Annotated in this window: 49 protein-coding genes and 1 pseudogene (2 of these 50 running past the window's edge); 41 read left to right on the top strand and 9 right to left on the bottom strand. The window is 46.5% G+C overall.

What is annotated here, in order from left to right; translation table 11 throughout:
• The 6 genes from A4V09_RS14985 to folK form a co-directional block, all read left to right on the top strand.
• On the top strand, positions 1-4,516 hold the 3' portion of the coding sequence (locus A4V09_RS14985) for a PolC-type DNA polymerase III (protein WP_065543061.1). 41 nt of this gene lie to the left of the window's left edge; the window shows 4,516 of its 4,557 coding nt (coding positions 42-4,557); its start codon lies beyond the left edge, outside the window; its stop codon occupies positions 4,514-4,516.
• Between the two features lie 481 nt (positions 4,517-4,997).
• Positions 4,998-6,290, top strand: coding sequence for a bifunctional folylpolyglutamate synthase/dihydrofolate synthase (locus A4V09_RS14980; RefSeq protein WP_065543060.1), 1,293 nt, complete (start codon positions 4,998-5,000; stop codon positions 6,288-6,290).
• Between the two features lie 3 nt (positions 6,291-6,293).
• Entirely contained in the window at positions 6,294-6,848 is a 555-nt protein-coding gene (gene folE / locus A4V09_RS14975) for a GTP cyclohydrolase I FolE (RefSeq protein WP_065543059.1), read from the top strand.
• An 87-nt stretch (positions 6,849-6,935) separates the two neighbouring features.
• Positions 6,936-7,439, top strand: a complete 504-nt coding sequence (locus A4V09_RS14970; protein WP_330396438.1) for an HD domain-containing protein — start codon at positions 6,936-6,938, stop codon at positions 7,437-7,439.
• A 74-nt stretch (positions 7,440-7,513) separates the two neighbouring features.
• A complete protein-coding gene (gene folP / locus A4V09_RS14965; RefSeq protein ID WP_065543058.1) occupies positions 7,514-8,332 on the top strand; it encodes a dihydropteroate synthase in 819 nt (272 codons plus the stop codon).
• A 4-nt stretch (positions 8,333-8,336) separates the two neighbouring features.
• A complete protein-coding gene (gene folK / locus A4V09_RS14960; protein ID WP_065543057.1) occupies positions 8,337-9,167 on the top strand; it encodes a 2-amino-4-hydroxy-6-hydroxymethyldihydropteridine diphosphokinase in 831 nt (276 codons plus the stop codon).
• A 61-nt stretch (positions 9,168-9,228) separates the two neighbouring features.
• Here the strand turns inward: folK and A4V09_RS14955 are convergent, their stop codons facing one another.
• On the bottom strand, positions 9,229-10,323 hold the full coding sequence (locus A4V09_RS14955; RefSeq protein WP_065543056.1) for a pyridoxal phosphate-dependent aminotransferase: 1,095 nt from the start codon (positions 10,321-10,323) through the stop codon (positions 9,229-9,231).
• Positions 10,324-10,608: 285 nt separating this feature from the next.
• Here A4V09_RS14955 and A4V09_RS14950 point away from each other — a divergent pair, with 285 nt between their 5' ends.
• From A4V09_RS14950 to A4V09_RS14910, 10 genes are all read left to right on the top strand, one after another.
• On the top strand, positions 10,609-14,151 hold the full coding sequence (locus A4V09_RS14950) for a DUF5717 family protein (protein ID WP_198168546.1): 3,543 nt from the start codon (positions 10,609-10,611) through the stop codon (positions 14,149-14,151).
• Positions 14,152-14,167: 16 nt separating this feature from the next.
• Entirely contained in the window at positions 14,168-15,415 is a 1,248-nt protein-coding gene (locus A4V09_RS14945) for a DUF5716 family protein (protein WP_065543055.1), read from the top strand.
• 10 nt (positions 15,416-15,425) lie between these two features.
• Positions 15,426-16,205: a tetratricopeptide repeat protein gene (locus A4V09_RS14940; protein ID WP_065543054.1), complete on the top strand. Its 780-nt coding sequence runs from the start codon at positions 15,426-15,428 to the stop codon at positions 16,203-16,205.
• 136 nt (positions 16,206-16,341) lie between these two features.
• Complete coding sequence (gene purC / locus A4V09_RS14935; RefSeq protein WP_065544802.1) at positions 16,342-17,052, top strand: phosphoribosylaminoimidazolesuccinocarboxamide synthase; 711 nt, start codon at positions 16,342-16,344, stop codon at positions 17,050-17,052.
• A gap of 86 nt (positions 17,053-17,138) precedes the next feature.
• On the top strand, positions 17,139-18,572 hold the full coding sequence (gene purB, locus A4V09_RS14930) for an adenylosuccinate lyase (RefSeq protein WP_065543053.1): 1,434 nt from the start codon (positions 17,139-17,141) through the stop codon (positions 18,570-18,572).
• A gap of 21 nt (positions 18,573-18,593) precedes the next feature.
• The gene (locus A4V09_RS14925) at positions 18,594-19,883 is read left to right on the top strand and encodes a Na+/H+ antiporter NhaC family protein (RefSeq protein ID WP_065543052.1); all 1,290 of its coding nucleotides are present in this window, start codon (positions 18,594-18,596) and stop codon (positions 19,881-19,883) included.
• Between the two features lie 284 nt (positions 19,884-20,167).
• A complete protein-coding gene (locus tag A4V09_RS24540) occupies positions 20,168-20,332 on the top strand; it encodes a cupin domain-containing protein (RefSeq protein ID WP_157123507.1) in 165 nt (54 codons plus the stop codon).
• 161 nt (positions 20,333-20,493) lie between these two features.
• Entirely contained in the window at positions 20,494-20,976 is a 483-nt protein-coding gene (locus A4V09_RS14920; RefSeq protein WP_065543051.1) for an RNA polymerase sigma factor, read from the top strand.
• A complete protein-coding gene (locus A4V09_RS14915) occupies positions 20,970-22,346 on the top strand; it encodes a DUF4179 domain-containing protein (protein WP_065543050.1) in 1,377 nt (458 codons plus the stop codon). Before A4V09_RS14920 ends, A4V09_RS14915 begins: the two co-directional genes overlap by 7 nt.
• Positions 22,347-22,560: 214 nt before the next feature.
• A complete protein-coding gene (locus tag A4V09_RS14910; RefSeq protein WP_065543049.1) occupies positions 22,561-23,844 on the top strand; it encodes an adenylosuccinate synthase in 1,284 nt (427 codons plus the stop codon).
• A gap of 93 nt (positions 23,845-23,937) precedes the next feature.
• Here A4V09_RS14910 and A4V09_RS14905 read toward each other — a convergent pair whose 3' ends face one another.
• A complete protein-coding gene (locus A4V09_RS14905) occupies positions 23,938-24,771 on the bottom strand; it encodes an HAD family hydrolase (protein ID WP_065543048.1) in 834 nt (277 codons plus the stop codon).
• 59 nt (positions 24,772-24,830) lie between these two features.
• Here A4V09_RS14905 and A4V09_RS14900 point away from each other — a divergent pair, with 59 nt between their 5' ends.
• A complete protein-coding gene (locus A4V09_RS14900) occupies positions 24,831-25,817 on the top strand; it encodes a M14 family zinc carboxypeptidase (RefSeq protein ID WP_084043617.1) in 987 nt (328 codons plus the stop codon).
• 16 nt (positions 25,818-25,833) lie between these two features.
• Here A4V09_RS14900 and A4V09_RS14895 read toward each other — a convergent pair whose 3' ends face one another.
• Positions 25,834-26,724 carry a LysR family transcriptional regulator gene (locus A4V09_RS14895; protein ID WP_065543046.1) on the bottom strand — a complete coding sequence of 297 codons (891 nt, stop codon included), beginning with the start codon at positions 26,722-26,724 and terminating at the stop codon, positions 25,834-25,836.
• Between the two features lie 198 nt (positions 26,725-26,922).
• Here A4V09_RS14895 and A4V09_RS14890 point away from each other — a divergent pair, with 198 nt between their 5' ends.
• The 8 genes from A4V09_RS14890 to A4V09_RS14855 all read left to right on the top strand — a co-directional run bounded on the left by A4V09_RS14890 (position 26,923) and on the right by A4V09_RS14855 (position 34,255).
• Complete coding sequence (locus A4V09_RS14890) at positions 26,923-27,234, top strand: aromatic amino acid lyase (RefSeq protein ID WP_084043615.1); 312 nt, start codon at positions 26,923-26,925, stop codon at positions 27,232-27,234.
• A 98-nt stretch (positions 27,235-27,332) separates the two neighbouring features.
• Complete coding sequence (locus A4V09_RS14885) at positions 27,333-28,916, top strand: BCCT family transporter (RefSeq protein WP_065543044.1); 1,584 nt, start codon at positions 27,333-27,335, stop codon at positions 28,914-28,916.
• A 53-nt stretch (positions 28,917-28,969) separates the two neighbouring features.
• Positions 28,970-29,962 (top strand): ornithine cyclodeaminase family protein, encoded by a 993-nt coding sequence (locus A4V09_RS14880; protein WP_065543043.1) that lies wholly within the window; start codon positions 28,970-28,972, stop codon positions 29,960-29,962.
• 184 nt (positions 29,963-30,146) lie between these two features.
• Entirely contained in the window at positions 30,147-30,416 is a 270-nt protein-coding gene (locus A4V09_RS14875; RefSeq protein WP_084043614.1) for an acylphosphatase, read from the top strand.
• Between the two features lie 94 nt (positions 30,417-30,510).
• Complete coding sequence (locus A4V09_RS14870; protein WP_065544801.1) at positions 30,511-30,837, top strand: cupin domain-containing protein; 327 nt, start codon at positions 30,511-30,513, stop codon at positions 30,835-30,837.
• A 594-nt stretch (positions 30,838-31,431) separates the two neighbouring features.
• Entirely contained in the window at positions 31,432-31,704 is a 273-nt protein-coding gene (locus A4V09_RS24960) for a hypothetical protein (RefSeq protein WP_198168545.1), read from the top strand.
• A gap of 162 nt (positions 31,705-31,866) precedes the next feature.
• Positions 31,867-33,117 (top strand): MFS transporter, encoded by a 1,251-nt coding sequence (locus tag A4V09_RS14860; RefSeq protein WP_065543040.1) that lies wholly within the window; start codon positions 31,867-31,869, stop codon positions 33,115-33,117.
• Between the two features lie 157 nt (positions 33,118-33,274).
• On the top strand, positions 33,275-34,255 hold the full coding sequence (locus A4V09_RS14855) for a C-terminal binding protein (protein ID WP_065543039.1): 981 nt from the start codon (positions 33,275-33,277) through the stop codon (positions 34,253-34,255).
• Positions 34,256-34,453: 198 nt separating this feature from the next.
• Here A4V09_RS14855 and A4V09_RS14850 read toward each other — a convergent pair whose 3' ends face one another.
• Positions 34,454-34,714: a linear amide C-N hydrolase gene (locus tag A4V09_RS14850; RefSeq protein WP_242963850.1), complete on the bottom strand. Its 261-nt coding sequence runs from the start codon at positions 34,712-34,714 to the stop codon at positions 34,454-34,456.
• Between the two features lie 79 nt (positions 34,715-34,793).
• On the opposite strand from A4V09_RS14850, the gene A4V09_RS26505 reads away from it, so the two are divergent.
• Positions 34,794-35,030 (top strand): DUF5680 domain-containing protein, encoded by a 237-nt coding sequence (locus A4V09_RS26505; protein WP_065543037.1) that lies wholly within the window; start codon positions 34,794-34,796, stop codon positions 35,028-35,030.
• A 56-nt stretch (positions 35,031-35,086) separates the two neighbouring features.
• On the opposite strand, the gene A4V09_RS14840 is transcribed toward A4V09_RS26505, so the two are convergent.
• Positions 35,087-36,067 carry an AraC family transcriptional regulator gene (locus tag A4V09_RS14840; RefSeq protein WP_065543036.1) on the bottom strand — a complete coding sequence of 327 codons (981 nt, stop codon included), beginning with the start codon at positions 36,065-36,067 and terminating at the stop codon, positions 35,087-35,089.
• 327 nt (positions 36,068-36,394) lie between these two features.
• Here A4V09_RS14840 and A4V09_RS14835 point away from each other — a divergent pair, with 327 nt between their 5' ends.
• From A4V09_RS14835 to A4V09_RS14825, 3 genes are all read left to right on the top strand, one after another.
• Entirely contained in the window at positions 36,395-37,525 is a 1,131-nt protein-coding gene (locus tag A4V09_RS14835) for a carbohydrate kinase family protein (RefSeq protein ID WP_065543035.1), read from the top strand.
• 3 nt (positions 37,526-37,528) lie between these two features.
• Positions 37,529-38,401, top strand: a complete 873-nt coding sequence (locus A4V09_RS14830; RefSeq protein ID WP_065543034.1) for a class II fructose-bisphosphate aldolase — start codon at positions 37,529-37,531, stop codon at positions 38,399-38,401.
• An 83-nt stretch (positions 38,402-38,484) separates the two neighbouring features.
• Complete coding sequence (locus tag A4V09_RS14825) at positions 38,485-38,910, top strand: EamA family transporter (protein WP_065543033.1); 426 nt, start codon at positions 38,485-38,487, stop codon at positions 38,908-38,910.
• A 55-nt stretch (positions 38,911-38,965) separates the two neighbouring features.
• On the opposite strand, the pseudogene A4V09_RS14820 reads toward A4V09_RS14825, so the two are convergent.
• Positions 38,966-39,379, bottom strand: a pseudogene (locus A4V09_RS14820) (SAM-dependent methyltransferase); the annotation flags it as partial.
• On the opposite strand from A4V09_RS14820, the gene A4V09_RS14815 reads away from it, so the two are divergent.
• A complete protein-coding gene (locus A4V09_RS14815; RefSeq protein ID WP_334293541.1) occupies positions 39,370-40,101 on the top strand; it encodes a sugar ABC transporter substrate-binding protein in 732 nt (243 codons plus the stop codon). The pseudogene A4V09_RS14820 and the gene A4V09_RS14815 overlap by 10 nt on opposite strands.
• A 94-nt stretch (positions 40,102-40,195) precedes the next feature.
• Here A4V09_RS14815 and A4V09_RS14810 read toward each other — a convergent pair whose 3' ends face one another.
• Together A4V09_RS14810 and A4V09_RS14805 are read right to left on the bottom strand one after the other, a co-directional pair.
• Positions 40,196-41,638 (bottom strand): response regulator, encoded by a 1,443-nt coding sequence (locus A4V09_RS14810; RefSeq protein WP_065543031.1) that lies wholly within the window; start codon positions 41,636-41,638, stop codon positions 40,196-40,198.
• On the bottom strand, positions 41,635-43,422 hold the full coding sequence (locus A4V09_RS14805; RefSeq protein WP_065543030.1) for a cache domain-containing sensor histidine kinase: 1,788 nt from the start codon (positions 43,420-43,422) through the stop codon (positions 41,635-41,637). Before A4V09_RS14805 ends, A4V09_RS14810 begins: the two co-directional genes overlap by 4 nt.
• A gap of 242 nt (positions 43,423-43,664) precedes the next feature.
• Between A4V09_RS14805 and A4V09_RS14800 the strand changes: the two genes are divergently transcribed.
• From A4V09_RS14800 to A4V09_RS14780, 5 genes are all read left to right on the top strand, one after another.
• A complete protein-coding gene (locus tag A4V09_RS14800; protein ID WP_065543029.1) occupies positions 43,665-45,002 on the top strand; it encodes an ABC transporter substrate-binding protein in 1,338 nt (445 codons plus the stop codon).
• A gap of 59 nt (positions 45,003-45,061) precedes the next feature.
• A complete protein-coding gene (locus A4V09_RS14795) occupies positions 45,062-45,937 on the top strand; it encodes a carbohydrate ABC transporter permease (protein WP_065543028.1) in 876 nt (291 codons plus the stop codon).
• Entirely contained in the window at positions 45,937-46,785 is an 849-nt protein-coding gene (locus tag A4V09_RS14790) for a carbohydrate ABC transporter permease (RefSeq protein WP_242963849.1), read from the top strand. The genes A4V09_RS14795 and A4V09_RS14790 overlap by 1 nt, the downstream gene beginning before the upstream one ends.
• Before the next feature lie 167 nt (positions 46,786-46,952).
• Positions 46,953-48,293, top strand: a complete 1,341-nt coding sequence (locus tag A4V09_RS14785; protein WP_065543027.1) for a glycoside hydrolase family 36 protein — start codon at positions 46,953-46,955, stop codon at positions 48,291-48,293.
• A 24-nt stretch (positions 48,294-48,317) separates the two neighbouring features.
• Positions 48,318-48,719 carry a hypothetical protein gene (locus A4V09_RS14780; RefSeq protein WP_065543026.1) on the top strand — a complete coding sequence of 134 codons (402 nt, stop codon included), beginning with the start codon at positions 48,318-48,320 and terminating at the stop codon, positions 48,717-48,719.
• 65 nt (positions 48,720-48,784) lie between these two features.
• Here A4V09_RS14780 and A4V09_RS14775 read toward each other — a convergent pair whose 3' ends face one another.
• The gene (locus A4V09_RS14775; RefSeq protein ID WP_065543025.1) at positions 48,785-51,001 is read right to left on the bottom strand and encodes an alpha-L-rhamnosidase; all 2,217 of its coding nucleotides are present in this window, start codon (positions 50,999-51,001) and stop codon (positions 48,785-48,787) included.
• A 136-nt stretch (positions 51,002-51,137) separates the two neighbouring features.
• Here A4V09_RS14775 and A4V09_RS14770 point away from each other — a divergent pair, with 136 nt between their 5' ends.
• The 6 genes from A4V09_RS14770 to A4V09_RS14745 all read left to right on the top strand — a co-directional run.
• Positions 51,138-52,013, top strand: a complete 876-nt coding sequence (locus tag A4V09_RS14770) for a helix-turn-helix domain-containing protein (protein ID WP_065543024.1) — start codon at positions 51,138-51,140, stop codon at positions 52,011-52,013.
• Between the two features lie 826 nt (positions 52,014-52,839).
• Positions 52,840-53,922: a LacI family DNA-binding transcriptional regulator gene (locus A4V09_RS14765; RefSeq protein WP_065543023.1), complete on the top strand. Its 1,083-nt coding sequence runs from the start codon at positions 52,840-52,842 to the stop codon at positions 53,920-53,922.
• 93 nt (positions 53,923-54,015) lie between these two features.
• Positions 54,016-55,317, top strand: a complete 1,302-nt coding sequence (locus A4V09_RS14760; protein WP_065543022.1) for an ABC transporter substrate-binding protein — start codon at positions 54,016-54,018, stop codon at positions 55,315-55,317.
• Positions 55,318-55,438: 121 nt separating this feature from the next.
• Positions 55,439-56,356, top strand: coding sequence for a carbohydrate ABC transporter permease (locus A4V09_RS14755; RefSeq protein WP_242963848.1), 918 nt, complete (start codon positions 55,439-55,441; stop codon positions 56,354-56,356).
• Between the two features lie 19 nt (positions 56,357-56,375).
• A complete protein-coding gene (locus A4V09_RS14750) occupies positions 56,376-57,227 on the top strand; it encodes a carbohydrate ABC transporter permease (RefSeq protein WP_065543021.1) in 852 nt (283 codons plus the stop codon).
• A gap of 52 nt (positions 57,228-57,279) precedes the next feature.
• A protein-coding gene (locus A4V09_RS14745) for a glycoside hydrolase family 43 protein (protein WP_065543020.1) crosses the window boundary here: on the top strand, positions 57,280-57,671 show its beginning. The gene runs 1,141 nt beyond the window's last position; the window shows 392 of its 1,533 coding nt (coding positions 1-392); its start codon is at positions 57,280-57,282; its stop codon lies beyond the right edge, outside the window.

Here is a 57,671-nt window from a genome sequence, read left to right as displayed (position 1 = left end):
GGGGCAGGAGCTGGCTGCTCTGCTGGAAGAGGTAGTGGTGACAAAGGCTGCCGTCAATCCGGAAAAAGACCATATCAGAATCTATATCCGGAGCAGACAGTGGATTCATAAAAAGTATATCTATTCCCTGGAGGAGACCATACGGAACCAGTTCTTTCCCGGTGTACCCATGGCAGTGAAGATCATAGAAAAATTCACTCTGACCGGCCAGTATACGCCAAAGCTGTTCTTTGACGCATACCGCGCCTCCATGTCCATGGAGCTGAAAAACTACAGCATTCTGGTATACAATATGTTCCGTACTGCCCAGATCTCCTTCCCGGAGGAACAGAAGATGGAGCTCAAAATGCAGTCTTCTGTGCTGGCTAAAAGCCGGGAGGAGGAACTTGTCTCTTACATTGAGAAGGTGTTCTGCGAGCGCTGTCCCTTTTCCCTGATCGTGGAGCCTGAATATGTGGAGGCCAGCGAGAGCAAGGTCCGCAAAAACAGCGAGATTCGTATTATGCAGGAGGCTGCCCACGTGATTGAGCAGTCTTCTTTCGGGCAGCAGAATGACGGGGAGGATTTCCTGGAAGAAGGAGAATCGTCCGCTGTCCAAGGTATCGGGGAAGGCAAAAGTACAGACAGAAAAGAAGCGTCTGCTGATAAAAAACCGGCAGAAGGCGGAAATAAGGTGGACAAAGACAAGAAAGAATCCAAAGGCGGAAAAGACGCGAAGGGCAAAAAAGCGTTTGGAAAAGGTGACCGCAGTTTCGGTGATCACAAACGGAGCATCAAACGCTCGGATAATCCCGACGTGCTCTATGGCAGGGATTTTGAGGACGAGACGATTCCTCTGGAAAGTATCCAGACAGAGATGGGTGAGGTCTGTATCCGCGGTCAGATCATGACACTGGAGACCAGAGAGATCAGAAATGAGAAGACCATCATCATTTTTGCGATCACGGATTTTACGGATTCCATCACGGTGAAGATGTTTGCGAGAAACGACCAGGTGGAAGAAATCCTGGGGGGTGTGAAGGAGAAAGCCTTCCTGAAACTGAAGGGCGTGACCACCATTGACCGGTATGACAGTGAGCTGACCATCGGAAGCGTGGTGGGTATCAAGAAGACTGCCCCGTTTACCAGTTCCAGGGCTGATACCAGCCCGGAAAAAAGAGTGGAGCTTCACTGCCACACTAAGATGAGTGATATGGATGGTGTGTCAGATGCAAAGGCCATCATCAAGCGCGCCTATGAGTGGGGGCACAGGGCCATTGCCATTACGGATCACGGGGTGGTGCAGGCTTTCCCGGAGGCGAACCACTGCTTTGATTCCTGGGGCGGGGTAGTGCCCCCGGATGCGGATTTTAAGGTCATTTACGGTGTGGAGGCATATCTGGTAGATGACATGAAGGGCATTGTGCAGAACAGCAAGGGACAGTCCATGCGGGGAACCTTTGTGGTATTTGATATAGAGACAACGGGTTTTTCAGCGCTTCGTGATAAGATCATCGAGATCGGTGCGGTCCGTGTGGAGGACGGCAAGATCGTGGGGCGGTTCTCTGAGTTTGTAAACCCCAGAATCCCCATTCCCTTCAGAATTGAGAAACTCACCAGCATCAATGACAGTATGGTAGCAGGTGCAGAGGGCATTGACGTGCTGCTTCCAAAATTCGTAGAGTTTTGCAAAGGGGCTGTCATGGTTGCCCACAATGCGGAATTTGATATGAGCTTTATTGAGAAGAACTGTAAGGATTTAGGGATTGAGACAGACTACACGTCCGTGGATACTGTGGGAATGGCGCGTTTCCTGCTTCCTCAGTTAAACCGTTTTAAGCTGGATACCGTGGCGAAAGCAGTGGGCGTTTCCCTGGAACATCACCACAGGGCGGTGGATGATGCGGAGTGTACAGCCCAGATTTTCCAGAAATTTATCACCATGTGTGAAGAGCGGGATATCGGCACCCTGGATGAACTTAACGAGAAGGGGGCTGTATCTGTGAATGCAGTGCAGAAAATGCCCTCTTACCATGCCATCATCCTGGCTAAAAATGATACGGGCAGGGTGAATCTCTATCATCTGGTGTCAGATTCCCATCTGATCTATTATCACAGAAGGCCCAGAATACCCAAAAGCCTGTATCTGAAATACCAGGAGGGGCTTATGATAGGCTCCGCCTGTGAGGCAGGGGAATTGTACCAGGCAGTCTTAAACGGCAGACCCGAACCGGAGATCGCCAGACTTGTGAGCTTCTATGACTATCTGGAGATCCAGCCTATCGGTAACAATGCCTTTATGCTGCGGAATGAGGACCGGACAGATATCCAGACGGAGGATGATCTAAGGGATGTCAATAAGAAGATCGTGAAGCTTGGGGAGATGTTCAATAAGCCCGTGGTCGCCACCTGCGACGTGCATTTCCTGGACCCATCGGATGAGGTATACAGAAGGATCATCATGGCTGGCAAGGGCTTTGATGATGCGGATCAACAGCCGCCTCTGTACCTTCATACCACGGAGGAAATGCTGGATGAATTTTCCTATCTGGGAAGTGAGAAGGCTGAGGAAGTTGTTATCACCAATCCAAACAAGATTGCGGATATGGTGGAGAAGATATCCCCGATCCACAATGGTAAATGTCCCCCTGTCATTGAAAATTCGGATGAAATGCTGCGAGAGATCTGCTACAGCAAGGCTCATGAGATATATGGGGATGAGCTTCCAAAAGTGGTTGAGGAGCGTCTGGAGAGGGAACTGAACTCGATCATCTCCAACGGATATGCGGTTATGTATATGATTGCCCAGAAACTGGTGTGGAAGAGTAACAGTGACGGTTATCTGGTAGGTTCCCGTGGTTCCGTGGGTTCTTCATTTGCTGCCACTATGTCAGGTATCACGGAGGTAAACCCTCTAAGCCCTCATTATTACTGTCCCTCCTGTCATTACTGTGATTTTGATTCCGAGGAGGTGCGGGCTTACTCCGGCAGGGCCGGCTGTGATATGCCGGATAAGAACTGTCCGGTGTGTGGAAAGCCCCTGACAAAAGAAGGGTTTGATATTCCCTTTGAGACCTTTTTGGGATTCAAGGGGGATAAGGAGCCTGATATTGACCTTAACTTCTCCGGAGATTACCAGGGCAAGGCCCACCGTTATGTGGAGGTTATCTTCGGGGCCGGGCAGACCTTCAAGGCAGGTACCATCGGTACCCTTGCGGAAAAGACAGCCTTCGGTTATGTGAAGAATTATTTTGAAGAGCGGGGAAGCCGGAAGCGGTACTGTGAGATCAACAGGATCGTGCAGGGATGCACAGGTGTCCGCAGGACCACGGGACAGCATCCGGGCGGCATTATTGTTCTTCCCATCGGCTGGGATATCGAGGAATTTACCCCGGTACAGCATCCCGCCAATGATATGGGCAGCGATATTATCACAACACACTTTGATTACCATTCCATTGACTCCAACCTGCTGAAGCTGGATATACTGGGACACGATGATCCCACAATGATCCGTATGCTGGAGGATTTGACCGGCATCAATGCCAGGGAGATCCCTCTGGACAGTAATGAGGTTATGTCTCTTTTCAAAAATACGGATGCATTGGGAATCACACCGGATGATATCAGGGGATGTCCTCTGGGCTGTCTGGGCGTTCCGGAGTTCGGAACGGATTTTGCCATGCAGATGTTGATCGACGCCAATCCCACCTCATTTTCTGATCTGGTGCGTATTTCCGGCCTGTCCCACGGTACGGATGTGTGGCTGGGAAATGCCCAGGATCTGATCAAGTCAGGGACGGCGACCATCACCACCTGTATCTGTACACGAGATGATATCATGATATATCTGATCAACAAGGGGCTGGAGCACGGGCAGGCCTTTACCATAATGGAGAGCGTGCGTAAAGGAAAGGGCCTGAAGCCGGATTGGATTGATGATATGAAAGCGCACGATGTGCCGGACTGGTATATTGAGTCCTGTAAGAAGATCAAGTACATGTTCCCAAAAGCCCATGCAGCGGCTTACGTTATGATGGGATGGAGAATTGCCTACTGTAAGATTTACTATCCGCTTGCATACTACGCAGCATTTTTCAGTATCCGTGCAACTGCCTTTTCCTATGAGCTGATGTGCCAGGGAAAAGAAAAGCTGGAGTATTTTATGGACGACTATGAGAAGCGCAAGGATACCCTGAGCAAGAAGGAGCAGGATACTTACAGGGATATGAAGATTGTGCAGGAGATGTATGCCAGAGGATTTGAGTTTCTGCCTATTGACCTTTATAAAGCCAATGCCCACACCTTCCAGATCATGGATGATAAGCTGATGCCCGCCCTGGATACCATAGAGGGTCTGGGAGACAGGGCAGCCGATGCCGTGGTGCTTGCCGCGGAGGAAGGGGAATTTTTGTCCAAAGACGATTTCCGCAACAGGACAAAGGTCAGCAAGACGGTTATTGATCTGATGGATGATCTGGGATTATTCGGTGATCTGCCCGATTCCAATCAGATGTCGTTGTTCGATTTTCAGTAAAGAAAAATGGAGAGGCATTTTTATCCCAGGGGATGAAAAGGTTTTCTCCTTTTTTTGCTGCGGTATGCCTGCAGCCATCTTGCAGCGTATGATTCTCTTCCCTCACAGTTGGCAAGAGAAGCAAAAAAATAGCCAGGGCATCACAGGATGGAGATTCCATCGACTGGCCCATACAGGCAGGAATCCTGAATGGGAATTATGGCGGCGCGTATAGGTATGTCGGTAAACAGCCTGTGTGGAACGGAGAGCCAACACATCAGGGGGATTTTCTGATTATTCGTGATGACCATGTGATCCCAGTAGAGTGCAAAGCCGGAGATCATGTAAAGGGTCTATAAAGGAAAGTATAAGGAATAAAGTCTGTGCCTCTTTATGCAGCGTTTTATATATAAAACATTTCTTGAATACACAAGGGAAAAGTAATATAATGGGAACGATAAAGAGACGGACAGAAAAGAGAGCCGCCTCGGATAGGAGAAACATGAATTACGAAGAAGCAAGAGTATATTTGGACGAGGTGTCCAAATACGGAAGTGTACTTGGTCTGGATAACATGAGAGAGCTGCTTGGACGGCTTGGTGATCCCCAGGATGATCTGAAATTTATCCACATTTCCGGTACCAATGGAAAGGGGTCAGCACTCTCATATATGTCTACAATCCTTTCCGGAGCGGGCTTTCGGACAGGCCGGTACATATCTCCAACCCTATATGCTTACCGGGAACGGATTCAGGTGGATGGAGTGATGATAGACAGGGAATCCCTGGCTGCCCTGGTGACCGTGGTCAAAGAGGCCGTGGATGCCATGGAGGCGGAGAATAAAGGGAACCCAACTGTGTTTGAAGTGGAGACTGCCCTGTCCTTTTTATATTTTAAGGAGCAGAAATGTGACATAGTAGTGCTGGAGACCGGACTTGGAGGGACGCTGGATGCCACCAATGTGGTGAAAACAACAGTAATGGAGATGATTTCCTCCATAGGTATGGACCACATGGAGTTTCTGGGCGGGACGCTTCAGGAGGTCGCAGAGAATAAAGCGGGAATCATCAAGCCACACACATGGGTGGTAAGTGCCAAGCAGGACCCAAAAGCGGCGGCGGTGATCAAGCGGGTCTGCCGTGAAAAGGACTGTAAGCTGGCGGTTGTGGACCCGGATGCTTTTCGGGATGTACATTACGGTTATGAGAAGCAGACTTTTACATATAAGAATTGGAAAGACGTGGACATCACCCTGGCGGGCACATACCAGGTGACGAATGCAGCCCTGGCGCTGGAGGCTGTGGAGGTACTGCGAAAACTTGGGTATTCCCTGACAGAGGAGCAGGTGCGAAAAGGCATGAAGGCGGCCTTCTGGAGAGGACGCTTTTCTGTCATCCACAAAAATCCGGTGGTGGTCATAGACGGTGCCCACAATCCGGCCGCGGCCAAGGTGTTGAAAGATTCCCTTGAGACCTATTTTCAGGGGAAAAACCTGCACTTTATTATGGGCGTGTTGGCGGACAAGGATTATCAAAGTGTGATCGAGATGACAGCACCCCTTGCAAAACATATTATCACTATAGAAACACCGGGCAATCCCAGGGCGCTTTCTGCCGGAAAGTTAAAAGAAGCTGTGGAAAAGGTGAATCCCAGCGTGGAGGCAGCAGGCAGCATACGGGAAGCTGTGGAAAAAAGCATGAAAAATACACAGAAAGATGACGTGATCGCAGCGTTTGGCTCTCTGTCCTTTTTAGGGGAGCTTGACCGGGAAGTACAGTCCATGGAGGGAGAATAAAACATGAACCAGGATAAGATAAAAGAGGGAGTAGGCCTGATTCTGGAAGGGATTGGGGAGGATATAAACAGAGAGGGACTTTTGGAGACACCGGACAGAATTGCCCGCATGTATGAGGAACTGGCTGCCGGATATTCGGATGATGCGGCAGTGCATCTGAGGAAGCGTTTTCATGTGGACAATAATGACATGGTGATGGAAAAGGATATTCATTTTTATTCCTTCTGTGAGCATCACATGCTGCCCTTCTATGGGAATGCAGCCATTGCCTATATTCCCAACGGGGAAGTGGTGGGACTTAGTAAGATTGCAAGAACCGTGGAGGTCTTTGCCAAGAGATTTCAGCTTCAGGAGAGACTGACAGCCCAGATCGCGGACGCCTTTATGGAAGAACTGAAGCCCAAGGGCGTAATGGTGCTGATACAGGCAGAGCATATGTGCATGACCATGCGGGGAATTAAAAAACCGGGAACCAGAACCGTATCTGTGGTAACCAGAGGTATCTTTGACAACAATGAAAACCTGCAGAATTCCTTCTATAGAATGCTGGACTGCTGACAGAGTCTGTTCCTTTCCTTTTCAGGAAAAGTTCAGCGGCCCTGGAGTGTGTTTGAAAATTCATTCCAGGCAGAAGGGAGCGGAAAAGTGACAGATAACAAAGAGGATATGCCCCGGGTGAACCGGATCTGGAACCACCAGGGCTATCAAAAGAGTTTACATAATATTGAAGAGTTGGAGAAAGAACGGATTTTCTGCGGACATGACGCCCGGCATTTGCTGGATACGGCAAGGCTTGCATATATTGAAAATCTGGAACTAAGTCTTGGGATTTCAAAAGAGATCATATATGCGGCAGCTCTTCTGCATGATATCGGAAGAGGCCTGCAGTATACAGAGGGGGTTCCCCACCAGGAAGGCGGAGTAAAGATTGCAGCCCCTATACTCAGAGCGTGCGGCTTTTCGGACAGGGAGACAGAGGAGATTCTTGAGGCCATCGGAGGCCATAGAGACATTTCAGTGAAAACAGGGAAGAATCTGGCCGGGATTCTTTACCGCGCGGACAAAAGGTCCCGGTGCTGTTTTTCCTGCCCTGCAGAGGCGGAGTGTAATTGGAGTACGGAAAAGAAAAATATGCGGCTGACCGTGTGAGCGTTATGATACACAGTCCACGCCGTGCCCAGGGACAGTAGCCTGTGAACAGTAACGAAAAAGGAGATAAAAAAATGAAAATCGGAAACAGAATCTTTGATACGGAACATGAATGCTATATTATGGGGATTTTAAATGTGACCCCCGATTCCTTTTCAGACGGCGGAAAGTGGAACGATATGGAGCGGGCAAAACAGCACGCAGCAGACATGATCGCAGAAGGGGCTGCCATTGTTGACGTGGGCGGAGAGTCCACGCGTCCGGGACACCAGCAGATCACCGTGCAGGAGGAAATCGACCGGGTGGTGCCCGTCATAGAGATGCTGAAACAGAATTTTGATATTCCGGTATCCATTGACAGCTATAAAAGCCAGGTAGTGGAAGCTGCCTTAAAAGCAGGCGCTGATATGGTAAATGACATTTGGGGATTCAAATATGACAAAAAGGTGGCAGAGCTGACGGCCCGGTATCAGGTCCCCTGCTGTCTGATGCATAACAGAGAGAAGGCAGAGTACACAGATTTCATGCAGGATATGTGCCGGGATTTAAGGGAGTGTGCTGCTATCGCAAAAGAGGCCGGTGTGGCAGATGACAGGATCATCCTGGACCCGGGCGTAGGGTTTGGAAAGAACTATGAACATAATCTGGCTGCGATCCACCATCTGGAAATGCTGCGGGAGATTGGGTATCCCGTTCTTCTGGCAGCCTCCAGAAAATCCGTAATCGGCAATACCCTGGACCTGCCTGCTGACCAGAGGGTGGAGGGTACACTGGTCACTACTGTTATGGGCGTAGAGAAAGGTGCTGCCTTTGTCAGAGTCCACGATGTGAAAGAAAACCTGCGCGCCATACGCATGACACAGGCAATTCTGCGGCAGAGAAAGGGAATATAAGCATATGAATCCGGAAAAATACGATAAGATCACCATAGAAGATTTGGAGATATTTGCAAACCACGGTGTGTTCCCTGAGGAAAATAAACTGGGCCAGAAATTCATGGTATCCGCTATACTGTACACAAATACACTGCGTGCAGGCAGAACCGATGAACTGGCAGCATCCATTGACTATGGTGCTGTGAGCCATTTTATCACTTCTTACATGCAGAAGCACACCTTTAAGCTTCTTGAAGCTGCAGCGGAGCATCTGGCAGAGGAGATGCTCCGAAGCATCGCCCATCTGGAAGCAGTCACCCTGGAGATCAAAAAACCCTGGGCCCCTGTGGGGCTTCCGCTGAAAACCGTATCCGTAAAGATAACCAGGGGATGGCATACCGCCTATATTGCCCTTGGTTCCAATCTGGGAGATAAGAAGGCATATCTGGATATGGCGGTGGAGGAACTGGACAAGACGGAAGGCTGCCAAGTTCTGAAGGTATCAGAGTATCTGGTGACCGAACCCTATGGCGGCGTAGAGCAGGATGACTTTCTGAACGCCTGCCTCAGTATGCGGACTTTGTATGAGCCGTTTCAGCTTTTGGTGCGGATGCATGAAATTGAACAGGCAGCCAAAAGAGAACGGCTGGTACACTGGGGACCGCGAACACTGGACTTGGATTTGCTGTTATTTGATGATGAGATCATAGATACAGAAGAACTGAACGTACCACATGTGGAAATGCATCTGCGGGATTTTGTGCTGATCCCGCTGGCGGAGATCGCTCCTTGGAAACTGCATCCGGTCCTTGGGAAGACAGTGGGGCAGTTGGCGGCGGAATTAAAGAGATGAGGTAGGTATAGGGCGGAGGGAAGGTGATGGGAGCACCCCACCCCTCCGCCCAAAACATTTCTTACAACAATTCCCGAAAAGCCCCAATCAGCTCATCATTTTTCTCCGGACTCATCACACAGAACCGCACATAGGAAGAATCCAAGAACGGAAATGTGGAACAGTCACGTATCATAAGCCCTTTTCTTATACAACAGTCAAACAGCATATCTGAAGTGACATCCTCCTTCAATATTTTTATAAGAATAAAGTTCGTACAGGAGGGATAGACCTTCACAGTATCCCATGCGGACAAAAGCGAAAGCAGCCGCTCCCGCTCTGTGGTGATGAGGGTGCGGGTCTTTTCTATATAATCCTTGTCTGAGAACATGATACAGCCCGCGATCTCGGCCAGGCTGTTGATGGTCCAGGGGTTCTTTTTGGTATTGATGTATTTTAATAAGTCCGGATTTCCCGTTACAGCATAGCCCAGTCTCAGGCCGGGGGCTGCGAAAAACTTGGATATCCCCCTGAGTACGATCAGGTTATTGTAATTGTTGGTCAGAGGAATAGAGGATACTTTTAAGTCGTCCGGGGCGAATTCTGCATAAGTCTCGTCCACCATGACTGCAATGCCGTACTGCAGGGCAGCATCCAGGATCTTCCGCATGTCTTTTCTGGAGATGGCTGAGGCGGTGGGGTTGTTGGGATTACAGAGTACCAGCAGGTCCAGGCCGTCTTTCATCTGGCTGCACAGGTCGTTTACATCCATCTGGAAGTTGTTCTCCTCCTTCAGGGGATAATAGAGGGTATGTCCGCCTTCCAGCGCGATTTCCCTCTCGTATTCTGAGTAGGTGGGACCCAGGATCAGGGCTTTTTCCGGGTGGGTGGTCTGGATGAACAGGGAGATCAGCTCTGTGGAGCCGTTGCCCACAATAATGTTCTCAAACTGGGCTCCGGTGTAGGCGCAGATACTTTTGCGCAGTTTTGCGTAGTCCCTGTCCGGGTAGGTGGTGATGGCGTCCACATGGCTTGCCAGTGTCTCCCTTAAAAGGGGAGAGATGCCAAGAGGATTTACATTGGCGGAAAAACTGGTGATGTCTTCCTTTTTGATTCCATAGATTTCTTCGATTTTTTCCAGGTCGCTGCCGTGGAAGTGGTCTTTATGTTTCAGCATGCGTATGCCTCCGTTTCTGTGCATTTTCATATTTATAGAGTTTGGGGAGGGGCAGCAGAGGTTGCACCCCTTGCATTTGTAGTGTATAATTGTACTATTCAGGACTTGGCCCTGAAAAAAATATATACTTAACCACATTATAGCGGGATATAATAAATAGTTCAACATAATAATCGGTTCTCTGTGCCATTGGAGTAGCCGTTTTGATCGTATTTGCTGCGCATGCCGAAGCCGGCATGGTACTGAGCGTGGATGGAAACAGAATAGATAACGGGGTAAAATACATTGAAGAGAAGAATAGAACAACTGATAAATGGAAGATTTGAATACGAGGTTCCCGGCCTTTTGTTGTCCAGGGAAGAGATCAGGGAAAGTACAAAGGCAGGGGAAAATATCAGGGGAGAGCTGATGATAGCAGCAGAGAACGGGAGCCGCATTAAGGGGATCGCCTATTCTTCCCACCGTCGTTTTCTTCTGGGAAAAGAGCGTTTTACCGGGGAGAAGATAGAGATACCCTACGGAGCAGATGTAAAAGGCCTGAATCCGGGGGATTCCTTTGAGGGAGAACTGGTTTTAAGCACCAGCATCGGAGAGTACAGGATTCCTTTTGCTATCCAGGTGGAACCCTGCAGGATCAAGACATCTGCAGGCTCTATTAAGGATTTGGGTGCCTTTGCAGAGCTGGCAAAAAAGGACTTTAAAGAGGCTTACCATTTGTTTCTGGATGCCTCTTTCCCGGAACTTTTGAAGGAGGACCAGGAGGTGCTGCCCTATTATTATGCCATGGCGAAGAACCCTGTGACCTGGCAGCATCTGGAGGAATTCCTCATCGGAACAGGCAAGAAAGAGCCTGTAAAGCTCCATCTGGAACAGGAAAAACTGGAGATTTATGAAGTGCAGAGTTCCCTCATGGATACAGTCCGGGTACGCAGGAGCGGATGGGGGTATCTAAATGCCGCTGTGAGTGCGGAGGGCGACTTCCTGGAGGTGGAGAAAAAAACGATCCGGGACGAGGATTTTATCGGCAGTGTCTATGAGCTGCAGTATATTATCCGCAGGGAGAATCTGGGGCACGGAAGGAACTACGGAAGAATCTGTATCAAAACCGTTTACCAGACTCTTGTATATGAGGTCATGGCCTCCAAGAGCGGGAAAATCCAGGTAAATGTCACTGCCTATGAGAAGAAAAAGAAACTGGAGCTTTTAAGGGATTATCTGGATCACAGCCTGGAGAAGCTGCCTAAGAGCCAGTGGGAGAGTAAAACCCTGGATCTTTTATCAGAACTCAGGGAGACAGGGCATTATACCACGGAACACCAGTTGTTTGAAGTGTGGTTCTATCATGAATGCGGGGAGGACGGCAAAGCAAGGGAAGCGCTTGACAAGCTGAAGGACAACAGCCGGATTGAGGCTGAGGAGGAACTGGAGGGTGTCTATCTCTATCTGGAAGATGTGCTGGGCTGCAGCCAGGAGATCCGGGAGAAGATGGTGGTGCGTCTCCACCAGCTTTACCAGCGCAGGGAGGATAGTTTCCTTCTTCTGTACATTCTGCTGAGAACAGATTCTGAGCAGGTGCGAACCCAGTCCAAGAAAATCTATCTGCTGGAGGAACAGTACAGAACCGGCTGCAGAAGTCCGTTCTTGTATCTGGAAGCCTGCCGGATAGCGGCAGCGGACGGGGCACTGCTGCGCAGGATCAGTCCTTTTACCATTCAGGTGCTGCACTTTGCCATGCGTCATCACATTATGACAGAGGAGATGGCTTTCCGCGCTACAGACCTGGCAGGCCAGATGAAGGAATACAGCCAGAAGGTCTATGAGATTCTGGAATACATTTACGAGAAATATCCCTCAACAGCCGTGGTGCGCTCTATCTGTATGCTGATCATGAAGGGCAATCCCAGAAAAAAGGAATATTTCCGCTGGTATGAGCTGGCAGTGGAAAAAGAGCTGAAGATCACAAGGCTGTATGAGTATTATATTGAGACGATGAGCCGCAATCACCAGAAGATACTGCCCCGTATGATACGCATGTATTTCAGTTATAACAATACCCTGAGCGATGCAAAAAAGGCATTTGTTTACAGCAATGTGATACGCAACAAGGAAGTGGATAAAACTACTTATTTGAGCTATAAAAGCAGCATAGAACAGTTTGCCTGTGAGAAACTGAAGGAAGGCCGGATGAATGAGGATTTTGCGGTGGTATACCAGGAATTCTGCCTGAATTCCCATGATCCTGCGGTTAAGAGGGCGCTTGCGAAAGTGCTTTTTACCCACAGGCTTTTCTGTGATGACCCTAAAATACGCCGGGTGATCGTCCGTCATGCGGCATTTCGGGAAGAACAGGTTTATACCTGTACGGATAAAGTGGCTTATGTGTCCATTTATACCCCGGATGCCAGGATTGTCTTTGAGGATGACAGGCAGAGACGCTATATCCAGACCATAGATTACAATATCCAGCCTCTTTTGGAGAGAAAGGAGCTGGCACGGCAGCTTTTAGCGGAGGGTATCAGGACACCGGGACTTCTTCTCTATACCTGCGGAGAGCTGAATCATGAGAACCCCATAACCAGAGAGAATATATCCTGTATCCAGGATGTTTCCGGGGAGGATTGTTTTTCTGAGGATTACAGACAGAGAGTGCGCAAACGCCTGCTTCTGTACTATGAGGAGCACATGGGCAATGACAATCTGAAGGACTATCTTCGGGAGATGGATTTCCACAGCTTTGCAAAGGTCAACAAGAGTCTGCTCATCACCATTTTGGTGAAACAGGGAATGTATGTGGGAGCCTATGACCTGCTGTGCGAGTATGGTTACGAGGAGATTGATCCCAGGGATCTGCTCAGGCTGTGCAGCCGCATGATACTTAACCTGGAGTTTGAGTACGAGGAGGAGCTGCTTCTTTTAGCTCACCATATATTTAAGGAAAATACCTATGATGAGGTGGTTCTTGAATATCTGACCAAGTACTATGAAGGCCCTGTGGATGAGATGATCCGGGTGTGGGAGCGCTCCATGGGATTTTCTATAGAAGCCTACGAGCTGGAGGAAGATATTCTGACATACAGCATGTTCACAAGGCTTTACCATCCCGGGGATGCCGCGGTCCTGAAAGACTATGTGAAATTAAGCGGCAAGGAGCAGGTAATACTGGCCTATCTGACCTTTGTCTCCTTCCAGTATTTTGTGGGGGGAAAAGAGGCGGAGCCGTTTATTTTCCGTTCCTTGGAGCATGTGAGGGAAAAGGGGTGGGAGTATGACATTATCTGCGACCTGGCCCTTCTCAAATATTATGCAGGGGAAAACAAGTGGGAGGAAAACAGGCTTTTGACAGCCCGCTCCATCTTATCCGTATGCGGAAGAACCGGGCTTAAATTCGCCTTCTTCCAGGATTTGCCCAGGACGCTTCTGCAGAGTATGCAGCTGGAGGACAAAGTATTTGCCCAGTGTCAGGCAAGCCCCAGGGCGGATGTGACGATTCACTACCGTATGCTGCAGGCAGACCGGGAGCCGGGAGATTTCAAAAGCGAACCCCTGAAAAACCTGTATCAGGGTATCTATAATAAAGAGTTTATCCTGTTTTACGGGGAAGTGCTGGAGTATTATTTTACTGTTGCACAAAAGGGAGAGACCCATGAGACGGAGAAGAAAAAGCTTACCGTTCCCATAGCAAAGCTGGAGGGAAGCACAAAATACCAGATGATCAACCGTATGCTGGCGGCAAGACAGCAGGGAAGAGAACAGGAACTTATGGAACTGCTTGGACAGTACAGGCAGCAGGAAGAATGGGTTTCCTCTCTCTTTGAACTGATAGAATAAGGAGGCAGACAAGGGCATGAATGAGACAAGAAATATTATTGCGGGCCTGGAACTGGGAAAGGAATTTTCCCAGATCTGCTATTATGACAGAAAAGAAAAAGAGCCGGTTTCTCTCTCCGTGAAGACAGGGAGCAATCAGTATACATTCTCAACCAGACTTTCCAAAAGGCCCAGGACTGAGGTGTGGCATTTTGGCATGGAGGCAGATTATTTCTCCACGCATGAGGGGGAGATCCCGGTGGACAATCTGCTGGAAATCTGGGCGCAGGGGGAACCGGCCCAGATTGACGGCGGCTGGTACAGACCGGAAGAGCTGCTGGAGATATATTTAAAAGGCTGCCTGTCTGTTCTGGGCGTGGCAGAGCCTGTAAGACAGATCAAGACACTGATGATCACAGTACCGGATTTGAACCGGGTGCTGGTGCGCAAGCTGCAGAGAGTGTGCAGCCGTCTGAAGTTTACTTCAGGGCAGGTGCTTCTGCAGGATTATGAGGAGAGCTTCTATTACTATGTGATGAGCAAAAGACCGGATAACTGGAACAGGATGACAGGACTTTTCACCTTTGAAAAGGGGAAAGCCACCTTTTCCCGCATGGTGGTTGACAGCCAGAAGAAACCCATGCTGGTCACAGTGGAGCACGGCAAGACCATAACCCTGCCAAAAGACCCGGATCAGAAAGATGTGGATTTTTACCAGTTGATCGCGGATTCCTGCGGGAACGACACATATGGGGGAATCTATCTGGTGGGCGACGGTTTTTCAAAAGACTGGGCAGTGAGAAGCGTACCTCTCCTGTGCAAGAACCAGCGCCATGTATATTATGGGAATAACATGTATGTGAAAGGTGCCTGCTATGCGGCCAGGGAGCGGACGGAGGAGAAGCTTCTGGGCACATACCTGTACGTGGGAAATGCCCTGGTGCAGAACCATGTGAGCATGGAAATGCTGATCCAGGGAGCAAAAAAGAATTACACGGTTGCTGAGGCGGGAAGAAACTGGTATGAGACAGAGCATGAGTTTGAGCTGCTTCTGGATGGCAGGCAGGACTTGGAATTCATGGTGAAACCCATGGACGGCGGTGAAGTCAGACATTACTGCATGAAACTGCCGGGACTTCCAAAGAGGCCTGACAGGACCACAAGACTCAGGGTACACGTCATGTATGAATCGGCAGATACCTGCATCATTCTGGTACAGGACCTGGGATTTGGGGAAATGTTCCCCTCAAGCGGTCTGATGTGGACCGAGAGAGCAGTGTGGTAGGAGGAAACAGATGAGCGGATACATATTATGTCAGATAAAGCGGGCTTCTCTTCCGTTTTATATTGAGAACATCAGCACAAATATCTACAGCATAGAAGAATTATGTTATTATCTCTACCACAACATCTATCTGCTGGATGAGACCATTATCAATGAACATCTCTGTGACTGGATAAAAAATGAACTGGGCCTTTTAAAACTCTATCAGAAGCTGTACCGTATCCTGGAGGAGGAGCGCGGTGCAGGGGACTTTATCCTGGCCGTATTCAGGGAGATCAATTATCTGACCCATGAGCAGTTCAAGAAGCTGAACGAGGAGCTTGTAGTCTTAGAGCAGCTTCCCGATGTGGCACGCAAGAAGAAAAAAGGCGACTATCTGGTTGACAACCGGATGTATGTCAATGCCATCCGCATCTATGAGGATGCACTCAGAAGTGTGGATACCGGCGGTCTGGGCGGACAGTATGAGGGTGAAATTTACCACAATATGGGCTGTGCCTATCTGCATCTCTTCCAGATGGATGAGGCAAAGGCCTGCTTTGAAAAAGCATATGAAAGTCTTCATACCAAACTGGTTCTGAAACATTATCTGTGTACCTGCAGGATGCTCATGGAGGAAGCCCAGTGGCAGGGAGAATGTGCCAAAATGGGAGCCGATCTGGATACCTGCAGGGAGATCCAAATGGAGATGGATGAGAGAAAAATCAGCGTTCCCCGGGAGAAACAGGAAGATATGGGGGATGTTTTGGAAAAATACACAAAAGAATACCACAGAAGCACAGGATTTTAGGCTTGTGTTTTGAAAACCGATGTTATATAATTCCTTGTGTATCATAACGTTTCTCAGTGAAAGAGGAATCGTAACTGTGAAGGTACCAGGCAGTTATGAGAAATCAATATTATGGAAAAAGGACAGGTGTACGAAGGTGAAGAAGTTAGAACAGCTTTATGAAGGAAAAGCAAAGAAAGTATTTGCAACGGATGTAGACGGCGTAGTGATCGTAGATTACAAAGATGATGCAACTGCATTCAACGGTGAGAAAAAAGGCACAATCACAGGCAAGGGCGCTATCAACAACCGCATGACAAACTATGTTTTCCAGCAGCTGGAAAAGGAAGGCGTGCCGACTCACTTCGTAGAAGAACTGAGTGACCGCGAGACAGCCGTGAAAAAAGTGAGCATCGTTCCTTTAGAGGTAATTGTTCGTAACGTGGCTGCAGGAAGCTTCTCCAAGAGAATGGGAGTGGAAGAAGGAAAACAGCTTCTCTGCCCAATCTTAGAATTCAGCTACAAAGATGATGACCTGGGCGACCCCTTCATCAACGATGACTATGCGCTGGCATTAGGACTGGCTACACAGGAAGAGATCGACACCATTAAATCATATACAAGAAAGATCAACGAATTTTTAATGAAATATTTCCTGAACGCAGGAATGAAGTTAATTGACTTCAAGATTGAATTCGGTAAATTAGCGGACGGAACCATCATCCTGGCTGATGAGATCTCACCGGATACCTGTCGTCTTTGGGATGTAGAGACAAATGAGAAGCTGGACAAAGACCGTTTCAGAAGAGACATGGGCAACGTAGAAGAGGCATATAACGAAGTTTTCAAACGTCTGGGCCTGGCTTGATCAGAGGGGTGCCCGGGACACCTTCCGGCTGGGAAGGCGCCTCGCGGTGCCCTTTTTATTATTGTAAATGGAAAAGGAGATTTTAAATGAGTACAGATAGATATCAAAGCCCATTATCCGAGCGCTACGCCAGCAGGGAAATGCAGTATATTTTCTCCCCGGACATGAAGTTCCGCACATGGAGAAGACTGTGGATCGCTTTGGCAGAGACAGAGAAAGAACTGGGGTTAAATATTACCCAGGAACAGATTGCCGAGCTGAAAGCCCATGTGGATGACATCAACTATGATGTGGCAAAAGAGAGGGAAAAACAGGTACGTCACGACGTTATGTCCCACGTATACGCATATGGTGTACAGTGTCCCAAGGCAAAAGGAATCATCCATCTGGGTGCAACCTCCTGTTATGTGGGTGACAACACGGATATTATTGTAATGACAGAAGCCCTGAAACTGGTCAAGAAGAAACTGATCAACGTCATCGCAGAGCTGTCTAAATTTGCGGACGAGCATAAGGCGCTCCCAACCCTGGCCTTCACACATTTCCAGCCTGCACAGCCTACCACGGTTGGCAAGAGGGCAACCCTGTGGATGCAGGAATTCATGCTGGATCTGGAAGATCTGGATTATGTCATAAGCACCATGAAGCTTCTCGGCTCCAAAGGTACAACAGGCACACAGGCCAGCTTCCTGGAACTGTTTGACGGTGACCAGGAGACCATTGACAAGATTGACCCTATGATCGCAGAGAAGATGGGATTCAAAAAATGCTACCCTGTATCAGGACAGACATACTCCAGGAAAGTGGATACCAGAGTGCTGAATGTGCTGGCAGGCATTGCAGCCAGTGCCCATAAGTTCTCCAATGATATCAGACTCCTGCAGCATTTAAAGGAAGTGGAAGAACCATTTGAGAAGAGCCAGATCGGTTCCTCAGCCATGGCTTACAAGAGAAACCCCATGAGAAGCGAGCGTATTGCTTCCCTGTCACGTTTCGTAATGGTAGATGCCCTGAATCCGGCGATCACTTCCGCTACCCAGTGGTTTGAGAGGACCCTGGATGACTCCGCTAACAAACGCCTCTCTGTTCCTGAAGGATTTCTGGCTATTGACGGTATCCTGGATCTGTGCCTGAATGTGGTGGACGGCCTTGTCGTATACCCGAAAGTGATTGAAAAACGTCTGAGAAGCGAACTGCCGTTCATGGCTACAGAGAACATTATGATGGATGCTGTTAAGGCAGGTGGGGACCGCCAGGAACTGCATGAGAGGATCCGTGAGCTGTCCATGGAGGCAGGAAAGAATGTGAAGGTAGAAGGAAAAGAGAATAACCTTCTGGAGCTGATCGCCGCAGACCCGGCATTCAATATGAGCCTGGAAGATCTGCAGAAGACCATGGAACCTTCCCGCTATACAGGTCGTGCCCAGGTACAGGTGGAGGCATTCCTGAAGAGTGTTGTGCAGCCTGTTCTGGATGAAAACAAAGAAATTCTGGGCATGAACGCAGAGATCAACGTATAAAAACAATCGGGAGGTTTTTACATGAAGGAGCAAAAGAGAGGGAATCCCATAGCGCTTTTGCCCATTGGGGTATTTTTGATCATTTTCATTGGGGCAGGTATCCTGTTCCATGACTTTTATACTATGCCGGCCATTGTGGGATTTTTGATTGCCCTTGCTGTGGCATTTTTCCAGAACCGTAAAGTTGGATTCCAGGAGAAAGTGTCAATCATTTCCAAGGGGATCGGTGAGGAGAACATTGTCACCATGTGCCTGATCTTCCTGGCAGCCGGAGCCTTTTCCGGCTCCATCAAAGCCGCCGGCGGGGTAGAGAGCACAGTCAATCTGGGGCTTTCCATTATGCCGTCCTCGATTGCTGTGGTAGGATTGTTTGTGATCGGCTGTTTTATTTCCATCTCCATGGGAACCAGTGTGGGTACTATTACCGCTATGGCCCCCATCGGGGTTGGGATTGCTGAGAAAACTGGTATTCCCCTTCCTATCTGTATGGGAGCTATTGTGTGCGGAGCCATGTTTGGAGATAATCTGTCCATGATTTCCGATACCACCATCGCGGCAGTGAGGACACAGGGATGTGAGATGAAGGACAAATTCAGGGAGAACTTTTTCATTGTCCTGCCTGCAGCCATTATCACGGCTGTGATCTTCTTCTTCATAGCCAGGGGAAATGCAGGGATTATTGATGGCGATCTGAAGTTTCAGATCATCAAGGTGATCCCATACCTGGTGGTCCTGATTGGGGCGCTTGTTGGTATTAACGTGTTCATCGTACTGATCACAGGTACCGTGCTGTCCCTTATTGTGGGGGTAGGCACAGGCGCGTTTGCTGTCAGTGAAATGTTTCAGAAGATGGGCGACGGCATCACAGGTATGTATGATATCACAGTGATCTCCATTATTGTAGCTGCCATTGTGGCGCTGGTGAAGGAACACGGAGGTATCGAATATATCCTGTATGTGATCAAGAAACGGATAAGCGGCGAGCGGGGCGGGGAGTTCGGAATCTCTGTTCTGGCGCTGCTGGTGGATTGCTGTACAGCCAACAATACGGTGGCTATCGTTATGGCCGGACCCATTGCAAAAGAGATCAGCGAAGAGTTCAAGGTAAGCCCAAAGAGAAGCGCATCCCTGCTGGATATCTTTGCCTCCGTAGGCCAGGGAATGATTCCCTACGGCGCCCAGCTTCTGGCCGCTGCCAGTCTGTCCGGGCTTACGCCTATGGCGATCATGCCGTATCTGTTTTATCCTATTTTAATGGGAGTTTCAGCCATTGGATTTATCATTTTCCGCAGGAGAGAAGTGGCGGGATAAAATTAAGGTTAAAAAAGGCAGCTATATTACTTGGGAATATGGCTGCCTTTTCTGTGCGCCTGGCGGCGCACGTTTCTAATGGGTGAAAGTCCCTAATCCCCCCTAGTAGTGGGAAGGATACAGCCAAGACCAAGGGTGTCCATTGTGAAGTGGAATCTGAAGGAAGGTGGAGGCAAATCTCTGGTCTGACGAACAGAAATCACATCAGGCTACAGTTAAGGATTATTTCCTTCTGCTCTCCCAAAACCAGGTGCCCGTCAATAACATCCCTGAAGGAGGTGTCAATGTTTATACAAAAAACAGAATATTTCAAACAGGAGTACCAGACCTTTCAGGACTACAGTCTGTATGTGGAACGGGTAACTGTGAATCAGGATTTTATGGAACATACCCATGAATATGATGAGATCGTGATTGTAGTGTCCGGGTCAGGGCAACATTTGATTTAATATATATTTTTAAGAACCTTTTTATCATGCCAGGTATCTAATTAATAACAATAGAGATTTTACAGAACCTTATTGTTTCTGTCTATTGTTTACAAAAACGGAGCTCACGTTTTTTAGAACCGGGGAGAAGGCCCTTTCCGGTACACAAAAAGGAGGAACCCATGCAGCAGCAGAAATTTATACAAGCCGTCAGGGAAGCGGAAACCACGCTGTATCATGTAGCCATGTCCATTTTGAGAAACGATGCGGACAGTGCGGATGCAGTTCAGGAGGCGCTTCTGAAGGCTTTTGAAAAATTAGATACGTTAAAGGAAGAGAAGTATTTCAAAACCTGGCTGACACGTATCCTGATCCATGAGTGCTATCAGATACAGAGGAAAAAGAAACGTCTGGTTCCTTACGAAGCGTATGTGGAGAGGGAGCCGGGAAACGAAGACGAATTATATACAGACCTTTATACAGCCATCAAGGGTCTGCCGGAGGACCTTCGCATTGCGGTGATATTATTCTATATAGAAGGCTTCTCCATTGCGGAGATCGCCCAGATGATGGGAATTAAGGAAAATACCGTGAAAACACGTCTGTACAGGGGAAGAAATCAGCTCAGGAAAAGTCTTGGTGATAAGGAGGAAGCATTATGTTAGAACAGGGAAAATGGAAGAATGAGGCACCGAAACCTTCAAAGGAATTTCACGACAGATTCGAGGAGAGTTTGAAACTGATAGAACAAAGGGCTGAGCATACAGGGGAGAAGGCTTTTGCCGGCGCAGAAGTTGTCAGTATGAATAGAAAGGCAAAACGAGGAACAGGACGTTTAAAAAGGGCAGCAATGGGCTGCACAGCCATGGCTGCTGCAATGGCCGTATTTCTGGGGGCATGTTATCAGAATCCGGTGTGGGCATCCAATCTGCCCCTGATCGGCCATATTTTTGAACGGATGGAAGGAAAACTGTCATACGGAGAAAATTATAAAGACTATGCGGAACCTCTGGAGTCTGGAACAGCAGAAAATCAGGCCGGAGGCGGACAGGAGGGCCAGGCCGGAGGCGCCTTTACAAAAACAGTGGACGGTACCACGGTCACCATGTCAGAAAGCTACTGCAGCGGTTCCGCTCTGTATCTGTCTGTGCTGATCGAGTCAGAGGACCCCTTTCAGGACACCTTTAAAAATGAATCCGGGCAGCCTTCCATCTGCATACAGACAACAGAAAATTACAGTTTTAACCCTCAGGTACAGAATGATCTGGTTTATCTGGAGGGGGAGTTTCTGGATGACAATACCTATACAGGGGTTATGCGCATAGACCTGAATATGAAAAATACGGATGCCACAGAGCTGGAGAAAAAACAGGCCGAAGCGGAAGCAGCCGGGGAAGAATTTATGGTTGATGCGGAGGTAGTGAAACAATACAGCACAAAATTAGAGATCCCGGAACAGTTTACCCTGAATCTGGATATCAGCCAGATCATAGGACAACTGGCAGAACCGGACGTTTTTGATACAGGATACACAGACGAAGAACTGGAAGCCATGTCAGATGAAGAGTGGAAACAGGTCATGACAGAGGCGGAAAATGAGGGTGGATGGAACAGCTTTCCAAACAGCCATGAAAACTGGTGGATGGATGGCTCCTGGCAGTTTGAACTGGATATTAAAGCGGACCATTCCAAAGTACAGACCGCAGAAGTAAACCAGATGAATGAAGAGGGCGCAGGTATTGCGTCTGTAGTGAAAACACCTTTTGAGCTGACTGTAAACGAGTTATATGAGGATGAGTCGAAACGGGCAGATTACTTTCCTGTGATCCTGGATGCCCAGGGCAGGGCCATGGAAGTTATTTCAGGTAATGTCAATACCGTTCCGGTGAAAAATTACGATGTCTCCACCGTCTATGTATATTTATGTGATTACATGGAATATATGGATGAGCTGAAAGGGCACAGGCAGGAGGATGGCTATAAGGCCCTTATAGATGAGAAGGCAAAATTCGCCACAGAAGTGCATTTTGACTAACAATTTTTGATAAAAAGCAGGCAGAGGGGGAGTCCGTAATTTCCGTTCTGTGATTGGGAAGGAGCTGTTTTCAACCGTCAAAACACGGGGAAGACAGCTCCTTTCCCATAAAAATCCACAATTTTTCGTCCGAAAATACAAATTTGAACTTTATTTCTTAAAAGAAATGTAGTATGATACATGGGTACAAAAAGTTCATTAGGAGGAATGAAAAATGGTAAAAGCAGTAGTAGGGGCTAACTGGGGAGATGAAGGTAAGGGCAAGATCACTGACATGCTCGCACAGGAATCCGATATCATCGTAAGATTCCAGGGCGGTGCCAATGCGGGTCATACAATTGTAAACAATTACGGAAAATTTGCGCTCCATACTCTTCCGTCCGGTGTGTTCTACGACCACACAACCAGTGTCATCGGAAACGGTGTTGCGCTTAATATCCCGGTACTGTTTAAAGAGATCCATTCTATTGTGGAGAAGGGTGTACCTGCACCGAAGATCAAGGTTTCTGACCGCGCGCAGATGGTCATGTCCTATCATATCAAATTCGACGAATATGAGGAAGAGCGTCTGGCAGGAAAATCTTTTGGCTCCACCAAGTCTGGAATCGCGCCGTTTTATTCTGATAAATATGCAAAGAACGGTTTCCAGGTCAGCGAGCTGTTCGATGATGACGCGGCACTGAGAGAAAAAGTGGAGCGTGTATGCGAGACCAAGAATGTGACCTTAGAGCACTTATATCACAAACCGCTTCTGAATCCGGATGATATCATGAAAGAGCTGATGGAGTATAAGGAGATGATCGCTCCCTATGTGTGTGATGTCTCCCTGTATTTGTGGAATGCACTGAAAGAGGGCAGGGAAGTGCTTCTGGAAGGACAGCTCGGATCCCTGAAAGACCCGGATCACGGAATCTATCCAATGGTTACCTCCTCCTCCACACTGGCTGCTTACGGTGCAGTGGGCGCAGGTATTCCGCCTTACGAGATCAAGAAGATCATCACAGTCTGCAAGGCATACTCAAGCGCAGTAGGCGCCGGTGCATTTGTATCTGAAATCTTCGGTGACGAAGCAGACGAGCTGAGAAGACGCGGCGGTGACGGCGGAGAGTTTGGCGCCACCACGGGACGCCCAAGACGTATGGGATGGTTTGACTGTGTGGCTTCCAAATATGGCTGCCGTATGCAGGGAACTACAGATGTGGCCTTCACGGTTCTGGATGTTCTGGGATATCTGGAGGAGATTCCGGTATGTGTGGCTTACGAGATCGACGGCGAGATCACAACAGATTTCCCCACAACAGGCAGGCTGGAAAAGGCAAAACCGGTTCTGGAAACACTTCCGGGCTGGAACTGCGATATCCGCGGCATTAAAAATTACGATGAGCTTCCGGAAAACTGCCGCAGATATATTGAGTTCGTGGAAGAGAAGATCGGATTCCCCATCACCATGGTTTCCAACGGCCCAAGCCGTGAGGATATTATTTACCGCAATAAATAAAAGCTGTGTGATATAATGGAAAAAGAAATGTATTAACATAACAAAAACCGACTGGTCAGCAGGCCAATCGGTTTTTGTTATGTCTTATCCCATTTAAAGCACATCGTATTCTTCCACTAATTTTTGGATGGTCTCTTTCCTGCCCTTAAAATGGACAGCATTAATTCCCTGCAAACGGGCTTCCGCCACATTTTCCAGTACATCGTCAAGAAATACCGCCTTCTCCGGCTTGATATGAAAGTCATTCAGCAGTTTCTGGTAGAACTCCGGTTCCGGCTTCAGCATTTTTACCTGCCAGGACATGTAGCCGCCGTCCATAAGATCCAGAAATGCCATTTTCTCCTTGCAGCGTTCATACATAGGCTGTGAAAAATTGGATAGATAATAGAGCTTATATCCTCTCTTTTTCAAATGTTTCAGCCAGTCCACTGTGTAAGAGTAGGTATGTATGGCACCGCTCATTTTTGCGAATGCCTCACGTATTTCTTTTTCGTATTCCGGGTCATTGTCAATAAAGGCCTGGAGAATTTCTTCTTCATTCCGCACACCTCGGTCAGCATCCACCCAATCAGGGCTGTCAAATACAGCATCGCCCACAGCCTGTACTGCTTCCGCGCTGAATTTCAAACTTTTTAAATAGGTTTTCCAGTCATAACGGACCAGCACATTTCCAAGGTCAAAGATAAAAGTATCTACAGCGGAGGATGCAGTGTCTATCTGAGGAATATCATTTTTCTGCCTTGTATAGCGGTATACCAGCAGGCAGGCATACAAAAACACGGGAACAAGTACCGTGCAGTAGATTGCGGCCAGCAGCATATTACCGGCATTTGGGTTGTGCGAAAGAGAAAAAATAAAAGCCAGGACGTACATGCTAAGAAGCAGTACGGCTCCAACCAGCGCAGCAATTTGTTTCAGCTTCTTCACTTCTTATTCTCCCTCCCATAGAATATCTTTAATTATAATGAGTTTTGAGGTATCCGTCAATGTGCATAAATGCTCGAAATCAAAGAGAAAATCGACAATTTGTCCAATTTTCAGGCTATACTTACCGAGAAATGGAGAATGATTTGCATATATTTTCCAAAATTTTTAAAGGAATTATGGAAGTTCAGACAGTAGGTGATACGATGGATGGCAGAAAGCTGTACCATGTGAGAATGGGAGATGAAAATGCCTCTGACAGGGTTTTGATTTTTGCGGGAATACATGGAAGAGAATACATGACCAGCCAGCTTGTCATGGAACAGATGGGGGAATTTGTGGAGAATCTGCTTCACGAGGACAGAACCTACAAGGGATATTCCTACCGTGAGCTGCTGAAAGACCGTGCCCTCCATATAATTCCCATGGCAAATCCGGACGGGGTGACCATCAGCCAGTTTGGGGCTGAGGGCATGCAGTCACCCGGGATTCGGGAACAGGTGTGGGAGATCGCGGACCGGGATGGGGCACGAATGCCGTGGAAATCTTATTTCAGACGGTGGAAATCCAATGCCGAAGGTGTGGATGTGAACCGGAATTTTGATGCCCTGTGGGAGGATTATGTGGATGGGATCGGCAGACCCTCCAGGGAAAAATACAAGGGTACCGCCCCAGAGAGCACCAGGGAGGCCCAGGCATTGGTTAATCTGACAAAAAAGGAAAACTTCGCGCGCACTGTCAGCTATCATTCCTCCGGCGGAGTCATATACTGGGCTTTCGGGCAGCAGGGGGAACTGGCAGCCAGGACACAGGCCTTTGCAAACCGTATTGCTGCTGTCACGGGATATGAGCCGGACGGCAATTACGAGGAGCTGGATCCCGCAGGATATAAGGACTGGGCATTACTGAAAAGGGGAATTCCAAGCCTGACCATTGAAATCGGCAGGGCGGATTCCCCGCTGCCCCAGTCTGCATACAAAAAAGTTCTGCGGGAAAACAGATATGTGTGGGAAGAAACTCTGCTGGATATCATAGAAGAAAAGAAATAGAGCCCTCTTTTTTCGTTTAACTGTCAGACCTTCTGCCGGAAGTTTCCCGGCACAGGCGAATAAATTCTTTGACATAGGGAAGAAAGGCCCTGTCCTTTCTCTGTACGATATAAAAAACACGCTTTATGGGCAGGTCTGTGACCGGGCAGGCGTGGAGTTTGTGGCTGGAAAGTTCTTCCCGTATCAACATTTTAGAGATCATGGAGATCCCTTCATTTTCAGCTACAGCTTCCTTCAGGGCGTCAATGTTATGATATACATGACTTTTAGTAAGGGAAAGGCCCTGTTTGCTCAGGGCCCGCTCCAGAGCCGCGCGGGTGCTGTTTCCTTCCTCCCGCAGGAGAAACATCTCATTTTCAAAATCCACAATGGAAAGACTTTCTCTCCGGGCATAGGGATGATCAGGACTGCATATGACCACAAAAGTATCATCCAAAAAAGGGGTATAGACAAGGCTGCTGTGGCTTCCCTTTGTCTCTGTAAGCATTACATCCAGTTCCCCTGAGGCCAGCTTTTTCTCCATAAAATAGGAGTCGTCAATAGTAAAACGTGTGCTTACATCCGGGCAGATGATATGGTATGCCCGGATAATATCCTGCAGCAGGCAGGAGGCAGCCACCAGCGTGCTTCCAATATGGATCTGTTTCAGATGGAGTCCCAGAAGTGCGGACTCCATTTCTTTATATAGGGAAATGATTCTGGATGCGTAATCCAGGAGCAGCACACCTGCCTCTGTGAGCCGGAGATGTTTGCTCAGACGGTCAAACAGGCGGACCTTGTAAGTCTTTTCAATCTCAGAGATAGCCAGACTGACCGTGGATTGTGAAATATACAGGTTTTGGGCAGCAATACTCATATTGTTGCAGGATGCAACTTCCAGAAATATGGACATGTGGCGGAGTGTCATGGGGTATCCTCCTTTGCTATTAAAAAAACTCATAACATAACCATATTTTAGTATTTTACAAGAGTAAAATCAAGTGCTATTATGACCATAATAAATGAAAATTCGGCTGAATGAAAAAATATGTTATTACTATAATCAATATGTAAAGGGGATGAGGAAATCATTGTTTAACCGGGGACAGTCTGACAGGAGAGTGTCATAGCGTTTTCCACGATCCAGAAGACGTTCACAGCTCTGGACGCGGAAATCCGCAGTCTGGCAAACCCCGTGTCCATGGATACCTTTCCGCTTGCCGGTGAGATTGAGGACAGGAGCACCAGCGCGCCTTTGGCTGTGCAGAGACCGGATAAAATACTGGACGATCTCTGCTATGTCCTGGGGATTGAACTCATGCTTGCAGGCCAGGCGATGGATTTGCGGAGAGGGGAAACATTTGGGGAAATAACAGGGAAAGGGCTTGCCGTCCTCAGGAAACAATACCGTTTTATGATAAGGATGACCGTATACTGACTGAGGATATAGAGGCCGTTTATGAACTATTGAAAGAGGGAACATTTCTGCGAAAACTAAACATATAAACGGATTGGAGAAGAATTGGGAGGTTAAAGATGAAAGAAACGAAAGAAAAGACAGGTTCTGCCGGACTTGTGCGGAAGGGTGTATTTATTCCTGCTTTTGTTATCATGGCAATTGTTGTAGCGATTGGTTTTATCAATAATGAGGGGCTGGCAAAGGGAGCCAAAGCCTTCTTTGGTTTTTCCCTTGGGAAATTCGGATGGCTGTATCAGCTTGTGGCAGTTGTTTCAGTTGTAGTCATAGCCATTGTCACATGTTCTAAGCTGGGAGATATGCGGATCGGCGGAGCCAATGCAAAACCCAAGTATCCCTTCGGAACCTGGTTTGCCATGATACTGACAGGCGGAATTGCAGTGGGAATTGTAAACTGGGGGATCAATGAACCTTTGATATACTATGGAAATGTGTACGGTGAGCTGGACCAGCTGGGCATTCAGGCGGGAACCCAGGAGGCGGCACGTTTTGCGCTTGGCAGATGTTTTTATAACTGGACATTTGTACCTTATGCCATGTATGCGGTATCGGGCCTTCTCATTGCCTACATGTATTTCAACAAGAAAGAAAAACTGTCTGTAATTTCCACCTTAAAGCCTCTTTTTGGAAAAAAGACAGAAAATCCCATATTTATGAATACAGTAGATACGCTGTGTTCCCTTGCGATCACACTGGGAATGTCTTCCGGCCTGGGAACCGGTCTGGCGCTTCTTATTTCCGGGCTGAATGTTGTATATAAAATACCGAATAATACATTCATCTGGGTACTTCTTGGGGGGATAGCCACTCTTATTTTTACAAGCTCCGCTATCCTGGGCGTGGATAAAGGGATCCGCAGACTGGCATCCCTGAACAGTAAGATTTTCTATGGTCTGCTGATCTTCCTGTTCATCACAGGACCAATGGCGATCATTTTAAGCAATTCCGTATCAGGACTGGGAGAGTGGCTGAATAATTTCTTTATCTGGGGACTGGATTCCGGTGATGTGGGCGGCGAGGCGCTGACAAGATGGTGGACCCTGGCTGACTGGTGTTCCTGGATCGCCTATGCTCCCATCATGGGTATTTTCCTTGGAAAGATTGCCTATGGCAGAACCGTGCGTGAATTTATGATCATCAACTGGGTTATGCCATCCTTATTCGGTATCGTGTGGTTTTCCGTATGGGGAGGAACAGGACTGAACTGGCAGATGAACGGTGTTGTGGATATGGTTGGAGTCATCAAGGAAAGCGGCGCTACAGCAGGCGTTTGGGCCTTTCTGCAGAACCTTCCGCTGGGGCTGGGAATTATTATCATTCCGGTTGTTATGATTACCCTCATGCTGTCCTTCTCCACAGCGGCGGACTCCATGACCAGCACCATTGCATCCATCTGTACCAAGGGACAGAATATGGAGGAGGAGCCTCCAAAGTCCCAGAAGTTGATCTGGGGTATCCTGATCGGTTCCATCTCCATTATCATGGGAGCCGTAGCAGGCGGTGTACGTGGTATAGACGGCGTAAAACAGTTGGCTTCGGTGGGAGGTTTTCTGGTACTCTTTGTATTCCTGCTGCAGTTGATCGCATTTATTAAAACATTTTTTGTGGATTTGAAAAAAGAGAAGAATGGGAAGAAAGAATAGAAGTGCTTGCAGAAAACGAGCAGAGAAAAATTTATTAAATTTTGGAGGTGCTTATGGATTTATTATACATAAATGCATTTGATATTGAAAAACTGGAACTGACAAATGAAGAAATTCTGGGAGCAGTGGAGAAAAGCCTGGAGGCCCAGGGAAATGGCAGGACAGTCATTGAGCCCCGTGTACATCTGATCCCCGATCCGGAATTTCATGGACATTTCAATGTACTCAGAGGATATATAGAGCCTATGGATGTGGCAGGCGTGAAAGTTGTGGGAGACTATGTTTATAACTATAAACACAATCTGCCGTCAGAAATGGCCCTGCTTAATTTGTACGACCCTAAAACCGGGGCGCCGAGAGCCGTGGTCGACGCTACGGAAATCACATCTATGCGTACGGGTGCTCTGACAGCCATCGGAGCGAAGTATCTGGCAAAGAAAGAAAATAAAATCCTGGGGCATCTGGGTTCCAGAGGAACCGCATGGTGGAACGTGGTGCTTCTTGATTCCATTTATGATTTTGAGGAGATTCGTGTGAACAGCCGCAGAAAAGAATCCATGGAGGATTTTGCGGCACGGCTTACCAAAAAACTGGGCAAACCGGTTAAAGTGACCCAGAACAGTGAAGAGTGCCTGAAAGGGGCGGATATCATGGTGGAGGCCACCCGTCTTATGGAACCTACGCCTCTATTGAAAACAGAGTGGGTACAGCCGGGGAATTTTGTGGTTCCCTATGGGACAGTCAGCGCGGTGGAACTCTCCCTCACAGATGTGATGGACAAGATCGTGGTGGACGACTGGGGACAGTGCAAAGGCGGCATCCTGGGAAGCCTCCGCAGACATGTGGAGACAGGAAAACTAAGCGAGAATACATTGTATGGAGAACTGGGAGAGATTGTGGCAGGGAAAAAACCGGGCAGACAGCGTGAGGATGAGACCATTTTATTCTGGCACAGAGGACTTTCAACAAATGACATTGCACTGGGACAGTTAGTATATGAAAAAGCATTAAAAATGGGAATAGGCACAACATTGAAATACCGATAGAATACCCTCTTAAAACCGTCCTGCAGCCGGGAAATTTTTACGGCTGCGGGACGGCTTTTTTTGGATAAAAAGGAAAGTTGCGAAAGATAGTTGCAGACATTGTAAAAAGTGGTATAATGCAAACTGTATAGAAAAAATTTTTAATTTCTGGATATACACATTTATGGAGGAATTGACGCAAGAAATGAAAATCAGAAAGCATTTTATACTGACCGGTTTGGTACAGGGAGTAGGGCTTAGGTACCGGGCGCAGCACCTGGCACGGCTTCTGCAGGTGACCGGATGGGTGAAGAACACCTGGGACGGATGCGTGGAAATGGAACTGCAGGGCAAAGAGCAGGAGATAGCAAACTTCCTGGAACGGTTGTCCATGGGGAATTTTATACGGATTGAAGGGGTTGATGCCAAGGAGATTCCGGTGCGGGAGGAGAATGGGTTCTGTGTAAAAAGTTAAAACAGAGGAATATTATTTATGCAGGAAAATATTGACAAGCCCGTAAAAGCGGAACCCACCTTTGGGGACCTTTTTGCATGGAGGAAGAAGTATGATGAAAACAGAAACAGTAGAAAATATGTGCGGGGGCAAGGGCCATGTGATCATTAAGCATATTTTAGGAGAGAAGGAGCTGAATGGAAAATGCGGTCTGTACGCAGAGGTAGTCATTGAGCCGGGATGTTCCCTTGGATATCATGAACACCACAATGAGAGCGAGACTTACTATATTCTGTCCGGCCAGGGAGACTATGATGACAATGGCACAGTACGCCCGGTAAAGGCAGGGGATGTAACCTTTACACCGGATGATCACGGACATGGGCTGGTGAATACTGGGGAGGAAGACTTAGTGTTTATGGCATTGATCATTTTTGATTGATACAGGACTTATACATACATAGGGGAAGCGGCGGTAAGGCGCTTCTCCTTTTTGTATGTATAAAACTTTAGCAGTTATGTCCAATTTTTAGTTAGTATTTGAAAAGAAAAATTTAAAATCAGTGTTGTATCTGCCACATTATGTCAGGAAGCATTCAGACAAGGCTTTATAGGGGTGGAAATTCTTGGAGGTACTTGTAATGCCGCAGACAATGCAGTCTGGTCTTTGGGTGTTCCGGCTTCTTTTCATACCATAGTGTATGAGACAGGACGCACATATCTGTATTTTCGGGGGATATAGATGAGTTTGTACATGTTTCACAAAAATTAAAAAGTATGGAATATAGGATTGAAAGTGAAAAAGAAATATGATACATTAATAATAAGATAATAGAACTGAGTTCTATAATGAAGAACGAAAGGGTTTATATTTTATTACTCGGCCAATAGCCGAGTAATAAAATGATCATTTTGTAGAATTAAGTTCTGTAATAAAGAACGTGAAAAAAGAACTTTTTGTAACTAGAGGATATTACTTTACCGCACAGAATTTAAATATGGAAAGGGGGCTCCTGACAATGGGAAAAGGAAAGGTGTGATCAATCCGGTGCGGGGGCTGTGGCGATTGTATTCCGGCATGTCCGCAGAAGGTATTCAGAGAAGGCGGACAGGTAGTGGTGACAGCCGGGAGGGACCGACAACTGACTGTGAAGGTCAGCGGCGAGAACACCTGATTCGCGGACTTCGGATGGTGAACTCCTCCATCATACCAGAGGACAGAATATACAGGGCTGACATCAAGGAAGTGAAAATCCCTGTAACAGATATTGTTGCGGTGTACCTGCTGACGCAGGAGAGTAGAAGGTAACGGGTATCTCGGAGTTTGCAGTGAAACAGAAAGACAGAATGAAAGAGCTGGATATAAATCTTCTATTGTAAATGGGGAAGTAGAAGATGTGGATATTGCAGATGCCCTGGTGGTGGAATATGGTATTGCGGACTGAATACGATGTACAAAAGGAGGGGCTTTATGGAACAAAACGGGGCTCATAAAAAGATACGACGTTTGCTGATTCTGATGTCATTGGGAATTGCCTATGGTTTTATGTTCGTACTTCCCTATATGAAATCCACTTTTTATGACCAGATGATAGCAGCTATGGAAGTTAACAATGAACAATTAGGTTCTTTGATGAGTATTTATGCAATAGCGTGTACTGTATCTTATCTTCCAGGAGGCTGGATTGCGGATAGATTTAAACCAAAGACTGTTTTATTATTTTCTACGTTTGGTAATGCTATATTATGTTTTATCTTTATGATGACATATAAGAACTTTTTTATGGTGCGTATGATATGGTTGCTCTGCGCATTTACTGGAGGGTTTGCATTCTGGCCTGCAATCATGAAAGGAATCCGTCTGTTGGGCGATGAGGAAGAACAGGGAAGAATGTTTGGAATATTTGAGGGCATGAACGGTGTAGCTTCTCTTTTAGTTAGTTTTATCATGGTAGGTCTGCTTTCTTTGTTCAGCGGCGATTTGATTACCGGATTTAAAGGCGCTGTGGGCAGTATGGGAGTATTATGTCTGATATCAGGAGTTTTGATTCTGATCCTGTTCAATGATAAATTAGTATATGGAGAAGAGAACGGAGAAAGTGAAAAATTTAACACCAGACAGTTTATGCAGACATTTAAAATTCCCGGTGTATGGATTATGGCAATCCTGATGTTCGGGTATGTAACTACATCTGCTGTTGCAAGTTATCTTACACCGTACAGTACCGGGGTACTGGGGATTTCTGCAGTGGCCGCAGCAACCATTGGGACAATCCGTACCTATGGCTGTCGTTTTTTAGGCGGGCCAATAGGAGGCTGGATAGCTGACAAGGTATTTCATTCTGTCTGTAAAGAACAGATGCTGGGTCATATCCTTTGTATTATAGGAATAGGCGTGTTTCTGGTAATTCCAGGAGGTACTCCCACGGGTATCATCGCGGGTCTGCTGATTTTGGTGGGAGTGTTCATGTTTACCGTTAAAGGCACTACTTTTTCAGTACAGCAGGAACTGGGGATTCCCTTGCACGTGTCAGGAAGTGCAGTGGCTATAGCCACTCTCATTGGTTATCTGCCCGACATGTTTATGCATACTATGTTTGGTAATTGGCTTGACCGTTATGGGAATGACGGATATACAAGAATATTTTTATATGGCATTGCCATTACCGTTGTTTGCGTAGTGGTTGCATTTATCGGAGTAAAGGTATCGAAAAGGAGATAACCTGATGGTCTGGAATAGATAAACAGGAGACGGCGTACATGGGTTATCTGGATATTGAAAGTATCTCATCACCTGTTCAACAGCATAAATAGACAGACAAAAAAGTTGAAAACTGATAAAATACCTTGATTAAAAGATGTTAAGAAGGGGTGGAATAATGACTAAGATTATATTATTGGAATACCCAGAATCAGCAGACAGGGATATCCAGACAGAATTAGATTATTTACCAAAAGATGCTGAAGTGGAAGTTGCTGTTTTTAATGAGGTTTGCCCGGAAACGTTTTATAAAGCGATAGAAAATGCAGATGCGGTTATAACAGGATATGTTCCTGTGGATAAAAAAGTCATTGACTGTATGAAAAAGTGTAAAATAATATCTGTCCAGGCAACAGGTTGGAATTTTGTGGATGTGGATTATGCAAAAGAGAAAGGAATTGCTGTCTGTGCAGTGGGGGAATATTGTACACAGGAGGTTGCTGACCACACTTTGATGCTTATCATATCGCTCTGTAAAACCCTGCCTTACTTGTCGAGACGAGTTAATAAAGACAGGGTGTGGGAAATAGAGACTTTAAAGAGCAAAAATATCAGGAGAATGGAAGGTCAGACTCTTGGAATTATGGGATTTGGCAGGATTGGCAGAGCTGTGGCGAAAAGGGCTGTTGCCTTTGGTATGAAGATATTGGCATATGATCCTTATATACCCGATTCTGCAGCACAGGATATGGGGGTGAAACTGGTGGATGTTGATACCCTGCTGGAAAATTCTGATATTATCACAGTCCATATGAATTTGACTTCGGAAAATCAGAGCTTTTTCAATAAAAATGTATTCACAAAGATGAAAAAGAAACCATTCTTGATTAACGTGGCCAGAGGCGGTGTGATTGACGAAGATGACCTTGTAGAAGCATTAGATAATGGGATTTTGAGAGGAGCTGGTCTGGACGTCCTTGGCAGTGAGTCTCCTGATTTACAAAAAAATCCCCTGGTAAACAGGGAAAATGTGATTCTTACCCCTCATTGTGCCTTTTTCTCTGAGGATTCTATTGAGGCATGTGAAAGGATATCGGCCGAAAATATTATGTATTATTTAAATGGAGAAAAAGAAAAAGTGTTCAGAATTGTGAACTGAAGCTATCATAACGTATCAGCATAAGTGAACCCCACTTTTACTTTTTTAATTTCACCCCGCTTTTCATGGTGCACAGGCAAGTCTGAATTATCCAATACAGCAAAAGAACATCTGAACGGCATGTGTTGTATCTTATGCAGGAGGCCGATGGCAACAGGCTGGCTACAGGCAAAAAATTGATATGCAGGGTTAGCATTGTTAGATGGATGTACCCTTTAAGTTGTGAAAGATCTGCGGACTTTCCAGTTTTCCAAGGGAAAGTATCTTTGCAGTACAGTCACATGATGTCGGCATTTTAACCGTGATGATCTGACTGTTATCATAAGTCCTGAAATAATACTGGGTTTTTGAGAGGTCAATGAAAGCCGTATACTGTGTATAATCCGCAGTTCCTTTGTCTGTCATAACGACTCCCTTGGGTATGCTGACACTCTCTATTAAATGAAAACAGGTAAGCAAAACCTCTTCCTTTTTGTCAGGGAGCGTGGCATGGCTTTTTTGGAAGGCAGTCTGGAAAAGCGCTGTTCCTGTTGGGAGTATGAACTATACAGGCAGAGTGCTCGGAGAGGCATTCTGTGGTGATTTCCTGAAAGAAGTACTGTTTAATGCAAGAGAAGATATGCCTTACCGGGGTCCTGTAATTTACAGAAAAGGGGAATATAGTTATCACTGCAAAGTCCAGGGGGAATTTGTATGGTTTCAGGGTTATGAAGAGATATTTTATGGGAATCAGAGAATATACGAATGCCATTTTCATGGCGGAAGCATCAGATAAGGGGAAAAGGGCAGCAAATAGCGGCCCTTTTCCCCGGTTTTTTACCATATGAGAAATTACCGGTAAAATTCCCATATAGTGTAGCTGCTGTATGTATCCTGATAGTTTTCACGCAGTGTATGCAGAAGCAGTATACTGTCTCCGGGCGTGAAAATATTCTGTGTGTTGGAGGACGCCTGCCTGTCTGCGGCGGCGGGCAGCCTTGTTTTTCCGCGCAGTTCGGAGGCCGGGCAGCCATAATACTTCTGGCATAGATGGTTCAGGTACCTCACATCTGAAAACCCGCTTTCAATGCTGATGGTAAGCACTTTCTTATCTGTATGCTGCAGAAGGCGGCATGCGTACTCAAACCGTTTCAGGTTCAGATATTCCTGAAAAGACAGGTCAAGTTCGTGGCGAAAAAGGTGTGAGAGATAGGTGAGAGACAGATTTTCATGGGCAGCAATATCCCTCAGCAAAAGTTTCTGTCTGAAATTTTTTTCGATATGATCCGTGATACGGCTCATGCGCTCCTGTCTGTGCCAGCGAGTGGTGATCTCCGCATCTGTGTATGTCTTTTTGGGAACATAAGTGTGAAGCGCATATAGGATCATGTTCAGAAGACTCATGCATTTGTACTCATAGTTGGCAAATTGTCCGAAATAGTTATATGCAAGCTCAATCAGCAGACCCTTCATGATTTCATAACGGGTCTCATGCTGTGAGAAAAAGGAACGGACGTTGTTTTCAATGAAGCAGGTATTCTCGTCGTGTTGGAAATAAGAGGTGACAAGCTGCCGTGACATTTGTATGGCCAGTATCAGCGCGCCGCCGCTTTGTCCATGTATTTCATGCAGTTCCATGGGATTTAGCAGATATATGTCACCGCTTTGCAGATTCCGTATATTTCCATTGACGTTGAGCTGCGGATTTCCGTCAAGAACAAGCCCTATTTCCATCTCCCTGTGGGTATGGGGAGCACGGGAAAAGAGGCGTACCAATAGGGCACGGAACGCATGTATCTGCGGGTGGGCAACCAGTTCAAATTCTTTCTCCATCTCTGTCACTGCTTTCTTTTGATTTTCTAACTCTATTCTAATATCATTGGATAGATCAGACAAGAACAATCTCAAAATTATCTGCATAATAACAAAATAATCATTAAATATAAACAAATAAATCATAGCAATTACAAGAAAAACTGTACAATAATAGAGGCGCTTTCAGCTTTTAGACAAACAAAGGACAAAACGCAAGATTATCGCCTGGTTATCACAAATATGGAAATGCAGTTTCACAGGAAATCGGTTAAACTGAAAGAAAAACAGAGCAAGCTCTTTCCGTGTTCTGAAGACGGTAAGAAATAAAGGAAGACAGGTGATCATATGGGGAAAAAGGTGATTGCAGCGGGACATTCCTGCCTGGATATAACGCCACTCTTTCCGCAGGGGCAGCGGGTATCAAAACTGGGGGAAATTCTCTCGCCAGGAAGACTGATACAGATGGAAGGTGTAGATATTCATGCGGGCGGAGCAGTCTCCAACACGGGGCTGGCTATGAAAATGCTGGGAGCTGATGTCTGCCTCATGACAAAGACCGGAAATGATAAATTCGGTAAGATCCTTTCGGATATCTATGCTGCTTGGGGTGCAGATTCCGGGATCATTGTTCAGGAGGGGCAGAATACATCTTATTCCGTGGTGCTTGCGGTTCCGGGGATAGACAGGATATTTCTTCATGATTCCGGATGTAATGACACCTTCTGCTTTGAGGATTTGCCGAATGAGAAGCTTTGCGGCGCGGATCTATTTCATTTTGGCTATCCTCCCCTGATGAAGAAAATGTACGAAAATACTGGAAGTGAACTGGTGCGTATGATGAAATATATGAAATCCCAAGGAACAGCAACCTCCCTTGACCTGGCTTTTGTGGATGGAGACTCCGCGGCGGGAAAGGCTGACTGGAAGGAGATTTTAAGAAGTGTGCTCCCTTATGTGGATTTCTTTGTACCAAGTATAGAAGAACTCTGTTTCATGCTGGACAGAAGGAGATTTGAGGACTGGAAGCGCAGGGCAGGGGATGAAGACATTTCATTTATTCTGGACGTACAGAAAGATATCCGGCCTTTGGCAGAGCAGTGCATGGAGTTTGGGGCAAAGGTCCTTTTGCTGAAATGCGGGGCACCCGGTTTATATTACAGGACAGCAGAAGGACATGGGCTGGGGGAACTGGAAGCAAAATTGGGGATTTCCGCAGAAGAATGGTCAGACAGGGAGGGATTTGAGGCCAGTTACCAGCCTGAGAAAGTATTATCAGGGACAGGAGCGGGCGACACCACCATCGCCGCATTTCTGACTGCCATGCTGAGAGGGTATCCTTTTAAAATGTGTGTCCGCCTGGCTGCCGCTGAGGGGGCGTCCTGTGTGGAAGCATATGATGCGCTGAGCGGCATCCGCCAGCTGGAGGAACTGGATAAGAAAATTAAAAATGGATGGAAAAAGAGAGAAGGAGTGTAAAAAATGTTAGTAAACCTGAATGATGTGCTGCTGCCGGCCAAAAAAAACGGCTACGGAGTTGGTCTGTTCAATACCGTGAATCTGGAACTTGCCAGAGGTGTGTTAAAAGCAGCGGAAGAACTTAAATCCCCGGTCATCATCGGCACAGCGGAGGTACTGCTTCCCTGCGGACCGCTGGAGGATTTGGCGGGACTGCTTGTCCCCATGGCAAAAAAAGCGTCGGTTCCGGTAGTGCTCCACTATGACCATGGACTTACCTTTGAAAAATGTATGGAGGCGCTGAAGCTGGGATTTACCTCCGTTATGTATGACTGTTCCACAGACAATTACGAAGAAAATTTGAGAAAAGTCCATGAACTGGTCAGAATCGCACATTGTTTTGGGGCAACTGTGGAAGCAGAACTGGGACATGTGGGAGACAATGAGGAACCGGCTGCCCATAAGGGGATGAATGCACCGGAAGCATATTATACAGACCCGGCACAGGCGAAGGATTTTGTAAAAAACACACAGGCAGATGCTTTGGCAATTGCTGTGGGAACTGCTCACGGTGCTTATAAATGGAAACCTAAACTGGATTTTGACCGGATAAAGACAATTGCAGATATGGTGGAGGTCCCCCTGGTACTCCACGGAGGTTCCGGGCTTTCAGAAGAAGATTTCAGAAGGTCCATCGCCTGTGGAATCAGCAAAGTGAATATTTTTACAGATATCAATGTGGCTGCAGGCAAAGCGGCAGTCCGGGCCATCAAGGAAGGAAAAACCTGTCTGACAGATATGATTCCCTGTCAGGTGGAGGCAGCGGCGGAGGCAGTAAAGGCAAAAATACGGGTCTTTGGTTCAGAATATAAGGCATTGACGGATATGAGTATATGACGTAAAATAAAAATTGGGTGGACACCTACCGCAAACTAAGGTCATTTGGTTTGCGGCTTTTTTTGTATATAAGGAGGAAAAGTATGTGGAATTACATCTGGCCGATTCTTTTGGTGATCGGCTCAAATACGGTCTATAATATCTGTGCAAAATCAACCCCGGCAGAGGCAAATGCATTTGTCTCACTTTCCGTGACTTATTTGGTAGGGGCGTTCTTGTCCATTGTGATGTTTTTGTTTACATCATCTGGAAAAGCATATTTTCCGGAATTGAGAAAACTGAATTGGGCATCCGTAGTCCTGGGCGCATCTGTGGTTGCGCTGGAATTTGGTTATATTGCCATATACAGAGCCGGATGGAAGGTCAGTGTTGGCTCCCTGGCGGCCAATATTGGGCTTGCGGTTATTTTGATCATTGTGGGTGTGATCTTTTATAAGGAGCTGATAACTTTTAAACAGATATGCGGAATCATGCTGTGCCTTGGCGGGCTGCTTTTGCTTAATACATAAGCAGCCTGAGTTCTCACATTTTGTTTGGCCGGAAAATTTTTTATCTCTTGGATGCTTATTTTCTGAATATGTCAATGGCGTGGCTTGTAATACCCAATAAATCTTCCCGCTCACAAGTGGCAAAGTGGTATTTCAAAAACAGTTCAAAGGTATCATGGTCCATCTTAGCGATTGCTTCGCGCATAAATAAGGCGCAGCCGTCTGTTGCAGCGTAATGGAGCCGGGTTACGGGAAATGCAGACATCAGGTCATCAATGTCTTCCTTTCGGACAAGTTCAAATACATTCTCTGGATTGGAATTGGCGGCAAATGTCCGGGCATCAAGCAGGCCTTTTTCTATATATTCGGAGACACTGATATTGCCCCGATGAAATCCTTCGTCCATGAGACAGCCATCGGATATGACATAGGCGGCAAAAATTATGCCTCCCTGTTTTGTTACACGAATCGCCTCGCGCAGTGATCGCCTACTCGGATGTACAGAGGCAGGCAGGCCTGCTGGACAAATACCGGGAGGAGAAAGTGGATGGCATTATTTTAAGCCCTATCAATGCACACGAAATTGTGGAGGCGATAGACCGCTGTACAGAAGAAAGAATACCCGTGGTAACGGTCAACTCGGATATTAAGGGAAGCAGACGCTTCTGCTTTATTGGGCAGGATGGTTATAAAGCAGGAAAAGTAGCGGCAAGATTTATGGGAGAGTTTTTGAATGGAAAAGGCAGGACGGTAGTCATAACCAGTGATGGGGATGAGCATCAGTCCTTTCCGTTCGGCACACGTGAGGGCGGGTTCCGTACAGTCATCACAGAGGCGTATCCGCAAATCCAGATGCTTCCCAGCGTCACAACCAAAGAGGACCCGGTGATCATGCGGCGGGAGATGCAGAGGATCCTGCAGGAGGAAAAGGATATAGATGGTATATTAGTCACCTGCGGGTGTGTCCGGGCAGCAGGCGAGGAGCTGAAGGCCAGCGGGCGCAGGGGTGTGCGCCTGATCTGTTATGAGGACTATCCCGAGATTCTGGAACTTATGAGAGAAGACGTGGTGACTATGACACTTGGCAGTGGTTTGAAAGACCAGGGGAAAAGAAGCATAGAGGTTCTGCTGGACAAGCTTATCTATGACAAAAATCCTTACAGGAAGCATTTGTATTCGGAGATCCATGTGATGGTGAAGGAAAGCTTATAGCAGATAGACCAGGCTGTGATGCTGTCATTTTTTTATGATCTGGGAATCACAGCCTTTGTTGTAAGGTGCAAGGTTGTTTCCGGCGGCTTCATGATCAGGGATTCTGTTTGCTTTTTCTGTACTCAGATGGAGTCTGCCCGGTCAGTTTTTGAAAGACTTTTGAAAAATGACGGGTTCCCCGATAGCCTATCTGCTCTGCAACTTCATTTACAGATAAGCACGGGCTGGCGGTGAGCAGACGTTTTGCATGACTTATGCGTACCAATGTGAGATGATCCATAAATCGAAGCCCTTCTTTCTGATGAAAGATCTTGCTGAGGTAATTAGGCGTGATACCGTAAAGAGAGGAGATGGTATTGATTCCAATATCGTCCATGTAATGCTCCTCCACATACTGCTTGACTTTTTCCGTAAGGTTTGGGGTGTTATTTACGCCGGATATTTTGTACATGTCCTCTTTGCCCTGTACAAGAAACTGATAGAGAGAAGCAAAACTGTCTACGGTTTGGCCAAAATGGAAATAATGCTGCAGGTACTTTCCCATACCATTCCAATCCAGTTCTTTTTCCAGCGACAGATCAGGAAAAGAGATTAGCCGGTCCAGCAGTTTCTCATATTGGATATAGTCCCGGTCCTGGTAGGCCAGCTGAAGATTTTCTACAGTTTCACTAAGCTTGATCAGCTGTTTTTTTCTTGATAAAGCAAAAACTTTATGTTCATCCAGGAATCCTCCATAACCACAAAATATTCTTAAAGAAAACAAGTCCATAACGGAAATGATCTTGTCAAAAATTTCCCCTAAAGAACAGGCTGACAGATGATAGGTGGTTACCGGAACACCGAAAGCAGAGGATATAGTATTTAATATTTCAGCAGGCCGCCGGGATGGCTGCGGCGTTTTGATGATCAGGCAGATCTCACCCTCCGGAAGGTGAAACAGACAATAGCGGTAATACAAATGGATCAAAGGATTCAATTCCTGCTGAATGTTCCGGTATAATCCTTTATAAAATTGCTTTTGTGCTTCCGGCTCTTTATAATCCACGCAGAAAATATAGGCAGATAAATTTCCGGTCATATCCTGCTCAAGCGCAGGAAAGATACAGTAAGCATTAAACTGTGCTATGGTTTCATAGAAAAAGGTGTGGTTATCCTGAGTTATCTTCTGGCTTCTGTCCACTTCCGCCTGCATGAAAATTTTTTGGATGTCATCCAGAGAAGGCGGTTTCAGCAGATAATCCCTGGCGCCCAGCTGTATGGCTTTTTGCGCATATGAAAAATCGGAATAACCGCTGAGAATGATAAACTGGGTATGGGGGCATAGGGCGGAAAGCTTTTCTATGGCAGACAGTCCGTCCATGAGCGGCATTCGTATATCCACAAAGGCCAGGTCAGGCTGCTCTTTTTCTCCCAATACAGACATCTCGTTTCCGTTTCTTGCCTCGATATATTCATGAATACCAGGGTACAGCTCATTACACATGCTGATAAAACTCAAACGTACCATGCGTTCGTCATCTGCAATTAATACTTTCATTCGGATTCGTCCTTTCTGTTCTCTTTCAGGCTTGTATGTATATCTCTGATGACCATATAACTGCCTGTATATTCACCCACTGCACTGTGTATTTCAAAAAAACTTTCACTCTGGAAAAGCTGAAGCCTTTCATGGATATTCAGCAGTCCCACACTTTTATTTATATTCAGCTTCTTTTTATCAAATCCAATACCGTTATCCATGACAGCCAGAAAAATACATTGTCCTATTCCTTTCAATGTAATAACAGAGGCATCCACTTCCACCCGGGTAGGTCTATCGTAATCTTCCATACCATGTACAATGGCATTCTCTACTAACGGCTGTATCAGCAGGCGGGGAATGGAGAAATTTTTTGCCTCCTCATCTAAATAAAGCCGGAAATCCAGCCGTTCCTCAAAACGGATCTTTTGAAGAAACAGATAATGCTCAATAAAGGAAAATTCATCCTGTAACGTACTGTATCCGGAGTTAGAGCAGGTATAATGGAAGATCCGTGTGAGCTGGATAATAGAATCCTCCAGCAATTTTCGTTCTTCCATGCGGTTCAGTGCCACAAAATTATTTAAAGTGTTATATAAAAAGTGAGGGTTGATCTGGGCCTGCAGAGCCTGGTATTGGGCATTTTTCTGACTGATGACAGCCATATATTCCTTCTTTATGTGCTCGTCCAGACTTTGGATCATGTGGTTAAGCTGTTTGGTGATTTGTTCAAATTCCTCGTTCATAGTAAGAGTTTCATCTGCCCTCACATCCAGGCTGCCTTCTTCTGCCTCATGCATGATATATAAAATATTACGCAGCGGTTTCGTGAACCCGGAGGATATTTTCCTGTAATTCCAAACGGAAAAGAGAAAAATAAGGATGCCCAAAATAAAAGAAACCAGGAGGGCTTCCAGGATAGGCTTGTAAAATTCCAGATATGGAATGAAATATACCATTTTCCAGTCTGATTTTTTCAGCGAATAAGAGCACACCAGTCCAAAGCGTTCCGGGTTAGTGCTATAGGTTTCCAGAAATGTTTTTCCGGCTGTCTTGTTTGTGGAGTAGATGATCTCGTCCTTTTCTGAAAGTATAGTGATGCAGGAAGGTTCAGAAATGGAGATGTCTGAGAATAAATGCTGAAACAGTTCTGTGGAGACATCTACTTTTAAGAAGCCGATATCTTTTTTGGAATCCAGAATACGGATTGGTTTTACAACAGAGAATACGGACTGTTTTTTCGCTTCCTCATAGTAAGAGACCGTATGCGGTGCGCAATATGTAATATATTTATAGGCAGAGGGTGCATAGGAAAACCAGGAATCTAAAGGATAGCCTTTGGGTGAAAATTCATGGAGCCTGCAGTCACTTTTGCGGTAGACGAACCCTTTGTCACTGTTTGGGTCAATGGGGAAAAAAGCCAATCCAAGTATATCCGAGGAACTCAGTGCAGTTAATTTTGTGGCAGTGCGCTCATATTGTGTAACGTAATTGGACCATTGAGCCGGGGAGGATGATGTATCCTTTTTCATGGTTGAGATATAAGTATATAGATGGATCAAATCATCATACTGATAAGGACTCATGGACAGGCGCTCGGCTTCTTCTAAGTAGGACTCTATATTGCTGCCCAGTGATGATAATACATTGTTATACTTTCGGGCAGTGTCATCCGACAGCCGGACAGAATACAGGGAGACATTGAGGAGAGTATTGATCAAAAGGGGTACCACGGAACATAATAGGAAGAGCAGAAAAATGTTCTTTTGAAAGGAGATTTTTTTCTTGTTTTTCTTTTTCATTATTTGCCTCCAATTCTAAGTTAATATCCATCATACCAGATTTGAAAATGATTACAATATTTAGGCACTGAAAAGTAAAAAATTGTGCAATTTGTGGGAGAGAAGCAGGAGGGGGTTTGGTAATATGAATAAAAGCAATGTAGGAAACGGTACTTAAAGAATAGAAATAGTACATTTTAGAAAGGGCCAAGGCTTGCTATAATAAATTTATAAAACGGGCCCGATAAAAAAAGGAGATTAAGATGAAATACAGAAAATTATTGGCAGGTATCATGGCTGCTTCTATGACAGCGGCAGCGTTCAGCGGATGTTCCCAGCGTCCGGAGGAAAGCAAAGCATCAGAAAAAAATGAGACAGATATAAAGGAAGAAAGCAGTGGGGCAGACCATAGCGGGGATGCAGGCGAAAGTACAGGAGTTACGCTGGAGTTCCAGCACAATATGACAGGTGTGATCACAGACACTATCGAAGAGGTATGCAGGGAATTCACAAAAGAAACCGGCATTGCTGTGGAGGTGTCCGCACCCGGAACATATGGTGAAATGATCAAAGCGCGTATGGCATCCAATGATATGCCGGATCTATTTTCCACACATGGATGGTCAACCTCTCTTTATGTAGAATATCTGGAGCCGATCAATGATCAGCCATTTGCGGATAAGATCGTAGATTCCATTAAAGACATGGTCACGGATGCAGATGGAAATAGGTATGTGCTTCCGGCAGATGCGGATCTGAGCGGCATGACATTTAACAAGACTGTTTTAGATAATGCAGGTGTCAATGTGGATGATATCAGAACATGGGCGGATTTTGAGGAGGCATGCCAGAAAGTAAAAGACATAGGCAAAACCCCCATTCACGTGGGCGGCAAGGACAACTGGACAATCGGTACTATGCTGGATTTAATTGCGCCTACACTCCTTACAAACGACGAAGAAAATGGTTTGGGAGAAGCGCTCTTAGACGGCAGCTTTGACTGGGAGAACTGGCAGCCTGTCAGCGAAATGATAAAGGATTGGAATGATAAAGGTTACTTTAATGTAGACTGTCTCACCGCAGACTATATAACAAGCTGCAAAGCATTGGCTCAGGATGAAGCGGCCTTTACCTTCTATACAGGAAAAGCGGTGGCTGAGGCGCTGCAGACAAATCCGAACGCAGATTTGGGGATCATGCCCATCCCGGCGGCAGATGAAAGTCAGCAGCCATGTATGATTGGCGGTGAAGACCTGGCGGTAGGCGTATGGAAGGATAGTCCTCACAAGGAAGAGGCTTTGGAACTGCTGAATTATATGGCACAGCCGGAGAACTGCTCCAGACTGGCAACAGCCTGCGGTATGCCCGCCGGACTGGAGGGGGTTGAAAGCGAAACGGGCACTTTACAGCCATATTATGAAAAATATATGAGTGCAGATTTACTCACCATACCATACTTTGACAGGGTGTACTTACCGAGCGGATTATATGATGTTATGTGTACTACCGGAACCAGCATTCTGGCCGGAGAAAAAGATGCGGTGGAAGCTTCTGTAAAAAGTATGAGACAGGCATACGAGGAGAAGCTTGCACAGCAATAGCAGGATGAGATGCAGGGGTGTTGTCCGTGACGGCACCCCTGTTAAAAGGAGGGGACTGTATGAGCAAAAAAAGCAGAAAATCTGTGATCAATATTTTTTATGTTCCGGCTATACTTTTGTTCTTGTTTTTTGTTATATATCCTTTTGCGGAAGGGATAAGAATTTCTTTTACCAACTGGAACGGATATTCGCAGAAATATACATATGTAAAATTTGATAATTATGTGAAGCTTTTACATGATGGAAATATTTTGACAGCATTAAAAAACACTTTGATCTATGGGATGGGCAGTACGGTGGTACAAAATATCCTGGGCCTTGGCTACGCTGTTTTACTGAATACGAAGATGAAGGGCAGGACCGTCATCCGTACGGTGGTCTATGCACCAGTCATGATATCCGGACTGGTTATGGGATATATTATGTATTTTCTGGTACAGTATGATGGCGGAGCGGTGAACGATATACTGGCTGCACTGGGACAGGCTCCTGTGGACTGGCTCAGCAGCGGCAGCAGGGCTGTGATCATTATGACATTGATCAACAGTATACAGTATGTGGGAATCTCTATGGTGATTTATCTGGCCGGACTGCAGAATATATCATCACAATATTATGAGGCGGCGGCCATTGACGGAGTAAGCAGATGGCAGCAGTTCCGTTATATTACCGTTCCACTTCTGATCCCTGCCATTTCTTCCTCTGTAACATTGAATTTAATTGGGGGATTGAAATTATTTGATGTGATCCAGGCGTTGACAAAAGGCGGGCCGGGTTACGCCTCCCATTCCCTCTCCACACTTGTGGCAAACCAGTATTTTCAGGCCACAAATGCAGGGTATTCTTCTACCATAGGCCTTTTCTCATTTTTATTGATCATGCTCCTGAGTAATGTGGTGACTTCTTACTTTAATAAGAAGGAGGTATATATGTAATGAACAGAAAGCGCAAAGAGGGTAAAATGCAGAATACCCGGAAAAATAAATGGTGGTTATATCTGATAGGGGCAGTGGTGGTTGTTGTTCATTTTATTCCCCTGTACATATTGTTTGGTGTTGCGGCAAAATCTTCTATGGATACCAGTTCCAGGTGGATCATGCCTGCTTATATTGAGTGGAATAACTTTAAGGAGGCGCTGAACGGTGGAAATATGCTGCTGGCTTTAAAGAATACAGCAGTCATAACCGTATTTTCCGTTGTGTTCATCACAATGATCGGAGCCTTTTCCGCATATCCGCTGGCAAGAAACCGTTCCAGATTTAATATGGGGGTTAAGAGTTTTATTCTGGGCATCATGATGATTCCGGGTCTGAGTATTCTGGTCCCCCTTTACAGTACTATGGTAAAAATACAGGGGATATCCACCTATTGGGGAATCATCATTGTGCTGGTAACCTTTAATCTGCCCATGAGTATATTTTTGTTCTCTAATTTTATTGCTGGGATTCCGGAAGCGCTGGAAGAGGCGGCGTTTATTGACGGGTGCGGACCGGTTCAGGCCTTTTTCAGAATTATACTGCCGCAGCTAAAGCCTGTCATAGCCAGTGTGGTGATACTGACGGGGGTAGGATGCTGGAATGATTACCAGTTTTCCTTATATTTTCTACAGTCACCAAAGCTGAAGACCATCACCTTGGCTGTGGCCAGTTATTTTTCCCAGACCGCTAATAATATGAATGCTGCCGCCGCTTCTGCCCTGCTTGGAGTATTGCCGGTCCTGGTGCTGTTTCTGTTTTTACAGAAGTATTTTATTCAGGGTATGGTAGACAGTGCAGTGAAATAAAAATAATATGGAACAGGAGGTAACTATTCAGTAGGTCTGCGCATTCACTGCGCTGACCGTAAGAATGCGTACCGCAGCCAAGCAGAAATCCCATGGCCGAAGATGATCCTCCATGGATTTTTGCCTGTAACTGTGAAGGCACTGAACAGTTACAACAGGAGGTAACTATGAACAGATGTAGTGAAAAGACATGGAGGATATCCCATAATTTCCCCGGGAAATCTGAAGTAAAAGTATTGTTTGAAGAAAAGGGAATGATCTGCAGAGAGGCACATTTTCGGTATACGTCCTCAGCCGGGGAAAAGGAGGAACGCAGAATTACAGTGGAGTTTTCCTTTCCCGTATTGGATATAAGCGGCAGATGGTATCCGTCCTGTGGATTCGACAGGTCGATCAAAGCGGACTGGTTTCCTGAAGTGGAATCCATGACATCCATTTCTGCACCGGTCATTTGTTTTTTTAATGGAAAAGGGGAAAACAGGCATACCATTGCTTTGTCAGAGGTAAAGCAAAAGGTGGCCATGAGGTATGGAATCCATGAGGAAAATGGTGTTATGCTCTGCCGAATTGATATGATCCTTCCAAGAGGCTTGTTTCTGCAAGGGTATAAACTGAGGATTTGGGAATCTGCCAGAGAGGAGCCGTACTGGAACACACTGGCGGATGTGAGAAAGTGGTGGGAGGCTGCTCCGGAGTGGCAGATGATGGAAGTGCCCGGGGAGGCAAGAAAACCCTTCTATTCCTTCTGGTACTCCAAACATCAGTCTGTAGATGCCGATACTGTGGAAAAGGAGTGCAGGCTGGCAGCAGATATGGGATTTACCTCTGTTATTGTGGATGACGGTTGGCAGACAGATGATAACAGCCGGGGCTATGCGTTCTGCGGAGACTGGGAACCGGCTGTTAAAAAGTTCCCGGATTTTGCACAGCACGTTAGAAAGGTCCGGGATATGGGACTAAAATACCTTATGTGGTTTTCTGTTCCCTATGTGGGGAAAAGAACAAAGGCCTGGGAGCGGTTTGGCCATAAACTTTTGTACTGGAATGAGCTTCAGCAGGCGGGAGTGCTGGATATCCGATATCCCCAGGTAAGGGAGTATCTGAAGGGAATCTATCTGAAAGCAGTGAAGGACTGGGGGATCGACGGGCTGAAACTGGATTTTATCGACGAGTTTTACCTTTATGATGAAAGCCCTATGTTTACAGAGGGGATGGACTGTGCAGATGTACAGGAGGCGCTGGATATTCTTTTGACGGAGGTAAAGGAGGTGCTTACCTCGGTCCGCCCGGATATACTGATTGAGTTTAGGCAGAAATATATTGGCCCTCAGATCAGGAAATACGGAAATTTGCTGAGAGTCTCAGACTGTCCGGGATCCGGGATCAGCAACAGAGTTGGAATTGTGGATCTGCGGCTTCTCTCCGGAGCCACAGCTGTACACTCGGATATGCTTATGTGGCATGAGGAGGAAAAAACGGAGGATGCTGCGCTGCAGGTATTGAGCTGAATTTTTTCTACCGTGCAGATATCCGTGAGTCTGGAGAATATCACAGAAGATATGAAAAGAATGCTGCTGTTCTGGATGTCCTTTATGCAGACAAACGAAAAGCTGCTGCAGGAATCGCAGATCAAGCCACAGGAACCCGAAAATCTTTACCCTCAGGTATTGGTGGAGGACGAAGAAACACAGATATTAGTACAGTACAGCAGAGGCAGAACCGTTGATCTGCGCCGGGTATCAAAGTGCATGTACTATGTACACGGGGTAAAAGAGGAGGAGGTCTGCATACAGCTGGACGCGGATCATAGAATGGATTTCCGGATAAAAGACTGCAGGGGCGATATCTTGGATGAGGGAAGCTGGGAAAATATTTCTATGGCCAATATTACGGTGCCTACAGGCGGACTGGTAAAGTTTATAAAGGAAGAATGATAAAAAGGGAACTGGATACTACCGATTTAAGAATCGGTATCTCCGTTCCCTTTTTAAGATGAATATCAGATGGTTTCTATTTTACTATAGAACAGATGGGTCCCTTTGCCGACTTCCCGTTCCTTCCCCGCGATCATCACAACCGCATCCACCGGAGTCGTGATCTCATAGCGCCACACATCCCCCGCTTTTTTCCAGGAGGAAGTTATTTTTCCATGGCGTGTATCCAGGGATACTGACAGCCAGTCAAGCCTTTTGTCGGGGATGGGGGCAATACTCACTTTTTCATAGCCCGGGAATGCAGCAAGCCTTTGGATCCCCCCGGCCACACTGTAAATCCAGTCAGCCACAGAGCCGTAAGCGTAGTGGTTGAAAGAGTTCATATCCGCGCTCCAGAAATTGCCGTCAGGCATAATGCCGTCCCAGTGTTCCCAGATCGTAGTGGCGCCTTTGGTCACAGGATACAGCCAGGAGGGGTAGTCTTCCTTCAGCAACAGGCTGTAGGCCAGGTGGGAATAGCCGTATTCGCTCAGGGTATGCAGGATATAAGGCGTTCCCACAAAGCCGGTCTGAAGCCGGATACCGCACTCTTTGACCATGGCAGCAAGCTGATCCGCAGCTGCCTGGCAGTCTTTGGCAAGGCCGAAGCGGGCAGCCAAAATACACTCGGTCTGGGTTTTGTATTCCGGGAAGGCGGTGCGGAAGGCAGATACAATTTCAGTGTAAAGGGTTTCATATTCTGTGATATCCTCCCCCAGCACCTTTCCGGCTTCCATGACCAGCCATGTGGAATATGCATAAAATGCGGAGGCGATAAAATCCTCCCGGGTGGAACCTTTATAGCTTCCCACAGGCGCATCCAGGCCCAGCCAGTCTCCGTAGTGTGTGCCTCCGGTCCACAGATATGGGGTTGTGGTATGGGAAGAAATATAGGAGATCCATTTCTTCATGAGGGTAAACTGGGAGGATAACAATTCCTTGTTTCCGTATGCCAGATAGAGTTCCCAGGGGCAGATGGCTGCCGCATCACCCCAGGCAGAGCTGGCGGGTTCTTCGGAGAGCAGATCGGGGATCACATGGCCTACCCTTCCGTCCTCCCCCTGGTCTGCCGCCATATCTGACAGCCATTTTGTATAAAATTTTTCTGCGTCATAATTCATGCAGGCTGTGCGGATGAACACCTGCGCATCTCCGGTCCATCCAAGACGTTCGTCCCTCTGGGGACAGTCTGTGGGAACGTCCACAAAATTTCCCTTCTGTCCCCAGATGACATTGTCAAAAAGCTGATTCAAAAGGGGATTGGAACAGTTAAAATATCCGGTCCGCCGCATTGCGGAATGTATCACCACGGCTGTGAAATTTTCCGGTTTTGCCGCACAAGGGCCGCCCGGATACTGGTCGATCCGTACATAGCGGAAACCGAAGAACGTAAGTTTTGGCTTATAAGACTGCTGACCGTCACGGCAGATATATAAATACTGCGCTTTGGCGCTTCGGTAATTCTCTGTGTAAAAACATCCTTCTTTATCCAGAACTTCTGCGTGGGAGAGCGCTACTTTTTCTCCGGCCTTTGCGGTAAGGCTGATTTCCACATAACCTGTGATATCTTGTCCGAAATCCACCACGGTCTCTCCTTTTGGAGTGGTAAATATCCCAATGGGAGAAAGCCTTTCCTGCTCCCGGATTTCCTCACCCTGCTGGGGGATCAAGGTATGTGACGGGCCTTCAAATTCACATACCGGTCTGCCGGATCCATGACCCTGGGTGCTGCTGCATCCGGGTGCACAGCCGTATGCCAGGGAGGCATCAAAAATCTCGCCGTCGTATATTTCTGAAAAGCGGACAGGGCTGTCTGTAAACGTCCAGGTCTCATCCGTTGCCATGTACTCCGTGGAACCGTCCTCATACGTGATCTCCAGTTGCGCGAGAAGTCCCGCAGGGCTTTTTTTAAGCTCCTCCTGCACGGATGATCTGCTCCAGCCCGGCATGGGACTTCGGTACCAGCCTTTTCCTACGGTGACGGAGAGTTGGTTGTTTTCTTTTACCAGATTTGTAACGTCATAAGCCTGATACTGAAGCCGTTTTTGATAAGAAGTCCACCCTGGGGCAAGTATAAAATCTCCTATCCGGGTTTTGTTCAGCTCCGCTTCGTAGGTACCGAGAGCTGTTATATAAAGTGCTGCTGCCTTTACCGGCTTTTTCAGGAAGAAAGATTTTTGGAACAGGGGGCAGATATCACCTGTTTCCGTCTGTGGTTTGATCCATTTTGCATACCATTCCATTTAAAATACCTCCGTTTGTCTTTTCTTGACGGTAACTGTTCAGAATTCTTACAGTTTCTCTTGACTATCATGATACCAGAGAATAGAATGAAAAAAAACACCTGTTTTTAACTAAAATAGGGGGTGAATTTGCCTTATGGATAAAGCGGCAACGATCCATATCAGGGAGGTTTCAAAGGAGGAGCAGGAGCGGCTGGTCATGATGCCATACCGGCAGACGGATATGGAGAGCCATACCCATGATTTTTTTGAGTTGGTGTATGTGGTGAAGGGAACAGCAGTGCATACGCTCAATTCGGCAGAGGGAATGCTCACAGAGGGGGATTATTTTATTGTAGACTATGGAAGCGTGCACAGCTATTCCAGAAGTTCGGATTTTACACTGATCAACTGTATCTTTCTGCCTGAGGTGATAGATGAGACGCTGACAGGGTGTCGTTCTCTGGATGAACTGCTGCACGGCTGCCTGATCCGCTATTATACATCCATACCGGGTGAAACACCTGTAGACCGTATCTTCCATGATGAGAACGGACGGATCAAACAACTGATCATGGGTATGCTGGAGGAGTATGAGGAGAAAGAAGAGGGGTATGCAGAGGTATTCCGGTGCAGACTGATCGAGCTGCTCATACTCACCCTGCGAAAAGGCATTCATGAGAAGCAAAAGCATCCAAAACACAGGGCAGTGCTGGATGTGATTCAGTACGTTGACAGGAATTATCAGGATTATGTCAACCTGGGGGCATTCTGCAGACAGTATCACTATTCCTTGTCCTATATCAGCAGGATTTTCCGGCAGGAGACAGGGCTTTCCTTCCGTGAATATCTGCAGAAGGTCAGAATAGAGAAGAGCTGCCGGCTTCTGGCGGGCAGTGATATGCGGATTGGAGAGATCGCCCAGGCGGTGGGGTATGAGGATAAGAAGTTTTTCAACAGTGTGTTTAAGAGGATTGTGAAAATGACGCCCAGGGAATACAGAAACCTTTGGGCTGCAAAAGGGAAAAATTGAAAATCTGCCCGCGGAGGAACCGCTCTGCTTTCCCCGCCGCCTTGTGGACTGAATAAATATGCAGCACTGCTGCGATGTTTCCTGACACGGATGGCGTGACAGCGCCAGATTGCCATAAATTAGCAGGATGAAATGTTTTGTCATGGACTTGACATAAGGAGATAACAGTCTATAATTACCAGTAGAAAGAAATAGGAGGTGTGTGTGTCCATTGTAGCAGGAAAATAAATCAAATGTATAATTAAATACACAGAAGGGTTGCCGTAGAGATGACTCTTTTGTTGTTGTACAGATTTATTTTGCTTACAGGAAACAAAACACACCGGGAGCAGGGGCACAGCATTTTTTGCTGTGCTTTTATTCATGATTATAGGAAGCGGATGAAGCAGGACAGATGTCCTGCTTTGAGAAATGCGGTTTTCTTTAAGAATGGAAGACTCGTGGTATTGTTTACAGACATTGTAAGCAAAATACCATGAGTTTTTTTGTTATATAAAAGTTATCCTGACTCTTTTATACAATAAAAGCTTGGGGCCGGGTATCCGTAATACCCTATCTCCATCAGATTATGAAAAGGAAGGCAGACGGTCCGGGTTCCCCGGCAGTTCAGCCATCCATCCCCTGTTAAAAAATATATGGGAAGCTGGGGCGGGGTGGGGAAAAGGGAAGCTGTAAGGCGTTTTGGGGAGAACAGAGTGAGCAGTGATCAACTTGCCCATGTGGACGCGTGACCATATTTTTCCATATTGAAGATTTTGGCCTCAGCATATAGTATAGTGACTATACAAATAGTGTATATTACACAAAATGAACAAGAAAGTAAGGCATGGGAAAAAATGTTACCAGGAAGGACATAGCGAAAGAGGCCGGTGTTTCGGTGTCTGTGGTCTCGAGAGCACTTAACAACAGCGGATATGTAGACAACGAAAAAAAGAAAAGAATTTTGGAGATCGCTAACCGTGTAGGGTATATGCCAAACCCTGTAGCCATGGCATTGCAGCAGAAAAAAACGTACCAGCTGTTGTTTTTCTGCGGAGACCTTACCGGAACGTATTATAACCAGATGTACCATGGCATGGCCAGGGAAGCTGAAAAAAAGGGATATCATGTTCTGGCTATCATGAATGAACGGGATTTCGAGATGGTGAAAAAGACATTAGCGGACGGTGCGCTTTTCCCTACGGAGTCGGTGGCACAGGCATATGCGGAAAGTATCGGCAAAAACTATTACCTGCCAACCGTCACGGCAAGTTTTGATCCATCAGCGGTTTTTGCGAAACCCATGCCGGCAGTTATTATTGATAATAGAAAAGTTATCAATACGGCGATTGACTATCTCTGGAAAAAAGGCCATCGAAAAATCGGTATGGCGCTTCCGTTTAATGAAGGCTACGCAAATCTCCGTTACCGTTACTGGAAGGAACGGATGATGCTGGAAATAGGGAAAGAATACAGAAAATATATCCTGGATGTACAGGGAGATCTGGAAAAGACGGAAACACCAAAGAACAGCAGTCAAAAGGATTTCAGCTGTGAAGCGGAAGGGTTTGTTTACCTGGATCTGTTTTTCATAGGAAGAAGGGCAGCCAGGATGTATCAGGCGTCTGCGCATAAGCCCACAGCCATCATCTGTTTTAATGATGATATGGCATTTGGAATGATGGAAGAATTAAAATCTCTGGGATTCAGGGTGCCCGAAGATGTTTCCGTTATAGGGATCGACGGACTTTTTACAAGAGAAAGATATGAGCCGAAACTGACAACAATGGCCATCTACCCGGAACGACAGGGAGCGGAATGTGTAGATGTTTTGATAAATGTATTAGAAGGCAACAAATATAAATATATGAATTACTCTCCTTTTAAAATCCTGGAGGGAGAGACCGTAAAAAATATGGCATCTGTTTAGCAGGTCTTTACATGATCAGGAACATATATCAAAGTACAGCGCGCAGCTTTGGTGTATAAATAAATTTACATAAATATGGATGGAGGTAGAAAGATGAAATTAAAAAAATTGGCAGCATTGGGTATGGTTGGCGTTATGCTTGCAGGATTAACTGCCTGTGGAGGCAATTCTGATAAGGAAGCCGCAAAAACAGCAGATGGCAAGGAAAAGGAAAAACTGGTGATCTGGTCCTGGGGAGCAGATGAGGAGAAGAAATCAAGAGAAACCATGGTGGAGGCGTTTCAGAAAGCACATCCGGAAATCGAGGTTGAACATTCTGTGATCCCCACAGCTGACCACGTATGGGACCAGAAGATGACAGCAGCATTGTCTGCAGGCACCGGCCCGGATGTTATCCAGATGTCCCCGGATTATTACGGTTTATATACGGAATATTATGAAGACCTTAATCCTTATGTGGAAAAAGAAGGCGTTGACCTCAAATCCGTGATAACAGAGGGAATGATCGAGCCGTATTTCCGCCCGGATGGTAAGCTGGAGGCTATGCCTTTATTGGAGAATGTTTTTGTCCTGGCCTATAACAAGGATATGTTTGATAAGTTTGGTGTAGAATATCCTACCGATGACTGGACCTGGGATGACCTGGCAGAAACCGCTAAAAAGTTTGCCGGAGGAGAAGGGGCGGATGCCACCTATGGAATGGTAAACCATTGGATTGACGCAGGCTTGTCTGTGATCTGCAAAGGCGGAAGTGCATACGCAGATGATCTAAAGACGTGTGAAGTCAACAGCCAGGAAGTAAAAGACGGACTGAATTTATTCGGAGATTTGGTTCAGAGCAAGGCAATGCCGGATGACACAGCAGCAAAAAGCCTTCCGAAGGAACAGTTATTTGTATCTGGACACGCGGCTATGTATACACTGGGCGGATTTGAGACAAAGCTGATCGCAGAGGAAGTGGGAGATAATTTTGCATGGGATGCGGTTTCTATGCCGAAAGTGGAAAACGGAAAGAACAACCTTATGTACGCAACCGGCTATGCCATGCTGAAAACTTCAAAGAACAAGGATGCAGCCTGGACTTTCTTAAAAGAAGCAGCGTATGCAAATGAAGATATGGCAAAAGAAACCAGTAAGATCGGTCTTACATCCTGCAAAAATATCGCAGAGACATATTATAAGGATTTAGAGTATGGACCGATCAAAAACAGCGCATTTCTTGACGGACTGGCCGATGCAAAACTGAATATATGGGGCGGTGCATTTTCAGCAGCCGGTGATGTGTATACACAGATTTGGCAGTCAGTGACCATTGACGGCAAGACGGCAGAGGAAGCCATGGAGGAGTATTATCCGGCTTTGGAGAAGGCATTTAACGAGGCAAACGGCAACTGATTGTAAGGATGGCAGAGAAGCGGAGGCTACCCGCCGGGTCATATTGACCCGGCGGGTGGCCGCTGATAGTTCATGACAATAGAGGGTCCGCAGCGTGTACGTTCTATAGTCGATTGGAGGCATGGGAATTTTGAGGAAACCGGGAAAACAAAAAAAATATACAACCATGAAAAAAAGAGAAGCCAGGAATTTTTATATTTACACAGCCCCCTGGCTGATCGGATTCCTTGTACTTACATTGTATCCGATTTTGTATTCTTTTTATCTGATGTTTACGAATATGAATCTTACAGGGATCGGGGAGTTTGTGGGGCTGGATAACTGGAAATATGCATTTACAGATGACACTTTATTCAGGAGAGCTTTTCTGAACACCCTGAAATATGTATTTATGTTTGTACCGTGCAGCATTATACTTGCCTTTTTTGTTGCACTTCTTCTGAGCAAGAAAGTAAAAGGTCTGGGATTTTTCCGTACCGCATTTTATATACCATATATTACCTCAGGGGTTGCGGTGACCATACTTTGGGGATGGATCTTCCAGAAAGATTTTGGAATTATCAATTACATATTATCCCTTGTGGGATTGAAAGGGCCAAACTGGCTGGGGGACAAAAATGTAGCCATGATCTCCATTGTGATCCTGTCATTATGGACCATAGGAAATAATATCATTATTATGCTGGCAGGTATACAGGATATTCCCCAGTCTTATTATGAAAGTGCGCAGATGGACGGTGCAGGTTCTCTCCGTCAGACCTTCTATATCACACTGCCGTTATGTACACCTACCATATATTTCAATCTTATCGTTACAGTGATCGCAGCTTTCCAGGTATTCCAGCAGCCGCTGATCCTGACAAACGGCGGTCCTCTGAACAGTACCTATACGGCGGCTATGCATTTATATAATAATGGATTCCTCTATGGTAAGATGGGGTATGCTTCCATGATGGCCTGGAGTATGTTCGCAGTTATTATGCTGATCACCATCGTAGTGGTATCCACATCCAAATTCTGGGTATTTTATGATGATTAAGGAGGAGGAGAGATAAAATATGCATACAAGATCACAAAAAAAGACAAAACTTATGGCAAGGATACTGACATATGTTGTGCTGGTCATTGCTGCGGTTATCTGCCTTTTCCCGTTTATCTGGATGGTTTCCACATCCTTTAAGCCAATGTCGGATATCTACAGTATGCCCCCCACTCTCATTCCAAAGCACAGTACCTTTGAGAACTTTGTGGAAGGATGGAAAGGAGCCAATTTCCAGCTTTATTTTAAAAACACTGCGGTGATCACCTTTCTTGCCACCGTGGGGACCGTACTGTCATCCTCTGTGGTTGCCTATGGGTTTGCACGGTTTCAGTCCAGATTATCAAAGATCCTGTTCATGGTGCTTTTAGGCACCATGATGCTTCCAACTCAGGTTACACTGATTCCCCAGTACCTGCTATATTATAAGCTGGGAATGGTGGATACCATATGGCCTCTTATTATACCAAGCTGGCTTGGTGGAGGCGCGTTCAATATATTCTTATTTATCCAGTTTTTCAGGACACTGCCTAAGGAACTGGATGAGGCAGCTGAAATTGATGGTGCCAATTCCCTGCAGGTATTCACCAGGATTCTTCTTCCGGCAGTAAAACCGGTCATGCTGGCAGTTCTGGTGATGGCTCTGGTGTTTAACTGGAATGATTTTTTCAATCCTTTAATTTACCTTAACTCCAATGATAAGTTTACAATTGCCATTGGACTGCAGTTTTTCAAAGGTTCTCAGGGGAATGTCCAGGTAGGACAGATGATGTCCATGGCACTGGTCTCCCTGCTGCCCGTGCTGGTGATATTTGCAACCTGCCAGAAATATTTCATCCAGGGAATAAAAATGTCCGGCCTGAAAGGCTGAGACGAACCCGGGTGATCCAAACAATACAATGACAAAACGGAGGACAACTTTAATGAAATACAGAAACCCCATAATTTCCGGATATAATCCGGACCCGTCTATCTGCCGAGTGGGAGAGGATTACTATATTGCCAATTCATCCTTTGAATTTTATCCCGGTGTGCCTGTTTATCACAGCAGGAATCTTGTAAACTGGGAACTTCAGGGTTACTGCCTTACAGAAGAAGCGCAGCTTGACCTACATGGATGCAGGCCGTCAGGAGGAATTTACGCGCCTACCATCCGTTATCATCAGGGAACCTTTTTTATGACAACCACCAATACGTCAGGGAAAGGCAACTTTATTGTCTATACATCAGATATGGGGAAGGGGTGGTCCAAGCCGGCATGGGTGGACCAGGGCGGAATCGATCCGTCTCTTTTGTTCGACGATGACGGAACCGT

The organism is Blautia pseudococcoides (assembly GCF_001689125.2).
Taxonomy (GTDB): domain Bacteria; phylum Bacillota; class Clostridia; order Lachnospirales; family Lachnospiraceae; genus Blautia; species Blautia pseudococcoides.
The sequence above is the reverse complement of the archived record's forward strand: the minus strand, read 5'-3'. Positions and strand labels throughout refer to the sequence as shown.

What these genes read in the sequence shown, in the direction of transcription:
- A4V09_RS14880 (WP_065543043.1), top strand. Translation starts at nt 28,970, where the DNA reads ATGGATTTATTATACATAAATGCATTTGATATTGAAAAACTGGAACTG.
- A4V09_RS14750 (WP_065543021.1), top strand. Translation starts at nt 56,376, where the DNA reads ATGCATACAAGATCACAAAAAAAGACAAAACTTATGGCAAGGATACTG.
- A4V09_RS14825 (WP_065543033.1), top strand. Translation starts at nt 38,485, where the DNA reads ATGTGGAATTACATCTGGCCGATTCTTTTGGTGATCGGCTCAAATACG.
- A4V09_RS14760 (WP_065543022.1), top strand. Translation starts at nt 54,016, where the DNA reads ATGAAATTAAAAAAATTGGCAGCATTGGGTATGGTTGGCGTTATGCTT.
- A4V09_RS14770 (WP_065543024.1), top strand. Translation starts at nt 51,138, where the DNA reads ATGGATAAAGCGGCAACGATCCATATCAGGGAGGTTTCAAAGGAGGAG.
- A4V09_RS14775 (WP_065543025.1), bottom strand. Translation starts at nt 51,001, where the DNA reads ATGGAATGGTATGCAAAATGGATCAAACCACAGACGGAAACAGGTGAT.
- A4V09_RS14980 (WP_065543060.1), top strand. Translation starts at nt 4,998, where the DNA reads ATGAATTACGAAGAAGCAAGAGTATATTTGGACGAGGTGTCCAAATAC.
- purB (WP_065543053.1), top strand. Translation starts at nt 17,139, where the DNA reads ATGAGTACAGATAGATATCAAAGCCCATTATCCGAGCGCTACGCCAGC.
- A4V09_RS14925 (WP_065543052.1), top strand. Translation starts at nt 18,594, where the DNA reads ATGAAGGAGCAAAAGAGAGGGAATCCCATAGCGCTTTTGCCCATTGGG.
- A4V09_RS14895 (WP_065543046.1), bottom strand. Translation starts at nt 26,724, where the DNA reads ATGACACTCCGCCACATGTCCATATTTCTGGAAGTTGCATCCTGCAAC.
- A4V09_RS14955 (WP_065543056.1), bottom strand. Translation starts at nt 10,323, where the DNA reads ATGCTGAAACATAAAGACCACTTCCACGGCAGCGACCTGGAAAAAATC.
- folP (WP_065543058.1), top strand. Translation starts at nt 7,514, where the DNA reads ATGAAAATCGGAAACAGAATCTTTGATACGGAACATGAATGCTATATT.
- A4V09_RS14790 (WP_242963849.1), top strand. Translation starts at nt 45,937, where the DNA reads ATGAACAGAAAGCGCAAAGAGGGTAAAATGCAGAATACCCGGAAAAAT.
- A4V09_RS26505 (WP_065543037.1), top strand. Translation starts at nt 34,794, where the DNA reads ATGAACTATACAGGCAGAGTGCTCGGAGAGGCATTCTGTGGTGATTTC.
- A4V09_RS24540 (WP_157123507.1), top strand. Translation starts at nt 20,168, where the DNA reads ATGTTTATACAAAAAACAGAATATTTCAAACAGGAGTACCAGACCTTT.
- A4V09_RS14860 (WP_065543040.1), top strand. Translation starts at nt 31,867, where the DNA reads ATGGAACAAAACGGGGCTCATAAAAAGATACGACGTTTGCTGATTCTG.
- A4V09_RS14835 (WP_065543035.1), top strand. Translation starts at nt 36,395, where the DNA reads ATGGGGAAAAAGGTGATTGCAGCGGGACATTCCTGCCTGGATATAACG.
- A4V09_RS14945 (WP_065543055.1), top strand. Translation starts at nt 14,168, where the DNA reads ATGAATGAGACAAGAAATATTATTGCGGGCCTGGAACTGGGAAAGGAA.
- A4V09_RS14920 (WP_065543051.1), top strand. Translation starts at nt 20,494, where the DNA reads ATGCAGCAGCAGAAATTTATACAAGCCGTCAGGGAAGCGGAAACCACG.
- A4V09_RS14755 (WP_242963848.1), top strand. Translation starts at nt 55,439, where the DNA reads ATGGGAATTTTGAGGAAACCGGGAAAACAAAAAAAATATACAACCATG.
- A4V09_RS14795 (WP_065543028.1), top strand. Translation starts at nt 45,062, where the DNA reads ATGAGCAAAAAAAGCAGAAAATCTGTGATCAATATTTTTTATGTTCCG.
- A4V09_RS14875 (WP_084043614.1), top strand. Translation starts at nt 30,147, where the DNA reads ATGAAAATCAGAAAGCATTTTATACTGACCGGTTTGGTACAGGGAGTA.
- A4V09_RS14870 (WP_065544801.1), top strand. Translation starts at nt 30,511, where the DNA reads ATGAAAACAGAAACAGTAGAAAATATGTGCGGGGGCAAGGGCCATGTG.
- A4V09_RS14765 (WP_065543023.1), top strand. Translation starts at nt 52,840, where the DNA reads ATGGGAAAAAATGTTACCAGGAAGGACATAGCGAAAGAGGCCGGTGTT.
- A4V09_RS14855 (WP_065543039.1), top strand. Translation starts at nt 33,275, where the DNA reads ATGACTAAGATTATATTATTGGAATACCCAGAATCAGCAGACAGGGAT.
- A4V09_RS14805 (WP_065543030.1), bottom strand. Translation starts at nt 43,422, where the DNA reads ATGAAAAAGAAAAACAAGAAAAAAATCTCCTTTCAAAAGAACATTTTT.
- A4V09_RS14830 (WP_065543034.1), top strand. Translation starts at nt 37,529, where the DNA reads ATGTTAGTAAACCTGAATGATGTGCTGCTGCCGGCCAAAAAAAACGGC.
- A4V09_RS14785 (WP_065543027.1), top strand. Translation starts at nt 46,953, where the DNA reads ATGAACAGATGTAGTGAAAAGACATGGAGGATATCCCATAATTTCCCC.
- folE (WP_065543059.1), top strand. Translation starts at nt 6,294, where the DNA reads ATGAACCAGGATAAGATAAAAGAGGGAGTAGGCCTGATTCTGGAAGGG.
- A4V09_RS14900 (WP_084043617.1), top strand. Translation starts at nt 24,831, where the DNA reads ATGTGCATAAATGCTCGAAATCAAAGAGAAAATCGACAATTTGTCCAA.
- A4V09_RS14800 (WP_065543029.1), top strand. Translation starts at nt 43,665, where the DNA reads ATGAAATACAGAAAATTATTGGCAGGTATCATGGCTGCTTCTATGACA.
- A4V09_RS14840 (WP_065543036.1), bottom strand. Translation starts at nt 36,067, where the DNA reads ATGGAGAAAGAATTTGAACTGGTTGCCCACCCGCAGATACATGCGTTC.
- folK (WP_065543057.1), top strand. Translation starts at nt 8,337, where the DNA reads ATGAATCCGGAAAAATACGATAAGATCACCATAGAAGATTTGGAGATA.
- A4V09_RS14915 (WP_065543050.1), top strand. Translation starts at nt 20,970, where the DNA reads ATGTTAGAACAGGGAAAATGGAAGAATGAGGCACCGAAACCTTCAAAG.
- A4V09_RS14810 (WP_065543031.1), bottom strand. Translation starts at nt 41,638, where the DNA reads ATGAAAGTATTAATTGCAGATGACGAACGCATGGTACGTTTGAGTTTT.
- A4V09_RS14940 (WP_065543054.1), top strand. Translation starts at nt 15,426, where the DNA reads ATGAGCGGATACATATTATGTCAGATAAAGCGGGCTTCTCTTCCGTTT.
- A4V09_RS14885 (WP_065543044.1), top strand. Translation starts at nt 27,333, where the DNA reads ATGAAAGAAACGAAAGAAAAGACAGGTTCTGCCGGACTTGTGCGGAAG.
- A4V09_RS14910 (WP_065543049.1), top strand. Translation starts at nt 22,561, where the DNA reads ATGGTAAAAGCAGTAGTAGGGGCTAACTGGGGAGATGAAGGTAAGGGC.